This window comes from Rhizobium mayense (assembly GCF_030272705.1).
Taxonomy (GTDB): Bacteria; Pseudomonadota; Alphaproteobacteria; order Rhizobiales; family Rhizobiaceae; genus Rhizobium; species Rhizobium mayense.
On sequence record NZ_JARFYM010000011.1, the window covers coordinates 1 to 56,731 of the forward strand.

The window sequence follows — 56,731 nt, forward strand, 5'->3', positions numbered from 1 at the left end:
ATATAATGATATTATTGATATTTTTTATATATTAGGCGCACGCTATGTTCTGAATATCCTAGAATACGTCGCTAATACCAAAAATGTTTCTTGTATTATTTTGAATTTGCATCAATAAACTGATTCGCACATGACGTTGGGGGACGTGATGGGTAAACTGCTTGGATCGGCTGTTATAGCCGAGATGAGGGGCTAATGGGGTTCGATCTTCATGCGCTCGACAGTGTAACGGATGGATTCTTTGGCGCAGCGCTGGATCCAACGCTGTGGCCTGTCGTACTGGAGAAGGTCGCGGTGGCAACTGGATCCTACGGCGCCAACATCGTCCCGATCGAGGGTCGATTGCTTAACACCTTCATCGTCACGGAAAGTCTTGTTCCAGCGATGGAGGATTATTTCGCGGGCGAATGGTACCGGCAGGATTTCCGCAGGCAGCACATTCCGATGTTGCGGCAAGCGGGAGTTATGCTCGAGCAGGATTTTGCTGGCGAAGACGAGTTCAAGACACTCGATTTCTATCGCTCGCAGGAGCGTTTTGGCCTGCGTTGGTCGGCAGTAGTCGGTTTTTCGTCCGGCGACGATCTCCTGGGCTTTGCCCTGCAGCGGCGGATCGACGACGGTCCCTACAGCCGGGACGAGGCAAGAAGTTTGCATCGCATACGTCAGAAACTTATGATCACGGCCAGAATTATGCGCGACATATCCGCAAGTGAAGTGAAGGGCATGGCGACCGCCTTCGAATTGGCGAATGTCGCCTGCGTGTTTTTCGATCGGATGGGCCTTGTAACCACCGTCAACGAGAAGATGCGCAGGCTGCTTGGTCCGGATCTGCAAATCACCCAGGGGCGGATGTGCCCGATCCGCAAGGAGGACGCGAGCGCCTTCGATCGGCGGCTTAAGGCCGTACTCGGAGACGGCAACCTGCTGACCTCAGCGGAGCCGGAAATCCTGTTGCTGAGCCGCAAAGGCCGGCGGCCGTTGATTGTGCGCATGCAGCGCCTCGATGGCGATATGCAGGATGTTTTCTGCCACTCCTGTGCCTTTGCCACCGTTGAAGATCCGGAGGAGAAGGTTCGCCAGCGGCCGGCGACGCTGACCAAGCTTTTCGGATTGACCCGCGCCGAGGCCGAGATCGCCCTGATGCTTGCCCAGGGCATGACCCTGCATGACATCGCCACCCAGCGCACGGTCAGCTACCAGACGGCCCGTGCCCATTTGAAATCGATCTACCGCAAGACCGACACGAACCGGCAGCCGGAGCTCTCCCTGCTGTTGGCGGGGATCAGGATGGGGTGAGGAGCGGTCTGCATAGCTGACAAAACGGCCCAGTGGGGCGTTTCGAGCGACGAACGCCCTGAGCCTTAGCGAAAGGCCTGGCGCTTGGTGCCTCCGATGAACTGCTGCCGAGGTGCATTGCGACTTCTCGTGATCTGCTTTCTGCATCATTTGCCGGAGCGGTGCGGTCGTGTCGCTGCAATCGCTTGACGGGAGTAAGGAGCAAGCGCAGCATTCTTCCATGATCGTGTGAATGCGAGATCATGGAGAAGGGATCATGTCCATCGAAGAAAAGGTAGCAAGCCATTATACACGTGGTTCCCTGGAGTCGACGATCCTGGGCGGTCTTGCGGCCAGCGGCAAGGATATCGATCATCTCAGCATCGACGACCTTGCCGGTGTCGATGAATTTCATCTCGGACGGCGCGAGGCGACGGTGGAATTCGCCAAAGATCTCGATCTGCTCGATGGCATGCGGCTCATCGACATCGGATCGGGGATTGGCGGCTCGGCGCGCTATATCGGTAGCGAGTATGGCTGTATCGTCACGGGTGTCGATCTGACGGATGAATTCGTCAATGTCGCCAATGCCCTGACCGCGCGGTGCGGCATGTCCATGCAAGTGTCGTTCCAGCAGGCAAGTGCGCTGGCGCTGCCTTTTGCCGATGAAAGTTTCGACCGCGCGACGCTGATCCATGTCGGCATGAACATCGAAGACAAGGCGGCGCTTTTTGCCGAGGTGCGGCGGGTGCTGAAGCGTGGCGGTAGGTTCGGCCTTTACGAGATCATGCAGGTTCGCGACGGCGCGCTGCCCTATCCGATGCTCTGGGCGATGACGCCGGAAACGAGCTTCGTGGGAAGTCCCACGACTTATCGCCAACTGCTGAAAGATGCCGGCTTCACCGTGGAGTTCGAACAGGACCGCAGCGCATTGGCGATCCGGCTGGCGCAGGAAATGCGAGCGAGCGCGGAAAGCGGCGGGCAGGCGCTCAGCCTTGGCGCGCTGATGGGGCCGAGCGCGGCGGAGCGGATGGGTAATGTCAGCGCCTCGGTCGGAGGCGGGCTGATTGCTCCGATCGAAATGGTCGCCAAGGCCAATTGAAAAAAGCCAAGCTTGCAACGCCTGGATTGACAGGGGTGATGTCCTGTCTGTATGGAGAACCCATCGGCAATGGATTCTGCCGGGTCATGGTGGCCGAACCGCTACTCTGAATTTCCAGAGATGCTAATGACTCCTACTCGATACGCCCACGGGGCGAAGGAGTAGGATCGTGTCCATAATTCTGCTGTTACCCTTTTTTTGTCCAATAATCACTATCCCCGACAGGCCAGCCGCCGGTCTTGCGGGAGGGACGAAGTAATGTCCGCATCCGCATTTTTTCATCATCGTTTTCAGCAACTGCGCAGCATATTGAAATGGATCATCCTGGTGGTGCCGATGGCGGCCGTGGTCGGCTCGCTCTCCGCCCTGTTTCTCTGGAGCCTCGACCGGGTGACGGTGGCGAGGTTCGATTATCCCTGGCTAATCTTTGCGATGCCGGTCGCGGGCTTTCTGATGGTCCTAGCCTACCAGCATTTCGGCCGGGGGGCGGAGGGTGGCAATAATCTGATCGTCGATCAGATCCACGAGCCCGGCGGCGGTATCCCGCTGCGCATGGCGCCGTTCATCCTCGTCTCGACGGTCTTGACGCATCTGGTCGGCGGCTCGGCGGGGCGCGAGGGAACAGCGGTACAGCTCGGGGGCAGCATCGCGAGCGCCTTCGCCAAGCTTTTCCGGCTCAACCACGCAGAGGTTCGTATCCTGCTGATGGCCGGTATCGCCGCCGGTTTCGGTGCGGTGTTTGGCACGCCGATCGCCGGTGCTGTGTTTGCGCTCGAGGTTCTGACCATCGGGCGCATGCAATACGAGGCTCTGATCCCTTCTCTTGCGGCGGCGATTGCGGCCGACTGGGCCTGCCATGCCTGGGGTATCGAGCACATTCAGTACCGTATCGCCTATCTCGCCGGCACGTCGGCAAGCACGTTCCATCTCGATGCGTTGCTGCTTGCGAAGGTCGGCGTCGCCGGCGTGGCTTTCGGGCTGATGGCGCGCTGCTTCAGCGAAATCTCTCACATGATGACGGCAGCCTTCAAAAGGATTTGTGCCTATGCGCCGCTACGGCCGGTCATCGCCAGCGCAGTGCTCATCGCCTTGGTCTATGCGCTTGGCACGCGCGAATATCTTGGCCTGGGTGTCTGGTCGCCCAATCCCGGCGATGCGACGATTCCAGGTTTCTTCGACCCGGCACGCATCGACTATTGGAGCTGGTTCTGGAAGGCGGTCTTTACGATCGTGACACTCAGTTCCGGCTTCAAGGGAGGCGAAGTGACGCCGCTGTTTTTCATCGGCGCCGCACTCGGCAACGCCATTGCGGCCGTCCTTGGTGCGCCGATCGATCTCTTCGCAGCGCTTGGCTTTGTCGCAGTCTTTGCAGGAGCGACCAACACGCCGCTTGCCTGCGTGATCATGGGTGTGGAGATCTTCGGAGCGACTCATACGGTCTATCTCGCCGTGGCCTGCTTCCTTGCCTACATCTGCAGCGGCCATACCAGCATCTATCTGTCGCAGCGTATCGGTATCGTGAAGAGCGCTGCCGCCAGTCACATTCCCTCTGGTATCCCCCTTCGCCATGTTCGGGATCTCAACGCCAAGGCGTTAGGCGACAAGATCGGCATTGTTCGACAGGCGCCGCCGCAGTCCAGACGGAAAGGTCCGAAGCCATGATCCGTTACAACAATGGCGGCAAGTTGCAGCATGAAGCATTGGAATATGGTCGGCCGCGAGAGTGCGGCCGAAGATGTTCAAGAAGCAGATATCGTTGTCTAAGTTTATTCGGGGAGTTCCATGAATTATCTCATCGTCTTCCTTGGCGCCGGATTGGGCGGCGCCTTTCGTCTCGGCGTCAACCAGGCCGCCTCCCGCCTGCTGGGCCTCGCATTTCCCTTTGGGACACTCGCCGTCAATACCATCGGCTCGTTGATCATGGGCCTGTTGACCGAATATTTCGTTTTCCGCAGCGGCCTGTCGCATGAGCTGCGGCTCTTTCTGACGACCGGAATCCTCGGCGGCTTTACGACATTCTCGACCTTTTCGCTGGATGCCGTTGCGCTTTGGGAGCGTGGCCAATGGGCGACGTCCCTGACTTACGTCGCCTTGTCCCTGATCTTGTCGTTGGCGGCGCTCATCGCAGGGCTCACGATTATCCGGTTGCTCGCACAAGGCCAGACTGCTTAAATCCCTTCGCCGGGTAATTATTGTCTTGATACAGACTGGCTAGCGAAAATGTGAAGCGGCCTGCGGCAAAAAGCGTCTTTGCCGGCCGCATTTTTGCCAGTTCTGCGGCAGAGAACTCAGGAATTCGCTGAGATTTCAATGCACAACAAACCACCGCTCTCGCGAACGGTTTCTCTTGCGAAATTCGACTAACGTACTCATATAATCGCCTATTATGATTATTGCATAACAGAGGAGTCAGGCCCGATCAGCGATAGGCAAGGCAAATAGTGAAATTGCCAAACCCGTGCCTTCCCAAGATTTCCAAGCAGATTCCTCTGAGATTTCCTCCCCCAGATAGCACCTACAGACAGAAATGACGGAGAGCACTTTGAGCGCACCAGCTCCCACAACCACCGAGCCGCGTGCTCCAGAACAAACCTTCGGTACAGCCGGCATCGCGCCGATGGATCGTCCGAGCGCCATGACGCGCTTTTTCATGGGCATCGTCTCGTGGGCCGAAAGCCTCAATCTGAAATACGCCAAGCTCGGCAATCCGCCGGTCTATGACAATGCGACCTTCCCCTGGGCCGCCGAGATCGAGAAGGACTATCCCGCGATCCGCGCCGAGCTGGAAAAGGTGCTGCTGCGCCAGAGCGAACTGCCGACCTTCCAGGACATCTCCACCGATGTGAAAACCATTTCGACAGACACGCGTTGGAAGACCTTCTTCCTTCTCGGTTTTGGCGTAAAGTCGGAGCAGAACATCAAGGCGTGCCCGAACACCTGGGCGGCCGTGCAGAAAATTCCGGGCCTGACGACGGCGATGTTCTCGATTTTCGAACCGGGCAAGCATCTCCCCGCCCATCGCGGCCCCTATAACGGTGTGCTGCGCCTGCACCTCGGCCTCATCGTGCCGGAGCCGAACGAGAAGCTCGCCATTCGCGTCGACAAACAGGTCTGCCATTGGCAGGAAGGCAAGGCGCTGATTTTCGACGACGCCTATGAGCACGAAGCCTGGAACCATTCCGACAAGACCCGCGTCGTGCTCTTCGTCGATTTCGTCAAGCCGCTGAAGTTCCCGGCCCGAATCGTCAACTGGGCTCTCATGAACCTGGCGATCTTCACGCCCTTCATCAAGGAAGGCCTCGACAATCACAAGGAATGGGAAAAGAAGTTCTACGCCGAAGCCGAAGCGCTGAGAAACCGCCCGAAGGCATAAGCGCATCGACTGGTGAACTTAACGAAAACCCCGGAATCCTCTCAGGATTCCGGGGTTTTGTTTTTTTGGTCGGTCTGAAGCCGTTACAGCTATTTTATCGTGCGCACGATGGCCGCGCCTGACGTCATGCCGCCACCAAAAGCGACGAGGCCGAGGTTGAGCGGCTCGGAGCGTTCATTGGCGACATGCATCATAGCGAGCGGAATGCTCGACGAGCTAGTGTTGCCATAGGTTTCGATGACGCTGAGCGCCGGGCGGCCGCTGCGCTTGGCGATGGTGTCGATGATGCGTTGATTGGCTTGATGCGGCACCAGAAGGTCGAGATTGGCGAGCTCGAGTCCGGCATCGACGCAAGCGTCCTCGATCGAGCGTGACATGGAATGCACGGCTTCGGTGAAGACGGAGCGGCCGTTCATCGAAATGACGCCTTCATCCGGCAGCGGCACGTAGAGGAGGTCACCCGGCTCGGGACGGCCGCTGATGATCGGGCGGCTCGCCGCAAACAGCGGATTGCGCGCCATGTCGCGGCTGGTCACCAGACAAGCCGTGGCGGCATCGCCGAACAGGATGGCCGTGGAGAAATCGTTCATGTCGAGCAGCGGCGAGAGCACTTCCGAGGTGACGATCAACACCTTGGCGTCGTTCTGCTGGGCGATGAAATCATAGGCCTGCTGCAGGGCATAGAGATAGCCCGAGCAGGCGGCTCCCATGTCATAGGCGGCAAGCGACGGCCGCACGCCGTCTTCAGCGACGGCAACCGCAACACGGCTTGCGAGCGATGGCGTGGCGATATCGGGCGTGCCGGTGGCGGCTATGACGAGGTCCATATCGTGGATCGTCATATTGGTCTGGCGCAGGAGATCGCGGACGGCCTTGGTCGCGAGGCTCAACGTGCCTTCGTCGGGGCCGACCCAGTAGCGGCTCTTGATGCCGGTCAGGGCAAAGATTTCCTCGGCGCGCCGGTTGGGCCAATTGTGGATGATGTCTTCATTGCTGACACGGCGGGCACCGGTTGCAAAACCCATGCCGCTAACGGCAATTTCGGAGAAGTTGCCGGAATGACGGCGCAGCGCGGGGATCGAATGCGACTTCAGCCGGCGCAGTACAAATTTATTGTGGGTCTCCGAGGCAAGCGCGAAGTTGCGTTCGCTCAAGTCGCGGTTGGCGTCGACGGTCAGAAGCGCGCTGTCGGTGGCGATCTGATCGCCGATCTTGGCGAAGACCTCCTGCACCACGCCGCCGATATTGGCGCAGATTTCGACCGAAGCCTTGGTCGCCTCGACAACGGCGACGAGCTGGCCGACCTCGATCGTGTCGCCCGGCTTGACCAGAACATCGGTCACCAGCACGCTTTCATCCGCAGGGCCGGAGCCGATAGCCTTGATTGCCGCGGTTGGGCCGGTCTTGTCCTCTTCATGCCAGGTGACCTCGCATTCGAGAACCTCGGCCATCAGATCGACGAGCTTGCTGTAGGACGGCAGCGTTTCCAACTGGTTGCGGAAATTGAACGGCACATGCGCATCCGAGCGGGCAAGCCGGCGGACGACCACGGGTACGTCGGTCTTCTCGGTGACAGTCGCGACGATTTCGGCGCCCATGCCGACCGTGCGATTGTCTTCGTGCACCACGATCAGGCGCTTGGTGCGCTTGGCGCTCGCGAGCACTTCTTTCTCGTCCCAAGGCGAGATCGAGCGCAGGTCGATGACCTCCACGGAAAATCCCTGGGCCTCGAAGGCGCTCGCCGCCTTGGCGCAGAGCGAAACCGTGTTGCCGTAGGTGACCAGCGTCAGGTCACGGCCGCGCGCGACATAGCGCGAAAGGCCCGGGCGGACGAAATGGCTGTCGAGATCGGTGGATGTGCGGCCGTCGGAATTGTTGAGGACGGCCTTGGGGTAAAGGAAGACGGTCGGACGTCGTGATTCGAATGCGGCGTTGAGCAGGCCGGCGGCATCGCCGGCGGTGGAAGGCATGACGACGTCGATACCGGGCGTATGCGCCAGCATGCTCTCGAAACTTTGCGCGTGGAACGGCCCGAGGCCCGGCTTATAGCCGCCGCAGCTCACCATGAGGATAACGGGTGATTCCCAGGCCCCTTGGGTGCGCCAGAACATGCTGCCCATTTCCGAGACGATCTGGTTATAGGCGAGCGGCAGGAAATCGGCGAACTGCAGGAAGGCGACCGGGCGTTGACCGGCAAGCGCGCGGCCGACGGCGGTTCCGACGATGGTCGATTCGCTGAGGGGCGCGTTACGCACACGCTCGGGGTATTTCGTGCTGAGGCCGCGGGTGACACCGAAGACATCGCCCTTGGGGTCTTCGATATCCTGACCGAAAAGGACCACATCAGGATTGTCGGCAAGCTGCTTGTCGAGCACGCCGTTCAACGCCTCGCGCATGGTCAGCGTCGCCGCAGTCTTGCCGCCGCGATATTCGGTCGCGTCGTCGAAAGAGGCTGGATAAGGCGCCTTCGCTTCGGGCTCGACGTGCGGCGCATCTTCCTTGCGGGCAAGGGCTGCTTGTGCCTGCACCTCGGCGGTCAGATCCTTTTCGATCTGTTCCAGCGCGGCGGCGTCGACACCTGCCTTGTGCAGGGCGGCGCGCAGATTGGTAAGAGGATCGTGGACGGAGCCGGCCTCGATCTCCTCCTGGGTGCGATAGGTCTTCTGATCGTCGGCATTGGTATGGTCGGACAGGCGCTCGATATTGAGAACCACGAGGCTCGGCGTGCGGTTGTTGCGGCTGTGGCGGACCGCTTTGCGGAAAGCTTCACGCGACGCCTGCAGATCGTCGCCATCGGCGCGGATGATGTCGAGGCCATAGAAAGAAGAAGCGGGTCCCGTCGGCAGATCGAAGAAGGTCTGTTTGGTGGTCCGCGTCGAGATGGAGAAACTATTGTCTTCGACGATGAAGACAACGGGATATTGGCTACGCACGGCCTCGGCCACGGCTTCGACGAATTCGCCCTGCTGCGTGGTGCCGTCACCGACGCAACAAATGGCGATCGGCAGGCCCGGCTTGTGTTTCAGTGCCGCGCCAACGCCGACGGAATGCAATGCGTTGTTGCCGACGGGGCCGACGATGGAGGTGATGTTGAGAGCGCGGGAGCAAAGGTGCGCGCTCATCTGTCGGCCGGCGGAATGGGAATTACTGGTGGCGAGAAGGCTGGAGAAAAACTCACGAATGGGCATGCCACGCGCCAGCATCAGGGCTTTGTCGCGATAATGCAGATGCAACCAATCGTCATCATGGAGGAATTCGTTCAGCAGCGCAGTCGACTCATGTCCCGCGCCGGAAACGTGAAAATGTGCTATGCCTTGCTTGATGAATTCTCGTTCAAGCCGATCTATTTCACGCGATGTGAAAAATATTCTATGGAGTTGCTTGAGGTATTCTGTGGTAAATCTCCCTTCCATTTCAATGATTTTCCTAATCTTTCATTGTCATTAATTCGCGTGGGATAGGTAACCCCGTGGGATGCCTTTTTCAATACACGTTAAATGACAATATCTTCTCGATTTGAAATAGGTTTCCGAGCACTGGTTGCATGCGGGAATTTGGCGGCGCCGGTTTCAACACAAAAAATCTCTGTGGCTTCGATCATAAATGTGAATGGAGGGAAGAGGCTAGACCTTTTTCGTCGCCGCATGAATCTCTGCGACATATCCTTGCATCATCGTGCCCCCGCCGGCGTTGGCATAGGAGCCGGTGATCGCCGCGGCACCACTCGCCGTTGCGTCGATGCCAAGCGAGGAATGCCGTTCATGATCGTCCGTCAGCTCGTTTGCCGATCGGCTCGTTGGCTTGTTCGCGAAGAGAAGCCGCTCTCGCAGCCTGTTCTTCCTTGGCCAGCAGCTCCTTTGGCTTTTTCCCGATGATCTGCTTACGTCCCTTGGTAGAGAAGGGTTGTAGGAGCTGAGCGAGGAAGCCCTTGGCGACTTTGCCGCTGATGCCGATGTCGGTGGAGGAGGGGCGGGGCGGATTGTAATAGGTGCCAAGGATCTGATCCCAGATCACGAGGTTTTCGCCGTAATTGGTGTTGCCCTCGGCAAGCAGCTTCGAGTGATGCCAGCGATGCAGGCGCGGCGTGGACAGGAACCAGTCGAGCGGACCGGTGCGTACATCGATGTTGCAATGGGTGAGGAGACCGATGAAGGCTGTCACGGCGCCGATCCACAAGAAGACCGGCAGCGGCGCGCCCAAGAGATAGAGCGGGATCTGGCCGAGCGCGATCTTGAACAGCGAATCGATGATGTGGAAACGCCCGGTGTTAACGACCCACAAGCGTTCGACGCTGTGATGCAAGGCATGGAAACGCCAAAGCGACAGGTATTCGTGCGCGAGGCGATGGGCGACATAGAGGCCGAATTCGGCGATGACCAGTCCAAGCACGACCTGTAGAGCCAACGGCCACTGTTGCGGCCAGATATGCGCCTGATGGCTCAGGAAGGGCTGCGCTACGGTTGCCACCGCCATCGGAAATGACGTGCCGATGGCCGCCGCGATCTGCACGCCCCCTTTGCTCAAAAGCGTGTGGGCGACATCGCTGAACGTCTCGCCGTCGCGTTCCAGCCAGGTCTCCTCATAGGGCATCAGCCGCTCGAAGAGCGCAATCGTCGCCACGATCGAGAGATAGACGACATTGAACCAAAGGAGCGGCATTTGCGACTGAAACGCAAAATAGGCGCCCGTCAGCCCGGTGCAAAAGACGACTGGCCACAATAAGGATGAAACAGCAGCGTAGAGACGCGAACTGTTTTGAAATGTCATGCCATTGTCCTCGAATTCTCGTCAATCGGGTGGGGTGGCGCGCAATATGCGGGATATGTACCGCGATGATTGTGGACGAGGAAGCAAAATCTTCCGGTCATCGATTCTAGTCTGGTAAATTGGCGCCTCAGATCGTTGGAGGCCGAGCCATGCGTATAGAAGAAGCGAACCTCAAACATCGGGACGCGTGGTTGCGTCTGCGTGCTGAACTCTGGCCGGATAGCTCGATCGAAAATCATCGTACCGAGATCGCTGAGCTTCTCTCGAAAGAAGGCGCCATTGCATACCTTGCCTGTGAGCAGGCTGATGTCGTGGGGTTTGCGGAGGCGACAGTTCGGTACGACTATGTGAACGGCTGCGAGACGTCTCCTGTGCTTTTCCTGGAGGGCATCTATGTGCGGCCGGAGAACAGGCGGCAGGGCGTCGCGCGATCGCTCTGTGACGCGGTTGCGGCCTGGGGACGGGCTGCCGGATGCCATGAATTTGGCTCGGATGCGCTGCTCGACAACATAGTAAGCCACGCATTCCACGACGCGTTGGGTTTCGAGGAAACCGAACGCGTCGTGTATTTTCGAAAGCCGCTCTAGGATCGGAAACCTATGCCGAAAGGCCAAGGTCTCATTCAAACGTCAGCTTGGTCTTCTGCTGCCCAGCCTCGTCGAAATTCTCAGGCGACAGCCATCTCTCGTAGCCGGCCTTCAGTCGCGGCCAGTCGGCGTCGATAATTGCGAACCAGGCGGTGTCGCGGTTCTTGCCCTTGGCGACCATGTGCTGCCGGAAGATGCCTTCGAAGGTGAAGCCGAAACGCGTGGCGGCGCGCTTCGACGGCTCGTTGAGATTGTGGCATTTCCACTCGAAGCGGCGGTAGCCAAGTGTGTCGAAGACATAGGTGGCGAAGAGATAGAGCGTTTCGGTGGTGACGCGGCTGCGGGCGATGGCAGGGCCCCAGAGAATGCTGCCGATCTCGATGACGCCATGCACGGGATCGATGCGCATCAGCGCCTGGCGGCCTTCGGCCTTGCCGGTCCGTTTGTCGATCGCGGCGAAGAACAGGGGATCAGTGCTGGCGGCGGCCTTTTCAAGCCAGGGCGTGAAGGCGGCGAGATTGGCCGGCGCATCCTCGAACAGATAGCGGAATCGATCATCGGCACCCGGCGCTTGCGCCGAGGCATAGAGATCAGCGCCATGGAGTGCCGCGTCCAGCGGCTCCAGCCGGACATAGAGGCCTTCCAGGGTGATCCGTTCCGGGCGCGGCACGCCATTCCAATTCGTGAGGTCCATATCAAAGTCCTTTGGTATCAAATGCGAGGGCAATCTATCGAATCCGGCCCGATTGTATCAGTGCCGCGAGCGGTTCGGGTAGTTCTATCCCGTTGGGCAGTCCAGGCGCGGCCTCCGCCGGAGCCAAGTGGCTGCGCACCGGCAGGACGCCTGCCCAGACGGGAAAATCCGCCTCGCCGGTATCACCTGGCGGACCGTTGCGGACCTTGGCTGTCGCCTCTTCGATTTCCATCCGCAACACTGACGTCGCTTTCACCTCCTGGCCCGTCATCGGCCGCAGGCTATCCCAGCGGCCTGGAAACAGGTTTTCAACGAAGCGGCGCAGTGCCCCGGCCTTTTCCTCCGCATCCTCCAGCAGGCGGGCCGTTCCGAAAACCATGGCGGAACGATAGTTGACCGAATGGTTGAAGGCGGAGCGGGCGAGCACATAGCCGTCCAGGATGCTGCAGGTGAGGCAGACGGGCATATCCTCTGCCGAACGCAGAAAGCGGCTTGCGGCGGAACCGTGCCAATAGACGTGGTCGCCTTTGCGCCAGTGCAGCGTCGGCGTCACATAGGGTGCGCCATTGAGGACATAGCCGACGTGACACAAAGGCGTGGCGTCCAAAACCGCATAGACATCGGCACGGCCATGGCTGCCGCGATCATGTTCGCGCCGCACGCGCGAGCGCTCGGTGGTCGGATAGTCGTCGCTTTGTGGCGGGTAAAGATCGGCCATGGTTCCCTCATCGGTATTCTTTTATCCTTGCCGCCAAAGAGGTAGGTTATAAATAGCCAGTTTTCCTATTTTTAGCAGACCAGTTGAGGGCGTATCATGGATTCTGTTGCACAATGGCCGGACCTCGATCGGACCGTGGGCGACCTGGAGGGCCAAGTGTATCGCGTGATGCGCGATCGCATTCTCCAGGGGCAGATGCCGCCGGGTCAGCGGCTGCCGTCGACACGCGGGCTGGCGGTCTCGCTCGGAGTCGCGCGCTCCACCGTTGTCAACGCCTATGAGCGGCTGAAGGCCGAGGGCTATCTGCAATCGACGACAGGTGCTGCGACCCGTGTCGCCGCTTTCACCACGCCGCCGTTACAGGGACAAGCCGCGCCGACGACACTCAGCCCGACGCCAGCGATCGAGGCGGGCACGGGCGGCCTTTTTGAGCCCGGAGTTCCGGATGTAGCAGCTTTTCCACATGCCGCCTGGGCGCGCTGTCTTGGGGCTCGCGGCCGTTCGCTGCGGGTGCACGACCTCGGCTATGGTGCGCACAGCGGCATTCGCGAGTTGCGCGAGGCAATCCTCGAGCATATCTCTGCCACGCGCGGTGTGATCGCCCGCCCCGAACAAGTCCTCATCGTTCCCTCCACAGGAGCCGCCATTGATCTTTTGGCGGGCGTCCTGCTTCGGCCGAACCGTCCAGATGGGACGGTTGCCTGGATGGAGGAGCCAGGCTATGGGACGGCGCAGGCGTTGCTGCGGATGGCGGGTGCGGATCTCGTGCCAGTGCCGTGCGACGAGGCGGGTATCAATGTAGCCAAGGTTACCGGTCCGCCGCCGCGGCTGATCTATGTCACGCCCTCGCACCAATATCCGACCGGCGTGACGATGAGCCTGCCGCGCCGCCTGGCCCTGCTCGAATTCGCCCATGCTAACGGTTCGGTGGTGTTGGAAGACGACTATGACAGCGAATTCCAGTACGCCTCGCGCCCCATCGCCGCGTTGCAAGGCATCGACAGAGGCGAGGTGGTCGCCTATCTCGGCACTTTCTCGAAAACGCTCGCGCCCGGCCTGCGCGTTGCTTACGCGGTGGTGCCATCCCGTCTCGTGTCCGAGACCGCGGCCGCGCAGCGGTTGAGGGGAGCCGTAGTGCCGATCCATATTCAGGCCGCCCTTGCCGATTTCATTCGCGAAGGCCGTTTTCGCGCGCATTTGAGACATATGAATTCGGTCTATGCTGCGCGGATGGCAGCCACCGTGTCCGCGTTACGCCGTCATTGCGGGGATCGGCTCGAGATCGGCGAGCGTACCGGAGGGCTGCAATTGGCTGCCTGGTTCCGCGACTCAGGCATCGATGACCGGGCCATTGCGCAAAAGATCAATGCCCAGGGCTTCGCGCTTCGCGCCATGTCAGCCTTGCATCTTGGACCGGCAAGGCCGGGGCTGTTGTTCGGAATCGCGCGGATGGCGCCCGAGGCTGCGGATGCGGCGGCCGCGAAAATTGCCAAGCTGATTCGGTTTCCAGGCGTCACCGCCTGACGAACAATCGTCGGTATTCTCGCGGCGTCATGCCTTTCAGGGTTTTGAACTGCCTGTTGAAATTGGCGATTGAATTATAGCCGACGGCCTCACTGATATGATGGACCGCTTGATTGGTGGAGGAGAGGCGAGCACAGGCGTCGCCGATACGCATGCGCATCAGGTAATCGGAAATGGCGGTGCCGGTGTGGCGGCGGAACATCCGATGTAGGCCGGAAACGCTGAGCGCGGCGATATCGGCCAGTTCGTCCAGGCTGATGGCGCGCGCATAATTGAGATGCATATGTGTCAGTACGCGGTCGATGCGGTCCCGGCTCTCCCTCACTTCCTGCGATTGGCCCGGCGCGCTCGCAAGCGGCGTTGCCTGCCTGTCACCGGCGATCCTGACCAGGATGCTCAACAGCGACAGCAGGCGTTCGACGGGCGGTTTTTCAAAGACTGCCTCGAACTCCTGCCGTACTGCAGCAGCGATCCCTTTCGAAAATTGCAGGCCGTTGTCGGCTCGCATCACCAGTGCTTCGATCGGCCGGAATTCGACGGCGCCGCCCGCTATCTGCAGCAGCCATTCGCGGTGGAACCAAAAGACAAGGGCGACATGCGGCTTATGCTCATCGATCTTTGCGCGTGAGGCCCATGTGTGCGGCAGGTTGGGGCCGACGAGCACGAGATCGCCGTCGCCATAGTCGGCGCTATGGTCACCGATGAAACGCTGCCCGATGGAGTTCAGCGTCAGTGTGAGTTCGAATTCGGGATGATGATGCCATTGGAAGGGGATGATATCGTCGAGCCGCCGGTTCAGCATGCTCCACGACGCTTCCGGCGACTGTGTTAATATTTCAAGATAGGGTCTCATCGGGCGTCTGTTTGATAGCGGAGGCTAGAATAGTATCAGAGTCGGCCAGAGCCGAGCAACACGAGTGACCGACATTCCATTATTGCTGGAGCATCGCCTGACGTGACAGGGATCAACGAACTGGGAGACGCATATGCAGCAAGGTTTGAAACGGGACGCTCATCCAACCGCTTCTTCCGCGACGACGCAGCTGAAAGACATAAAGAAGACGTTGCCACTGCGGGTTCTCTCGCAGCAAGACTGGCAGCATTGGATCACCAAAGGCTATGTGATCGTACGGCAGGCTGTCCCTCCCGCCAATGTTGAGCGGCTTGCGGAGGTGCTTTGGACCTTCGACGAGAAAGACCCGAACGACCCTTCGACCTGGTATGCGCCGCAACGCCGCGAGCACAAGATGAACGAGCTCAACAACACGGGCATGCTGGAGATCTATAACCATCAGTATCTTTGGGACAATCGCATGGAGCCGCGCATCTATGGCGCCTTCGTCGATATCTGGGACCGCGAAGACCTGTGGGTGACGATCGATCGCGCCAATCTCAATCCGCCGAAGAAGATCAAAGGCAATCCGAACGGCTTCATTCACTGGGATGTTGACACATCCCTTCGTCCACTGCCGATAGGCGTTCAGGGCGTCTTGAGTCTGAAGAAGCAGGACGGTGATGTCGGCGGTTTTCAGTGCGTGCCGGCGTTGTTCGAGCAGTTTGAGGAATGGGTGAAGACGCAGCCCGCAGACCGGGATCCGATGCATCCCGACATGGCCGGCCTTTCGGTCGTCAACATCGATATGGAGCCCGGCGATCTGATGATCTTCAATTCACTTCTTGCCCATGGCGTCCTCCCGAATCACGCGGAAAATCGCGTCCGCATGGCGCAGTATATTTCGATGCATCCGGCCGAATTCGGCAATGTCGCCGAGCGTGAGGAACGCATCCGCCTGTGGCGCGAGCTCGATCATCCGAAGCGAGAAGCCTTTCCCGGCGATCCCCGCGACTGGGAAAAGCACAACGCGACGACGGCCGTCCTGACGCCGCTGGGCGAAAAGCTGCTGGGGCTGACTGCCTGGTAAAAGTGGTTGCGAAACTTTGATCGAGCGGCCTTGCTGCCGCTTGATCTCTATCCTTGAAGACGGATGCCTAGACGATCGGCTAAACCTGGTTCCAGCGGCGGACGACCGGTTCGGTCAGGTCGTGTTCATAGCCGAGAACGCTGATGCTGGTGGTGTCGAGCACGAAGTGTGCGCCGCCTTCCGGCGGCAGGCCGAGCCAGCGGGCGGAGAAGACTCTCAGGAAATGCGCGCTGGAGAAGATCAGAGCGTTGCCGTTCACGTTCCGAAGCTCGCCGATGATCCGGTCGGCTCTCGCGCCGACATCGGCGGCCGCCTCGCCATTGGGACATCCGTCGCGAAACAGTTGCCAGCCGGGGCGCTGAGCGAGAATTTCCTTGGTGGTGACGCCCTCGTAGGCGCCATAGTCCCACTCGGCCAGATCGTCCTTGATGACACGCGCATCGCCGAAGCCGGCAAGCGCGCTGGTGCTCTTGGCGCGCTGTGACGGGCTCGACCAGACGGCGGCGAAATCGATGGTGGGGAGGCGGCCGGCAACTTTGCGGGCGGCTTCTTCACCGGCTGATGTCAGGGGGATGTCGGTTCGACCGGTATGCCTGCCGGACAGGCTCCATTCCGTCTGTCCATGCCGAACCAGGTAGATTTCCGGATACGAACTGCTCATTTGAACGCCTCTCAATCGCGCTGAAACTCCCGGTGTTTCTTCGCATCTGCGAGACGGTCTGTCGAGGGACGATCTGCGGCCTATCGATACCCGGTCGCGTCCGCCGGCTTGCCGGCATCCTCAATTTCGGGAACGTAACGCCATGCATCCGGGCGGGAACCGTCAAGGTCCGTGAAGCCATAGACCTGCGCAAGGCCGCCGCTGGACAGCGATTGGCCGTTCCAGCGGTCGCGATCCGGGTCGGCAGCAAGCGCTGCGACGGCACGACCGACGAAGCGCGGGGTTTCCGAGATGATGAAATGCGGAACCTTGGCGGTGGCATCGCGCCAATTGTCCTCGCTGACGCCATAGCCTTCCAACATCATTTCCGACCGCAGCCAGCCTGGCGTCAGCGAAACGGAAGTTGCGCCATAGGGCGCGAGATCCTTGGAATGCGCCCACGCCATGCGCGTCGCAGCCACTTTGACGAGATCATAGAAGGGCGAAAGCCGGTAATGGTCCGCATTGTATTCGGCGGTGCCGTCGGTCACTTCGACCAATAGACCACCGGCGCGCTCGATCAGAAGCGGCAGGGCGAAATGCGCGGTGATCAGATGCGTGTCGATGCCGAGCCGCAGCATGCGCAGGCCGTTATCCAGATTGTGCTCCCACACCGATTTGTTCCATTCGAACAGCCTTTCGCCGCCCCAGATATCATTGACGAGCATATCGAGCCGTCCCTGTTCGGCGCGAATGCGCTCGACCAGTTGCCGCACTTCGTCTGCAATGAGATGGTCGGCCTGCACCGCAATGCCATGCCCACCGGCTGCCGTTACCAATTCCGCTGTTTCCTCAATGGTTTCCGGGCGAGCGTAGTCGGATTGATGATTGCGTGTCGTACGCCCGGTGACATAGACGGTCGCGCCGGCAGCTCCCAGTTCAACGGCAATGCCCCGTCCGGCGCCGCGCGTAGCGCCCGCGACCAGGGCAATTTTTCCCTGAAGAGTCATTTGATCCTCCCGATATTCCCAATGCTTACGGGCTAGCGAAAAACCGGATATCTATTTATAACCGACTAATTGGTTATAAACAACAGAAGACGACAATGCCCAGACCCAAGACGCGGACGGATCAGGATGTACTGGAAATGGCGCTGAAGCTGATCCATCAGGCCGGGCCGGAAGCTCTGACCTTCGCAAGCCTTGCGGAAGCCTGTGGACTATCGACCGCTACGCTGGTGCAGCGCTTCAAAAGCAAGGCCGGGCTGAAACAATCCACGCTACTGCATGCCTGGAACCGATTGGACGAAAAGACGGCGACACTGGCGGCGACCGCACCGAAAACAGCCAAGGGTGCTGTGGAACTGCTGGTGGCGCTGTCGCATGATTATGGCGGCATCGAAGCCTATGCCGAGGGTCTGCTTGTCCTGCGCGAGGATCTTCGCGATCCCGTTCTCCGAGCACGCGGCGCCTCTTGGAAGGCTGCATTGTCACAGGCCCTGGATGCGTGCTTTTCCGATATTCCGCAGGCGCCGAAGGAGATTGGCCTGCTGATAGCGTCGCAATGGCAGGGCTCCCTTCTCTGGTGGAGCTTCAGTCCCGACGACGACGTGGAGCGCTATGTGGAAGCCCATCTCGAGCGCTTCATTGTCGCGATCCTTCCGTCGGCCGCTCAGGTTTGACAGAACTTATGTGATCTCGCTCCTTCGCGTGCAGTCCTTCGACAATTCTCAGGAAAGCAAGTTGACCGGGATCGGGTAGACCGATGCTCCTATCGCCGAACATGCGGGCGCGGCCGAGCTTGTTGGGTTTTTGGCGGTAGTCCTCGACGGTTTTGCCGGCCGCGGCAATCGCGGCGGCGATCATGTCGGAGGCGGGTGTTGCCTCGATCGCGTCTACGACGGCGTCCATGCTGTCGAGCACGGTCTTGTCGCCGAGCTGGCCCTTGCCGCGGCTGATCATGGCGTCGCGGGCGGCAGCGACCAGGGTCGGCAGTTCCTCCGGTGCGATCGCCGTTTTCCCCTTGCTGAGCTTGGCAGCGGCCATGAAGCCGGTGGCGAGCAGGGTGCCATAGGAAGAGGACGAGACGCGCTGGAAGGTTTTGGCGATTTCCAGCAGGGCCATGCCGATATCATCCGGCAGCGCTGCTTCGGAAGCCTCGGTAAAGCCTTTGGAAACGGTAATCCCGAGGTCGCCGTCGCCGAGTGCGCCATCAGCCGCGCAAAGCTCGTCCGATGCTTTCCGAGCATTCGCCGCAACGCGCTCCAGCGCGGCGGTAAGCATCTTGCTGTCGATCGACATGCGGTCCCTTTCATACGCGCCAGAAAGCGCATTCCGCAGGCGCTCTCAGCAGGCTTTCGAGTTCGGAATCCAACTTGATGATCGTGATGGTCGCTCCCGTCATCTCCATGGACGTGGCGTAGCGGCCGACGAGCGGCATGACGATCTCGACACCGAGTCCGTCGAGGCGCTTCTTGGCATAGCGGTAGAGGATATAGAGCTCTTCTGCCGGCGTTGCGCCGAGAGAATTGACAAGGATCGAAATGCGGTCGCCTTTTGCCAGCGCCCGATCGGCCAGCAGCCGGTCGAGCATTTCGGCGGCGATGGCGTCGGCAGGCTTGATCTCGGCCCGCCAGATGCCGGGCTCGCCATGGATGCCCATGCCCATTTCCATCTCATTATCACCGATCTCGAACGTGGGCTTGCCGGCCTGAGGGATGGTGCAGGGGGTGAGCGCCATGCCGATCGAGCGGCAGGCATCCGCTGCTTTCTGTGCCACGCGAGTCACGTCGTCGAGATCGGCGCCGGTTTCCGCATGCGCACCGGCAATCTTGAACGCATAGATCATGCCGGCCACGCCGCGGCGCTTGCCGGCCTCGTCCGGTCCGGCGGAGGCGACGTCATCGGCGAGCAATACGGTGGTGGTGCGAATATCATGTTCCATCTCCACTATTTCGCCGGCCATGTCGAAATTCATGACGTCACCGCCGTAGTTGCCGTAGAGCCTGAGCACACCCGCGCCACCGTCGGCGAGACGGATCGCCTCGGCCATCTGCTCGGCCGAAGGGCTGGCGAAGACGTTGCCGATGGCGCAGGCGTCGAGCAGGCCCTTGCCGACATAGCCGGTGAAGACGGGCAGATGGCCGGAACCGCCGCCGGTGACGATGCCGACCTTGCCGGTCCGCGCTCCGCTGGCCCTCGTGATCACCCGATGCGCCGGTTGCGCATAGAATTCGGGATGGGCCGCAACCATGCCTTCCAGCATCTCATCGACATAATTGTCGGGGGCGTTCAAAATCTTCTTCATGACGTCTGTCTCCGAAATGGATGGATGCGGCTCTCAAGCCTTGAGCGGAATTGGATTGGGCTTGGCGAAGTGACAGGCGGCCCATTGGGCGGGACGGACTTCGCGGAGCGGCGGCCGCTCTACGCTGCAAATGTCCTTGGCGAGCGGGCAGCGGGTACGGAAAGCGCAGCCTGAAGGCATGTTGGTCGGGCTCGGCACGTCGCCCTCAAGAATGATGCGGCGGCTTTTCAGATCCGGGTCGGGCTCTGGAGCGGCGGACAACAGTGCCTGCGTATAGGGATGCTGCGGCAGATCATAGACCAGTTTCTTGGAGCCGATCTCGACGATACGGCCGAGATACATCACCGCGACCCTGTCGGCGATATGGCGCACTACGGCAAGATCATGGGCGATGAACAGGAAGGAAAAGCCCTTCTGCTGCTGTAGGTCCTGCATCAGATTGATGATCTGCGCCTGCACGGAAACGTCGAGCGCGGAGACCGGTTCGTCAGCAACGATGAAATCGGGTTCAACCGAAATGGCGCGGGCGATGCCGATGCGTTGGCGCTGGCCGCCGGAAAACTGCCGGGGGTAGCGGTCCATGAAGGCCGGCGTCAGGCCGACCTGTGTCAGGAGATCCGCCACGCGGTCGCGCTTTTCCTTCGCTGAACGCGTGATACCGAACGCGTCCAGCGGCTCGGCGATGATCTGCGCGATCGAACGGCGGGGGCTCAGGGATCCATAGGGGTCCTGAAACACCATTTGCAGCTTGCGGCGCATATTGCGCATCTGTTCGCTGGAAAGTGCCGTGATGTCGGTGCCGTCATACCAGACCTTGCCGCCGCTCGGCTGGATCAGCCTGAGTAGCAACCGTCCGAGCGTTGATTTGCCGCAGCCCGATTCGCCGACCAGCGCGAGCGTCTCGCCGCGCTTGATGTCGAGATCGATGCTGTCGACGGCGCGGACTTCCTGTTTCGGCTTGCCGAACGGCAGGCCGCCGCTATCCGAGAAGGTTTTGCTGATGCCTTCGGCGCGCAGGATGCTGTTCATCGCACCACCTCCTTAGGTGATGTCGCCGACATTTCGCTTGATGTCACCCAACAGGCGGCACGGTGCGCAGCGCCGAAGGAAAACATCGGCGGCATTTCGGCGGCGCAGCGGTCGACCCGCAGCGTGCAGCGGGCATAGAAAGGACAGCCTTGCTTCACCGAGCCCGCCGCCGGAACCGAGCCCGGTATCTGGAACAGGCGCGTCTGGTCGCCGCCAAGGCGTGGAATCGATTTCAACAAGGCGCGGGTATAGGGATGAGCCGGCGCGCGGAAGACCGAGCGGACATCGGCATCCTCGACAACGCGGCCGGCATACATGACGATCACCCGGTCGCAGACATCGGCGATGACGCCGAGATCGTGGGAAATGAGGAGGACTGCCGTATTCAGCGTCTTCCTGATCTTGTGCATCAGTTCCAGCACCTGCGCCTGAATGGTGACGTCAAGTGCGGTCGTCGGTTCGTCGGCGATCAGGAGCTTCGGATTGCAGGCGACCGCCATGGCGATCATCACACGCTGACGCATGCCGCCGGAGAACTGGTGTGGATAGGCATCCAGCCTGCCTTCCGGATTGGGGATGCCGACAAGGCCGAGCAATTCGATGATGCGGGCGCGGCGTTGCTCGCGGGTGCCGGGAGCATGCAGCTTTATAGCCTCGCCGATCTGGTCGCCGATGGTCATAACCGGATTGAGCGAGCTCATCGGCTCCTGGAAGATCATAGCGATGTCACGACCGCGGATCTCGGGCATTTTGGAAAGCGGCAGGTCCAGCAGGTTGGTGCCGTCGAACGCAATGCGGCCTTCTGCGATTTTCAGCGGCGGCTCCGGGATAAGCCGCATGACCGCCAGAGACGTTATCGATTTGCCGGAGCCGGATTCGCCGACAATGCCGACCGCGCCGCCGGCTTCGATCTCGAAGCTGACGCCGTCGATGAGACGCACCCTGCCTGCTTTGCCGCTTACTTCCACCGCCAGATTGTCGACCTTGAGCAGTGGTTGTTTCATGGGGCGGTCTCCGGGTCCAGCACGTCACGCACGGCATCGCCGAGCAGATTGAAAGCCAGCACGACGCAGGTGATGGCGCAGCCGGCGCTGATGATCGGCCAGGATGAACCGAACATATTGTTGAGGCCGTCGCGGATAATGTTGCCCCAACTCGGATTCGGCGGCTGCGTGCCGATGCCGAGGAAGCTCAGCGCCGCTTCCAGACGGATGGCCGAAGCCACCCACAATGTCATCAACACGACGATCGGCGCGGCGATATTGGGGACGACATGGCGGACGATGATCACGGGCGTCCGTACACCCGCGGCAATCGCGGCTTCGACATAGGGCTCCTGCTTCACAGCAAGCGTCGAGGCGCGCGCGACGCGGGCAAAGCCCGGAATGAAGGCGACGGTGATGACGGCGACGATATTCCAGAAACCGCCGCCCAGAACGGCCGCGATGATGATCGCCAGCAGCAGTTCCGGAAAGGCAAGGAGAATATCGATCAGCCGCGATACCAGCCGGTCAAGCGTGCCGCCGAAGAAGCCTGCCGTCACGCCGAGCGTGGTGCCGAAGGCGGCGGCAAGGAGCGGCGAAACGAGGCCGAAGATCAGCGAGTTGCGTGAGCCATAGATCATGCGTGACAGCACGTCGCGGCCGAACTGATCGGTACCGAGCCAATGCTGGGCCGATGCGCCCTTGTTGATCGCCAGGAAGCTTTGCTGCAGGGGATCATAAGGGGCAATCAACGGCGCCAGGATGGCGACCGCCACGAAGATGATGATCAGCAGCAGCGCAAAGACGGTGGACACCCGACCGAAGATCAGATGCTGCAAGTGAGTGGTGAACGTGGGAGCGGGGGCGATCTCGGCGAGATCGCGATCGATGGTCAGCGTCATCTCACTTCACCCTAATTCTCGGATCGACCACGATGTAGAGCAGGTCCATCACCAGATTGACGAGAACGACGACCATGGCAAAGACGATGACGCCGCCCTGGATAACGGCATAGTCGCGCTCGGCGATAGCGTTGATCAGAAGCTTGCCGATGCCCGGCCGGTTGAAGACCATCTCGATCGCGACTGAGCCTGAAAGTGTCGTCAGCAGGCTGAGGCCCATGCCGGTTGTCAGCGGCAGCAGCGCGTTGCGCAGGCCGTGTCGATAGATGACACGGGTTTCGCCCGCACCCTTGGCGCGCGCGGTACGCACATAATTCTTACCGAGCACCTCGAGCAGCGAGGTGCGCGTCAACCGGCCGATAAACGCGGCCTTGACCAAAGCGAGCGTGAGAGCCGGCAGGAAGACGTGATAGAGGCTGTCCAGAAAGTTGCTGCCGCCGCCATTGATCGGAAACCAGCCGAGATTGAGGGCGAAGACGATCAGCAGCAACGCTCCGAGATAGAAGTCGGGGATGGCGTAGCCGATCAGGGAAAAGACGCGCATGCCGCTGTCCGGCGCGCCGTTGCGATGGGTCGCGGCAACGACGCCGAAGGGGATGCCGATGGCGGTGCCGATCAGCATGGCGACGGCGGTCAGCTCGATCGTATAGGGCAGGTTATAGGCAATCAGTCCCAACACGGACTGGTTGGTCATCATCGACTTGCCGAAATCGAGCGTGCAGGCGCCAAGGACGAAATGGATATACTGCAGCCAGAGCGGCGCATCGAGGCCCATCTTGGCGCGGAATTGGGCGAGTTGGTCGGCCGTTGCCATGTCGCCGAGCGCAGCAATTGCCGGATCGCCCGGCAGGATACGCATGGCGATGAATACCAGCGTCAGAACCAGCAGAACGGTCGGGATCGCGTCCAGCAACCGCAGCAATAAGTATCGGGCCATATATCCAACTCCTCCACCCTGTCGATAGGAAACGGCTCCCTCCGTCTCCATCGATGGTCTCAAAACGGCTCGTGCGTCCCGCCTTCAGGTGAAATCACCAGTAGGCAGAAAAGATGCTGTCGATTCAAACAGCTAGAGCGGGCCTTTGCGCGTTCGAATGAACGCATGGCGCTCCAGGCATCGGGGCAGTCACGAGTCACCCCGATGTTTCGAATAGGCTCCTAGATCTGCAATGCCGTGCAATAGGGTTCATTCGCGAGGTTGTCCTCCAGCCCCGGCGACAGCACGGCGCGGCCATCTCTCTTGGCGCTGATGAAATATTGCAGATGAAATTTGGAGTTCGTGTAGTCGCCTGGGACGACGGCTGCGTAACCCTGTCCATCGCGTGTCATCGTCATCGCCTTCCAGCGCTCCGCCTGATTGATATGACGATAGTGCAGCACCGGCGCCTCGTCCACCGCATCCGTCATGCGGACCGTGAATGAATTGCCAGGCTTGAAGGCCACCGGAGCTTCGATATTCAGAGCTTGCGTCAATACCGGCTTACGGCTGACCAGGGCATCGATTACTGCCTGTATCTCGGCCGTTGGCTGCACGGATTCCGTCTTGCCGCCGCCACGGAGCGATTCCAGATCGAGAATTTCCGCCTGGATTTCCGGCAGGCGAGCGTGCCAGGAACCACGCAGCCACGATTGCGGGCCATAGGTCAGATCGTCGTGATAGAGGTCACGCGAAACGTCAGCCGCCGTCTGCCAGGCCATGACCGAGCGGCGGGCATGGTCGATCACAGGCTCGATCAGTTTCGACACCTTGGTGGCGATGAACAGCTCTGCCCAGCAGGAGGCGCGGAATTTTTCGGCGAAGAAACGGGCAATCCCCCCGCAGATCTGAATATCGACGATCATCCGTTGCACGGCAGGCTTGCCGAAGCTCGCAGTCTTCTTGGCGTCGAGTACGGCCTGATCGCAACCATCGGCCATCTTTTCCAGCCAGTCGGCAACATCAAGCGGCGTATAGCGGTGCGACTCCCTGCCAGCGAGCAGCAGTTCGGCATATTCGCGCGGATTGGCGAAGAGGGAGGAGTCGAAGGTCGGAGCATTGCCGAAGCGCACTGGCCCTTCCATGTCGAAACCATAGGCGCGCTGTCCGGTCCCTTCGATCAGCGGCATGTTGGTATAGACTTCCGGCCAATAATGGTTGTTGGACGCGGAGGGGCCGTGCGTCAGGCTGACAAGCGGCAACACGCGGCTTGCCCAGGAGAGACCCTGTTCGCAGATTTCAGCCGCATCGCCGCATTCATGCTGGAGATAGCGCATCCAGCTTTCGCGCGGTGCCTCCGGATAATAGAGCAGGCGGCCCCAGACACGATATTGATAGTCGTATTTCTGCCAGTCGTAGCGGGTCGGCATGCCGTGCTTCTGGTAGTTGAAGCGGGTGCCTGGGATGCCGGTGCCCATGCGCCCCTTGAAGCTCTGTGGTTCGCACCATTCCACTCCGTCGGAGCCGGCAAACATCGAGCTGCGGCCGTAGCCAGCGGCAAAGGCCGGATCGCCCCAAAGCAATACGCGCTGCGTGCCGGCCCAGATGCGGTAGATGACCTTGTAGTCCTTGTCCTTGGTCAGGAGATCGCCGTAGCTATAGCGCAGGAATTTGCGCGAGCCTTCGCTCAGTTGCTCGCGCTCGCTGCGTGCCACCTCAGGCGGATATTCCTTGTTGCGGATGGCGGACTGGTGGTAGGGCGGGCCCATGTGCTCTGCGAGGTATTTCGGAGAAGCGGTGAAGGGCATGCCGGATCGGCGCGCGATCTCCAGCATCTCGTGATCTAGCCCCTTGCCGTGCATGTCGATCTCGACAGGCCGGCCGGCGGCGGCGACACCCGCGAAAGCCTCGCGCCAGAAACCGTAATCGCCCTCGGCAATGCCGCCTTCGACATGGACGCGGAAGGTCAGGCCGGTAATCTCGGGCACTTCCTTCAGGAGCAGCGTCAATGCATCTCGGCAATAAGGCGCGAGATTGTCGTTGGTGACGCCGCGGACGGTATAGTTGGCACGTGGCACGTCGTCGAAATCATAACGCTGCGTCCAGAGCGCGAGTTGGAATTCCAGCCCGCGTTTCGCCGCCTCACGGGCGACAAATTTCAGCATCTCCAGATTGGTGTCGCGCTCTTCCTCGGAAAGTTCGACGACATCAACCTTGTAGCCCGGAACCTGCAGCAGGAACGGGTAGGGGAAATAGAAATAGACGTCGGATATCCACGGGTTGTGGTAGGGATAGTTGTAGCCCATGCCGAGCGTCAGGGCGAAGCGGTTGAAGCGGTTCGAGGCAAGCATGGTCAGATAGTCGCGCCATTGCTGCTTGTCGTAGAACCAGACCTTGTCCTCTTCCTCGCTGCAGAACAGCCGCGCCATGCTGCGCACCCGCGCCGAGGGCCGCTCGACGAGCGGGAAGGTGCCGGCGAACAGATCTTCTCCGCCGGCATAGCGCACGCGGTCCGCCAGTTCCGTCAGAGCATAGACAAGGCCGCGCTCGTCCGATCCCCAGGCTAGGATCCGGTCCTCTTCGCGGTGGAGCGCGAAGGATTCCTCTTTCTCAGGACGAGGCGCGGAAATCTGTGGTGGGAAACTCTGGGCACCGCTCGCAATCTCGATATTGAACCCTGGCCCTGCGGTTTGCGCGATCGTTGTCTCGACATCGCGTTTGTCCAGCGCCCGCTTCAATTCCGCCGCCGCCCAGCGAACGGCGTCGGACCGGGATGCATCGTCACGGTCGGGCAGGACGATCGTGATGGTCGAAAAAATGCCCATATGAAGAATTCCTCGCGAAATAAGACTAAGCTCCGCAGCGCGGACAAGAGGCCTATGGTCCGGTCGTGTCGGGTCGCATAGGCGCGAAAACCCATTCGCTCGAAAGCGATGCTCCCGGGCGTCGTAACTTTTGGTCGCGACGGAGGACGGGTCAGCGCCCCCCGCCAGTTTGCCGTCAGGTAATCTTCGTCTTCGTCAGGCGCCAATGGGCGTAGCCTGACTTGAGTTCGTAGCCGAGATCGACATTCGGGGCGCGGACCAGCATGTAGCCGTTGTCGCAAATCGGCAGCAACGGCATGTCTTTCAGGAACTTGACCTCGATCTCGTGCACCAGATCGATGCGCTTGTTGATGTCGGGCTCGTCCTGCGCCTTCGCCAGCATATCGTCGATCCCCGGGATGACGACGCCATAGTGGCTGAAATTCGGGCCGCCGGAGCCGTCCGCCTTGACCTCGGCGTCCTTGCTCAACTGCTCGATGATGGCGAGCGTCGGCACCGGCGGATAGGCGGCGGAACGCTGGTAGAGCGTGTTGGTGTCCTTGCCCTGATCGGCATGGAACGCAGTATGGTCCTTGATATTGAGCTGCATCTCGATGCCGCCGACGCGCAGCTGCTGCTGGATGATCAGCATGATCGACTGATAATCCTCGCGCTGCGAGGTATCGGCCTTGAAGGTGAAGCCTTTCGGCAGGCCGGCATCGGCAAGCAGCTTCTTCGCCTTGTCGGGGCTGTAGTCGTAACGCACTTCGGCCGGGATGGTGTCGGCGGCAAAGCCGCCGAGATAGGACGGCGGGTTGATGCCGTAGGTCCGCAATCCGACGGGGGCGAGCGCTGCCGCGATCTCGTCGCGATTGATCAGATAGGCCATGGCCTGGCGAACGCGTGGATCGTCGAAGGGTTTTACCTTCAGGTTGAAGGAGACCGTAAAGATGCTGCCCGGCGAGGCGACGTCATAATGATATCCAGCGCCGCGCTGCTGGATGGATGCCACCCAGCCGGGCGCGCGCACGCCTTCGATCATGTGAACGTCACCGGAAAACAGCGCCAGCGTGCGCGCCGTGGTGTCGGCGATATAAAGGATATGCATGTCCTTCGTGAGCGGTGCCGGACCAAAATAGTCCGGATTGGCCGTCAGCTTCACGCCCTGCGAAGGGTCGCTTTCGACGCTCACCAACTGGTACGGACCGGTGCCGACCGGGTCCTTCTCGAAATTCTTGCCCTTTTCCGTCACCGCCTTGCGCGGCACGATGCTGGACGAGAAATGACCGAGAGGACCAACGAGGAACAGCGGATCGGGCTGGCTGAGCGTGAAGGTGACCTGATAGGGGCCATCTGCTTTTACATCGGCGATATTGTTGAAGAGAACATGGTTGGCGGCGAGCTGCTTGGGATCGCGCAGACGTTCGAACGTGAAGAGCACGTCGTCCGAGGTCATCTCGCCATAGCCCTTGTGCCACTTGACGCCCTGTCGCAGCTTGAACGTCCAGGTCTTGGCATCCGGCGACATGGTCCAGCTCTCGGCGAGATTTGGCTGAACCTCATCCATGCTGTTGGGGAAATGACCTAGAGGCACGTCTATGAGCTGGTCGAAAATGTGGATGATCGCCCATTCGTCGGCGCCCTGAATTGAAAAGGCCGGGTCGATGGTGCGCAGCCCGCGGGCGGCAAAGGCCAATCTGAGTTCCGTGCTATTCTGTGCTGCTGCCGGCATTGAGAAATTGGCAGCCAGACCGGCACCGGCGATAACGGCGGCGGAACGGCCCATAAAGGTACGTCTTGTCAATGTCACGCTCGAATCCTCCTATATCGAGGCGTCGCATCTCTTCCCCACAAATTTTATTGATTTTTTATTAGTTTAGGCGAGTTGACGAGCAACGCCCAAGTACGGTAGCGCTACCAAATGGGGTCGTCAAGCGCATTTCGAATGCCTGTGGCGAATTTCATAAACCGGCTTTGAACACGGGCCGGCGTGTCTTACGATCAGCTATCGAGCGGGTACCAGGGGACCTGCAGCATGCATTCGGGGGAATGAATTTGAGAAGTCGCCGGACCGACGGTCGTCCTACAATCGCCGACGTGGCACGCCGCGCCGGGGTCGGGGCCATTACCGTTTCACGGGCACTGCGCGATCCCACTCAGGTCTCGGAGGCCCTGAGGCGGATGATCGACGACGCCGTTCGCGAACTGAACTACGTTCCAAATTTGAATGCCCGCGCTCTGGCTTCGATCCGCACCGATGTCGTCGGCGTCCTTGTTCCCTCGTTGACCCAGAATATCTTCTCCGATGTTCTGAGAGGGGTTTATGACGGCGTCGACGGCACCAATCTTCAGATACAAGTGGGCAACACCCATTACAATGAGGATGAGGAGGAGCGCCTTATCGGGCAGATGCTGCGGCAGAAGCCGGCCGGCTTGATCATCTCCGGCACTGATCAGAACGCCGGATCGCGCACCATGCTGGAGAAGGCCGGATGCCCCGTTATCCAGATCATGGATCTGACGGACGATCCGATCGACACGGTAATTGGTTTTTCCCACTACGAGGCTGGTCGGGCGATTGGGCGCCATCTCATCGAGGCCGGCTATCGCCATATCGGCTTCCTGAGCGGCTGGATGAACAGCCGTTCCCTCGGGCGTCTCGCCGGACTGACGGACACGCTGAAGGAAGCCGGCATGTACAATCCGAAGCTGATCACACCGATTATTACAGGCCAGCCGGTGCACGAACACAAAGACGAGAAGAAAATGAGCTTCGCCACCCCGCTCGGCGCCCGCAAGCTGTTGAGTGGCCTTCTGGAAGCAGATCCGCGTATGGATGCCGTCTTCTGCAACAATGACAGCATGGCGCTCGGTGTCTTGTTCGAATGCATGCAGCGTGGCATTCGTGTGCCCGAGGACTTCGGCATTGCCGGCTTCAACGACTTCGACATCATGGAAGCGGCGCATCCGTCGCTGAGCAGCGTGCGCAGCCCGCGCTGGGAATCCGGCCACGAGGCCGTGTTGGCCTTGCGCCGCCGGTTGGAGGGCGATGAGGACGGCCCGAAGATCGTCGATCTCGGTTTCCAGGTCATGAAGCGCGGCAGCACCGACCGCCATGGAGGTCTCGCCCGAAATCCCGTCAGGGGAACGTGGTGATATCGGGTTTTCCGTCTAATTTTTCCGGTATTCGGTAGCAAATGCCACTACCAGTCTGGCGCAATCTCCACCAGCGGTTGCTCGGGATTTGCGGCTAAGGCGTCCAGTAACTCCAATTCACTGCCCGTCACCGCGCGTTTGGGCTGAGGCGCGTCACGCCAGCGGTCCCAACTCGAGGTCTCGCGCCCGCTCAGCACATAATGGTCGCGCAGCACGTTGATTTTCACGAACCACAGACCAGTAACGTTGCCATGGCCGAAGGAAGTTGGGTCTGCTCTCGCTCGCCGGCATTCCAGCCATGCCTCCCCCGCCGACATAAAGGACTGGCGTGGAACGTTGGCCGGATCGAACGAGATTTGGCTCCTCTGCCGCAGCATCTGATCGATTTGGGGATCGCACAGGCACCATTCTCCAGCGCTAGAGTCCCAGTATTCGCATACCCAGTGATCTTCCCAGGCATTGGAGAAATAAGCTGCAAAACCACAGCGCATACGGGCGGGAACACCTTTGCAGCGCAGAAAGGAGCAGAGCATCATAGCGTAGTCGCGGCAGGTTCCTACAGAGCGCTTATCGGCCGACCGCTGGATGCTGAGAGGCCGTGGATCCCGACTTAAGACGTCGTTCAATCGCTCCGCGATCGGCAGAGTCGTTCGCGCCGTCGAATTGAGCTTCGTCTCGTCAAGGCCGTACTCCCTTACCCAATCAGAATGAATCAAGACGCCTTGAATGATTTGGATTAGAGCGCCAACTTCGCTCGGTAGCGCAGCGATTGCATTGGCATGACGACCTGGATCGGTCATAGCGCTATGCGGAATCCAGCGATCGATGCCTTCCATGTGTCTCTCCATCGCACTGATTGGAGGACATACTGCGTCGATTTTTGCGTCATCAGCAAGGTCGCTAGCGGCTCGAGCCGGCACCTCGCTCAAATCTCTTTGATAATCTCCTCATCCGGTCCAACCAAACTCGACCTTCACCCTGAAAGTCGCAAATTGTCGCATGACATTCGTGAGGCGCTATGACCGCTTGAGTCCGACACCGGGCACTGGTGGCACTTGCTACACAAGACCGGATTTTTTCGCTGAGATGGCCTCCCAAAGTCTCTGGTCCTGCCTCCGCGAATGAAAATATTGCCGTTGACGATCAGATACGGTAGCGCTACCATCGCCACATGACGACTTGGTTGATGACCGCATTCGCGTGGTCCGAAAGGCTGAGACGAATGTCAGGCCAAGCCGTCATTCGGGAGGATATTTCAATCGATGGGGATGTTGCAGGCGCTCGGCCATCTTAGGACGAGCGTAAGCCTGTGATCGTGCCCGGATGCATTCGGTCGAAAAGGGAGTGGTAGCATTCATGGAGGAGAAGGATCTTCACGGTCGCGTTCAATCCGTCGAGCGAGCTATGATGTTGCTGGAAGTCCTGGGAGAGGACGACGAAGGCAACCGGCTGACCGATCTCGTCAGCCGCACCGGCCTTGCGCCATCGACGGTGCACCGTATTTTGACGACTCTCGAGCAGCGCCAGTTCATCCAGTTCAACCCGACGGACCGGCTCTGGCATATCGGCCGCCAGACCTTTGCCATCGGTTCGGCTTTCGCCCGCCAGCGCAGCTTCGTGGCGCCGGCCTTGCCGTTTCTGCGCCGCCTGCGCGACCAGACGCATGAGACGGCCAATCTCGGCGTTGTCGAGGATGGCGAAGTGGTGTTGATCAACCAGGTCGAAAGCCGCGAAATCGCTCGTGCCATCAACCGCATCGGCGGTCGCGTGCCGATGCCGGCTTCGGGCATGGGCAAGGCTATTCTTGCGTCCTATTCACACGACGACGTCACGGCTGTCCTCTCGCGCTCGGGCCTGCGCCGCTTCACCGCGAACACGCTGATACGCCGTCCCGCGCTGGAGTCCCAGCTCGAAACCATTCGCGAAAACGGCTACGCCATCGACGACGAAGAGTTCGTCACCGGGCTGCGTTGCGTCGCAGCGGCCGTCTACAATTACCAGGGCGAAAGTGTTTGCGCGATTTCCGTGTCGGGGCTGCCGTCACGCATTCCGATGGAGCGTGTTCCGGCACTCGGGCGGCTGGTGGCCGAAACGGCGCAGGAACTGACGATGGCGTTGGGTGGGGCCATGCCAGGGTAGGGCGTGCGTCGATAACCCCTCTCCCCGCCAGGGGAGAGGGGCGCTTCTCCCACCAGGGAGAATGAAAATTCTTTTCCAATCAATAATTTACCGATCGTCAGGCACCACCCGTCGTCGTTGCCGCGCATGCGTGCCGGGGGTCTCTCCCCATTGCGGGGAGAGAGGACTGATTCTGTGATTATCGACCCCAATCGACCACGACGACTTCATGATCGAGTACGTCGCCGACCTCGATGACGAGTTCGTTGCCTTCGGACTTCGCCGCCACGTTTCGTCCGTTCACCCGCAAGGATACGTCAGCGGAATTGCCGGCGCCGGGTTCCTTTCGCAACCGGACGGTGACCGGGCCGATGGGCAACAGTTCGTTTTGCCGGCCAGGCACGCGCGAGGTCAGGATGCGGTTGTTGAGATGGATGATCTGCCGGCTATCCTGGCGGTACAGCGTTGCCGTGACGAAGCCATGCGTTCCTTCGAGGCTAAGAAGGGAGCGGTCGCCGAGCATCCAGCGGGCGGCATTGGCGATCAATTTGGCATGTTCGAACTGTTCGTCGCGCGCATAGCAGCGGTCGAGGTCAGCGACGAACCAGACGAATTTGCCGCCGTTGGCCGTCTCGCGCACGGTGATGGCCGGCACGTCCGAATAAGGCTGGCGCATCCAGGATGTCTCCGGCGGATAGATCGGGAAATCCGGGATGAAGGTCGCCAGCACTTTCACGTCGTCGTCGACGCCGACAACAGGCAGATAGCCGCCGAAGGGCAGGGTGTCGGTTCCGTCCAGCCCGTCAAGCACAGGGTGGCGGCTGCCATCGGCGGCCGGTGCGGTCTTGTCCTTCGGCCCGTGCACCTTGGCACGAAGTTCCGGGGAAAGACGCAGGTAGGTGTGGCGTAAGCTGGTCTCGATATCAGGATTGGCCGCCTCTTGAGCGCCACGGCTGCCACCTTTGGCATGGACGCCGAAGAGTTTCGCCAGGGCAAAATCGGCGCGCTTGTCGCCATATTCGCCGTAGAGGCTGGTGTCCGATGAGGCAATAACCGACCCGCCTTGAGCGGCGAAGGCTTCGACGGCGGCGACCTGAGTGTCCGACATTGCCGCGAGGTTCGGCAGGATCAGGACGCTGAAGCGACCAGCCGCCTTGCCAATGTCGTCGGCATGGACCGGCAAATAGGTGATGCCCGCCCTGTCCAACGCCCGTGTTGTGCCGCGATAGGGATTCATCGTGCGATCGTTGGCCTGGTCCTGGCCGTGGAAATTGTGGTTGTCCTGCGACCAGACGACACCGACATCGGCCTGCGGTTTGCGGTTGACGAGGATGTCCTGATTGGCCTCATGCCAGGTGAAGATCGGTTCGGCGGTGTTGTATTGGCGTCGGTCCTCGTGAAGCGAGCCGATATGGTGCCACCACGGCTGGATGCCGCCGGCGAAACCGGAGGACGACCAGAGGCGCACTTCGGCCGGCGGCATGCTGGCGAGCCGGAAGGCGGGAGAGCCGAGTTGATATTGCGGCGTGCTTTCCGGAATGAGCTTGTCCCAGCCGCCGACTTCGTGCAGCCGCTTGCCGACTTCGGTATTGTCCTCGAAGCCGCCGATGGTGTTGCGGCGCTGGTGGTCGAGCATCACGATCGGGCTGCGAGAGAGGATCGAAGGCAGGTCGATGAAGCGGTTGTTGTTGTTCAAAACGTCGCCGCTGATCATGCCCATCCAGGCGCAATCCTTGCCGCCGGCCTTGGTGGTCACCTTGTTGTTGAACTCCCAAAGATCGGTGCGCCGCTTGAAGTTCCAGCGAATCCAGAGGCGATAGCTCTCGTCCGTCCAGTCATGGCGGCGCGGCAACTCGACGGTTGACCATTCCCGGAATTGCTTGGCGCAGTGCTGGCAATAGCAGATGTTCTTGCGCGGAATGCCCGCCCAACTGTTGTCGGCGAAGCCGTCGGGCTGGCTGCGGGCAATGATTTCCTCCATGATTTTTGGGAGGTACTCGCTGTAATAGGGCGAGTTGATGCAGGTGACGTATTTGTCGGCCTGGCGATAGGGTTTGCCGTCGATGTCGATGCAGATCCAGTCCGGATGGGCGCGGTAGAAGTCCTCGGCCACGCGGTTCGAATCCATGCGAGCGATGACTTTCAGCCCTTCCTGACGGGCCGCCTTGACGATCTCGCCATAGAGATCGCGTTCGCCGAGCGTTTCGGCACGGTGATGCAGCGGAAATTCTGAGGGGTAATAGGCGACGATGCCGCCTGCATTGATGATTACACCCTGGATGCGCGTCTTGCGCCAATGCTCCCGCCACCATTGCTCGTCATAGCGCGCCGGGTCGATTTCGACGAGATTCGTCTGGGCCCAGCGCAGTGTCGTCTTGTACCAGGGTTCCAATGCCATGGATATCGCTCACTCTTGTCTCGGTTGATCTGCGTCGCCAAACTAGGGGAAATCCGGAGCTAGTCGTCAGCCTTTACATGAGAATTCCACGATGCGGAAAAGCAACCGTAAACCATTCGATACCGGTCCGGGAATGTGATCAAAGAGTCCCATGCATTCAGCGCTGGGCGGCGGGAGGAGACGGCGCCTAGACCCTGAACGGCCCAGAGGAGGGGACCCGCTATCATGGCCAAGAACAAGACCGCAGACGATTTGGCGAGATTTGCAGAAAGCAGCGAACTCAGTCGACGCAGCCTGCTGATCGGCGCCGCGATGCTTGCCGGAAGCGGGCTGCTGCCCGAGATCGCCCGCGCCCAGGGAGCGGCCGAAATGCTGGTCGCCTGGTGGGGGTCTGATGACCGGCACCAGAAGACGTTAAAGTTGCTGAAGCTGTTCGAATCCAAGCATCCCGGTCTGAAAATGGATGCGCAATATGGCGGGCTCATCGGCTATCAGGATAAGATTTCCACGCAGTTTGCCGGCGGCAACGCTCCGGACATCATGCAGATTTCCGACAATCGCGAGGCGCTGATCGCGTCGGGCCGTTTGCTGCGATTGGACGACGACATAGCCAGCGGAAAGATTAATCTCGCCGACGCCAATAAGAGTGTTGTTGAAACCGTCAAGGTCGGCGGCAAGCTCTATAGCATCCCCTGGGGTCTGGCCTGCGGCTGCTTCTTCCTCGACACGAAAGCCTTTCAGGACGCCAATGTCGCCTTGCCCGGCCCGGACTGGACCTGGGATCAATATGCGGAGAAGGCCAAGGCGATCAACAAGGCGAGCGGCGGCAAGATCTACGGTTCCGCCGACATCTGGGCGCCAGCCGGAACACGCTCGCTCTACCCGTTCGAATTCTTCCTGCGCCAGCGCGGCAAGTCGACGTTCACCCCAGATGGCCAGCTCGGTTTCGAACAGGCTGAACTGGCGGAGTGGTTCACCTTCTGGGACGACCTGCGCAAAGCGGGCGGCGTGCCGCCTGCCGAAATCACAGCGGCCGAAGGCGGCTACGAGACATCGCCGATCATCACCGGCAAGGCGGCGATGTATCCTGTAAACAGCTCGATAGCATCATCGCTGCAGGCGCTGACCAAGAACAAGCTCGTTTGCGCCGTCGTCCCGAACGGCATCAACAGCAAGGCGCTCTCCGGCCCGACCTTCGGCGCGTTCATCAATGCCAGCATGCAGGTCTTCGTCAACGCGGCCTCGAAGCAGAAGGATCTGGCGGTCGACTTCCTGAATTTCATCACCAACGATCCCGATGCCGCAAAGATCCAGCTGATGGCACGCGGCGTGCCGTTATCGGCGAAGGTTGCTGCATCGATCCTGCCCGCCGTCTCGCCGATAGAGCAGAGCATGGCCGATGTGATCAAATATACCCAGGATCACTCTGCCGCCCCCGGCGTCACCTGGCCGACGACGGGAGGGCAGGTTCAGGACCTGATGCAGCGCTCCCATCAAGCGATTGCATTCGGCCAGAGCAATGTCGCCGACACCGCCACCAAGTTCTTCGATGAAGCCGGGATCATTTTGAACTGATGTCGTCCTCCCAACGTCAAACAGGTATGCAGGCGGCACGGCACAAAGGGCCGCCTGCAGCGCTGACCTCATCTCCTTCAAAGGATCGTCCGCGCCGGCGCCGAAAGCAGCTCGGTGACAATAGCTGGGGCTATCTCTTTCTCGCACCCTGGGTCATCGGCATGCTGCTGTTCCTGGCAGGCCCGACGCTGGTGTCGCTCTATCTTTCCTTCACCAACTTCAACCTGCTCAACCCGCCGAAATGGATCGGGATGATGAACTACGTCCGGCTGTTCACCATGGATAGCCGCTATCTGACATCGCTTCGAGTGACCTTCACCTATGTCGCCTTTGCCGTACCGTTGAACCTCGCCTTCGCGCTGGCGCTCGCCATGTTGCTGAACGCCAAGATCAAGGGCCTGGGACTCTATCGGGCGGTCTACTACGTGCCGTCGCTGCTGGGCGGCAGCGTGGCGATTGCCATTCTCTGGCGACAGGTTTTTGGTCCGAACGGCATTGTCGCCCAGATCCTTGCGGTTTTCGGCATCCAGGGTGCGAGCTGGGTGTCTTCGCCGAATTCGGCGCTATGGACCCTGATCATCCTGCATGTCTGGCAGTTCGGCTCGCCGATGATCATTTTTCTGGCGGGGCTGAAGCAGATTCCCAAGGAACTCTATGAGGCCGCGGTGGTCGATGGCGCCGGCCGCTGGCAGCAGTTCCGGATGATCACCGTGCCGATGCTGACGCCAGTGATCTTCTTCAATCTGATCCTGCAGATCATCAATTCGTTCCAGGCCTTCACGCCCGCCTTCATCGTCAGCGGCGGCACCGGCGGCCCGCTCGATTCGACGCTGTTCTACACGCTTTACCTCTACCTGCAGGGGTTCGGAAATTTCCGGATGGGCTATGCATCGGCCATGGGCTGGGTCCTGCTCATCATCATCGGCGCCTTCACCGCGCTGGCATTTCTCTCCAGCAAATACTGGGTTCACTACGAGGACGAGAGGTAGTCGCGATGGCAAGCCTTGCAGGCCCAATCAAGACGAGGCGCAGACGCAGGGACTGGCGATGGCTGCTGCACGTCGTGCTTATCGCCGGCGCCTTCCTGATGCTCTATCCGTTGCTGTGGATGATCGGCAGTTCCTTCAAGCCGGAAGGGGAGATCTTCTCCAATCTCAATCCGATTCCGACGAGTCTGGATTTCTCCAATTATATCAAGGGTTGGACGCTCGGCACCGGTACGTCGTTTTCGACTTTTTTCCTCAATTCCTTCATCGTCTGCCTGGGGGCGATCGTCGGCAATCTCCTCTCCTGCTCGCTTGCGGCCTACGCCTTCGCGCGCATCAATTTCCATTTCAAGGGCATTCTCTTTGCCCTGATGATCGGCACCCTGATGCTGCCGTTTCATGTCACGGTCGTGCCGCAATACATCATTTTCAATTCGCTCGGCTGGATCAACACCTTCCTGCCGCTGATCGTGCCGAAGTTCTTCGCGGTCGATGCCTTCTTCATCTTCCTGATGGTGCAATTCATCCGCGGCATACCGTTGGAACTCGAGCAGGCGGCAATGGTCGACGGCTGCAATCGTTTCCAGATCTTCGCGCTGATCATCCTGCCGCTGATGATGCCGGCGCTGGTGACGACCACGATCTTCACCTTCATCTGGACGTGGAACGACTTCTTCTCGCAGTTTCTCTATTTGAATGCCGAGAAGAACTACACGGTTTCGCTCGGTCTTCGGCAGTTCCTCGATTCATCGGGGCAATCCTCCTGGGGCTCGATGTTCGCCATGACGACTCTGTCTCTGGTGCCAGTTTTCCTCGTCTTCCTGCTTTTCCAGAAGCGCCTCGTTGAAGGCATCGCGACCACGGGTCTGAAAGGGTGAGGTGGTTTGCCATGGCAAGAGCAATGATGGAGCAAGGCAATGACTGAGCGTTTGGTGGCGATCCAGGTCGGGGCCGTGTCGTTCATGGACGAAGGCGTCGGTACGGTGCTGGATACCGTGCAGGAGCGGGCGGCTGTAAATACGCTGTTCCTTGCTACCCCGACCTGGGACCGTACGACCGGCGGCCGGGCGGAGCCTGGACGGCCGTTTCCCGACCATGGCGTTTGGGAATATGAATCCGACTGGCGTGGCGGCAACTATGCCAAGGTCCATCCAGAATATTACGCCAACACCATCCTGGGACCGGCGGGCCGGGCGCCCGAATATCCCGATTGGGACATGCTGGAGACCGTCATTCCCGAGGCGAAGCGGCGGGGGATGCGAAGCTTCGCCATGGTCGACGAAAGCAGCCATGCCCGGCATCTGCGCAGCTATCCGAATTTTCTCAAATGCCTCGAAGTCGATATCTGGAACAAGCCGGCTCGACGGCCCTGCTTCAACAATCCCGACTACCGCAACTGGCATCTCGGCATCATCGAGGACTACATCAAGAGCTATGAGCTCGACGGGATCATGTGGTCGTCGGAGCGCCCGAGCCCGCTCGATCGGTTGATCCAGGAGCCGACGCGGCAGGGCCTCGGCTTGGTTACCTGCTATTGCAGCCACTGCAAAGCGCTCGGCGACGAGCGGGGCATCAGCTGGCGGCGCGCGCAGGAAGGTTACCGCAAGCTTGTTCTCTGGAACGCCGATATCGCCCGCGGCGCCATTCCCTCGGACGGCGCTTTCGTCACCTTCTGGCGGCTGCTCTTGACCTATCCGGAGCTGCTTGCTTGGCAATCGCTCTGGGCTGACGGGCAGCACCAGATGTATCGCGATATCTTCGGCACCGTGCGCGCCTATCGGCCGGAGATGAAGGTCGGCTGGAACATGCCGCAGAACATTACCTTCAGCCCGTTCTATCGAGCCAGCCAGAATTATGCGGATCTCAGCCATATCGCCGATTTCCTGAAGATATCGACTTACGACAACGCCGCCGGCCCGCGGTTCCATACCTTCATTGCGGGTATCAGCCGCACGATCTTCGGTGATGCCGCTCCGGAGCAGGTCTACCCGTTGATGCTGAAGATGCTGGGCCTTGACGAGGCACCGTATCGGGACCTGCCGAAGACCGGCTTTTCCGCGGACTATGTGCGGCGCGAAACCAAGCGGGCGCTGGTCGGCGGCGAGGGGCGTTGCGTCATCTATGCCGGCATCGACGTCGATATTCCGGTCGGTCAGCCCGACGGTGCCGAGATTCCAGGGCCGGTGCTTGGCGATGCCGCCATGATCGACGCCGACGAGACGTTGGGACCCGATTTGACGCGGACGACGCCCGAGCGGGTCAAGGCGGCCGTACTTGCCGCTTTTGAGGGCGGTGCTGCAGGCGTCGTGCTCGGCCGAAAATATTCAGAGATGCGCCTCGACAATTTGACCGGCGTTCGCGCTGCGCTCGCCGAACTCGGCTGACGGCGCCTGGATTTCGAGGCGACAGCCTCGCAGATGACTTTGGAGAGATCGATGCAGAAAATAGCTCTTGGCAGAACGGGCTTGCAGGTATCGCGGATCGCCCTTGGCGGATATCCCTTCGGCGGGCTCAACCGCGCTAACAATTGGGACCCATGGTCGGAGGAGGGGCGGAAATCGGCGATGGCCACCGTTAATCGCGCCCTTGATCTCGGCATCAATTATATCGACACGGCTCCCGCCTATGGCGATGGCAACAGCGAGAGGCTGATCGGTGAAGTGATGAAGAACCGCCGCGACGAATGCGTGCTGGCCACCAAGGTTCGTTGGGATGGTATCGGCAAGGCGGATGTTATCGCCAGCGTCCGCGACAGCCTGAAGCGCCTGAACACTGACCATCTCGATATCGTGCAATTTCACGGCGGAATGTTCTCGGCGGAGGAGTACGAGCACATCATCAATGGCGGCCCGCTCGAGGGGCTGCTGGAATTGCAGCAGAAGGGCGAGATCGGCTTCATAGGGCTGACGGCGGAGGAGCCATGGACGGCGCGGCAATTCCTGAAGCACCGGGAATTCGATGTCTTCCAGCTGGCCTATAACTTCATCTACCAATCGGCGGCGCGGCATATTCTCAACGAGGCCAGGGCCGAGAATGTCGGCGTCGTCACCATGCGCACCATGACCTCCGGGATATTCCAGCGCGGCGCGCGTTACCTCGCGCCCGACTGGCAGAAGGCCAAGGATCTTTTCCGGGTCTGCCTCGAATTTGTCCTGTCGGACAGCCGCGTCCACTCTGCCATTGTCGGCATGCGCTGGCCGGAAGAGGTCGATCTCAATGTCAAACTGGTCAACGATTTCCATCCAGCTTTCGACTTTGCGCAACTGCCCCGCATGACCGTCGATGTCTATCGGGCGCAGGATGCGGAGTGACGGCGACATGGGACGGATAGCGAGCCAGCCATGAGCGACAATCGTTTGCTGATCGATGCTTACTCCCATGTCGGCATGCCGCGTTTCCAGAGCGCCGAAGATTATGAGGGCGTGATGGCACGGGCGGGGATCGGCCGCGCTGTGCTCTGTTCCTTCGACAGCAGCCCGGACCTGGCCGCCATTCACACGGCGATCGGCCGGTCGCCGGACAAGTTCCGTGGCCTCGGCGTGCCTCTCGGCAACGACCGGACGGAGATGGAAGCCGCCGTCCGCGCTCAGCTCGCGGCAGGCTTCAGCGGCCTTAGATTGACGGATGAGGATATGATCGAGCGGCCATGGCTGCTCGATATTCTCGCCGCCGAAGGACGGATCGCCATCGTCTGCGGGCGGCCATCCGCCGACCAATCCGCCCGGGCGCTGCTCGCCAATTTCGAACGCAATCCCGACGCGATCGTGATCGGAGGACATTTCGCCGGCGTCGACAATCCTCGGATTCTTGCTTATGGCCCGGCTGCGACGCTCTTTGCCCATCCCCGCTTTCATGTCGTCTTCTCCCGGCATGGGGGATTTCCCGCCGCTGCCGTTCTGAGCTGGGCGGAGGCCGTGGTCGCCCGGACCGGATGGAGCCGTATCCTCTGGGGTTCGGAAGCTCCCGTCATGTTCTGGCGGACGGAGACCATGCCGGAGGCGATCGACTGGGTGGAGCGGCTCTCGCCAACATCGGTGGAGCGCGCTGCTTTCCGCGGCGGCAATGCGGCGAGGCTCTATTTCAGCCAGCCATCCGCCATCGCGCCGCTTGTTTTGCCGTTCGATCCGCAGACGCGAGCACGGTCGTTCCCGGCGACGCTTTGGGCGAATGGTCTGCCGGTCAATCAGACCCTCGCGGGGCGGATGGTTCACGCTTGGCTGGCAGCCGGCGGGAAAGGAAACCTCGGCACCTTCGCGGAGAAGCTGCTCGACGATGTCTTGCCGCCGCTTCCGGCAAGCGACGGTAACTGACACAACGCTAGCCTGCGGATATTCCCCTGCGAATCAATGGTTTGCAGGGGAATATTTACGTCATCGTTTCACTGCGCGGCGAACGCTGTACACCAGAATTGCAAGGCAACCCAGTAGCAACAGCAAACCGCCGATGAGCGGCGGCAGTGCGAGAAGCTTGACCGCACCGGCGACGACGATCACCAGTATCAACGAGAAAGCCGCAAGACTGCCGTCGTCGACAAACATGCCGATGAGTTCGGATATGGCGATACGGATAACGTTCATTGGGCTGCCTTTGCTGTGGAATTGCCAACGGAGCCGCGCAGGCTGCGGATGATGGCGAAAGACACCAGGGAAACGATTGCGAAGATGGCGATAAGCGCAAGATCCGCGCCCGGCCAGTCTGCGCCGAGGCCTTCACCGGTCCAGAAGATGCCGAAACTGGTCAACATCAGGCCGACGACGAATTTCAGCGTATTTTCGGGCACGGTCGCGAGGGGGCGATGGACCAGTAGGCCGATCAGCATGACGAGGATGAAGGCGGCCAGGGCGCCGAGGCCGGCATAGAGCGTCAGGCCATGGGCGCCGCCGACGGCGATGACGATGAAGACCACCTCGACGCCCTCCAATAGCACCGCCTTGAAGGAGGCAAGGCCGGCGAGATAGTCGGCGCGCCGGTCCTCGGACTGTTGCCGAAGCGCCGCCGTCTCCTTGGAGAAGGCGGCTTCCTCGTCGTGCAGGGCTATGACGCCGAGCGAGCGCAGAATGGCTTTGCGCAGCCAGCGCATGCCGAAAAGGATCAGGAGAACGCCGACGACGAATTGCAGCACGGTGATCGGCACCAGCGCCAGCAGCGGTCCGAAGATCAGAACGAGGGCGGCAAGTACGGCGAGCGCCAGGGCGGCGCCCGTCAGCGCCGGACGCCAGCTTCGCGTGACCCCGACGGCGAGGACGATGGTGAAAGCTTCCACGACTTCGACGAAGGAGCCGAGGAAGGACGCCGTTATGGTGGAGATGATGGGTGTGAGACTGTTCATGCAATGAATCCCGAGTAGAGGATAGGTTTTTGATTTTGCATGATCTTATCCGAAAGCCGCTCATGCTTCTCGGATAAGATCATGCTCCAGAGTGCCGTACGTTCATTGAACACACAAAAATCACTCTAGCCTTTGGAATCTAGAGCATCTTTTCCGCTTTCAGTTGATTCCACCTGAAAGCGGGATGGTTTAGAGCGGGATGCCGAAAAGTGTGCGCGGTTTTCGGGCGACATCCCGCTCTAACTTTTTTGATTAGAGACGGATTCAGATTTCAGGTCGATTCGACCTGAAATCATCCGGCTCTAGGCGGCAAGTACCACGCAGCGTTCGGGCGGCAAGGAGAAGACCAGCGGCGTGCCGGTCGGCATGGCTTGCGGCCAGTCGAGCCGGATGCGATGCGGCCCGAGATCGATCATCAAGCGCCAGCAGCGCCCCTGGAAAGCGCTGGACTGGACAATACCTTGAAGCCGGTTGTAGGGATAGGCATCGGATGGCCGCGCATCTTCCGGCCGAACGACCAGGAGGGCGCTGCCGCTTTGGGCACCTGCCGTATGCAGTGCTTCGATCGGAGCATTCTCGATCTTGAAACGACCGTCGCGCGCCTCTCCCGGAACGATCGAGAAGCCGCCGATAAAGCTGGCAACGAAAGCGTCGGCGGGGGCCTCATAGATCGCCTGCGGCGTGTCGAACTGCGCGATGACGCCGGAGCGCATGACGGCGATGCGATCGGAGACGGCCATGGCCTCGGCCTGGTCGTGGGTGACATAGATCACCGTGGTGGCCTCGCGGCGCACCAGCTCCATCATCTCGACCCGCATGTCCTCGCGCAGCGCGGCATCGAGGTTGCTGAGCGGCTCGTCGAACAGCATCAGCGCCGGCCGGGCGGCAAGGCAACGGGCGATGGCCACGCGCTGCTGCTGGCCGCCGGACAGTTCCGCCGGATAGCGGTTGCGATAGGCAGCGAGGCGTGTGACCTCCAGGGCGTGATCCAGCCGCCCAGCGACTTCGGTTTCGGACAGGCGTTGTGATTGCAGCCCGAAGGACAGGTTCTGGGCTACGGTCATATGCGGCCAGAGCGCATAGTCCTGAAACACCATGCCGACACGGCGCTTTTCCGGCGGCACGACAGATTGCCGGCTCCAGACGACGGTATCGTCGAACTTGACGATGCCGCTGTCGGGATTGATCAGCCCGGCAATGATGCGCAGTAGCGTCGTTTTTCCCGATCCACTGGCGCCGAGCAACGATACGACTTCGCCGGCGGCGATTTTCAGATCGAGATTGTTGAGCACGGGACGATCGCCGAGTGATTTGCAGATACCAGTGCAGTCCAGCGACGCGGTCATTTTACATTGTCTCCTCTGGTAATGCTGCTGCGATTCGGCATGAAGCGCCGCACGAGCATCCACGCTATAGCTGCGCCGCCACCGGCAACCGTCATCGCCAACAAAGCTATGGCGCAGGCGAGGCCGTCTTGATCATGGCTGAACAGTCTCAGGATCAGAGTTGGGGCAGCCGGGCCGCTGAGCGGAATAAGCATCTGTGACATCGGCAGCTCGAAAACGGTGCGGATGAAAGTCAGGAGGAAGGCTGTCACAACGCTCAGGAAGACTAGCGGCAAGGTGATGGCAAGCAGTCGGCGTATTGCGCCGGCGCCTTGCAGCCGCGCTGCGTCTGTGAGGCTTGGTGCCAGCTGGCCGATGGCCGAAAGGATGACGACGAGACAATAGGGCAAGGCGGCTGCGACATAGCCGGTGACCAATAGCGAGCCGTCGCCATAATGCGGGAACGGCCAGTCGCGAAAACCGGGCAGGCGGTTCCAGACGAGAATATAGCCGAAGCCGAGCACGATGCCGGGAATGGCCACCGCGCCGAGCGATAGGCCGACGGCGATCGTGCGCATGAGCGAATTGGAGCGGTCGAGCCTAGCTGAAAGGAGCAGGGCGATGCCGCTGGCGATGATCGCCGTCAAGCCGGCGTAACCGAGGCTGCGCAGGAGACCCTGGTTTGCCGATGTGCCGAGGCTCAAGGCCGTCTGGACGTTGATCAGCGTGAAGTTGCTCCAGTCCAGGCCCTGGCCGAGGGTCTGGCTCAATGCCCGTATGGCGACCGCGATCAGTGGCAGGATCAGCGCAAGGAAGACGACGGCGAGCGCTGCGATGGTGGTGGGCCAGCGCCAGAGACCAAGCTCATACCGGTTAGCAGGCCGCGCTCTTCCGGAGATCAGACGGGGATCGGCCCGACGGCGAAGCATCCGGTCGGCCAGCACCACAAGCAGAACCAAAGCAAGCAGGATCAGCGCCTGGGCGCCTGCCGAAGCAAAGTCGACGGGATAATCGCTGGTCGCGGAATAGATGCCGTAGGTCAGCACGCCGAAGTTCGAGGTTCGGGCAATGGTTGAGGCAAGGCCGAAATCCGACAGCACCTCCGCAAAGGTGGCGATGATGCTGAGGGCGATGGCCGGCGCGAGCAGCGGGCCGTTGATCCGCAGCCAAATCCTCAATGGAGACGAGCCGTAGAGCCGCGCCGCATCCTCGAGCTCGCTGCCGAGCCCGGCAAGCGCGCTGGCGATGATGAAGCTTGCCAAGGGGAAAAGGCCGAGCGTGTGGACGAAGACCAGGCCTTCCAGCCCAAAGAAAGCCTCGCTCCACGCCTGGGGCAGAATGCCGAGCTGCGCCAGATAGCCGCCGGAGGACATCAACAGCACCCAGGCCAGCGCCTTGAGATAGGAGGGCGTCAGGAACACCAGCCAGGGCGCGACGGCAATGAAGCCGCGCAGGGGCACATTGCATCGCTGCACGAGGACCGCGAAGGCGCCGCCAAGGGCGGTAGTCGTCACGGCAACAGTTGCGGCCAGCTCCAATGAATTCAGGATCGACTGAAGAATGCGCGGCGAGGAGAAGGCATGCGCCAGCGGCTCCAGACTGAAAGCGGTGCTGCCGGCCTGAACGTCGAACAGCCGCGGCATTACGGCCTGGATCAACACAAGTGCCAGGGGTAACCCGATCAACAGGAAGAACACGGCATAAATGGCAAATGGCCCGCCGAAGCGGCCAAGGAGAGGCAGCAATCCATTCGGCGACAAGCGTCTACTGCTGGAGCCGCGGGCAAATGCCGCGGCTCCTTCATGATGCAGAACGGTCATCGTGAGCTCCGTTCGATCATGGGACGAAATGATCCTTATACCACTGCTTCCATTCGGTCTCATGCGCGGAAGCGACCTTGTCGTCGAGGTGTACGAAGGCGACTTCCGTCTGGCGGCCTGGCTTTGCCTTGACGCCTGCAATGATGGGCATGAAGAAGAAGTCGGTATCGTCGCCATCCTGCATGACGGCCTGGCCTTCAGCGCTCGTCACGAAATCGATGAACTTGCGGGCGGCATCCATATGCGTCGTCTTGGCGCTGATGCCGAGGCCCTGCGGCAAGGCAATCGAACCCTCAGCCGGGTAGACGGCGATCACCGGTTCGCCACTGGCGATCTTGGCGAAAATGGCACTGTCCTGGTTGATGCCGACAGAGGCATTGCCGGTCAGCACCGCGGTATTGACCTTGCCGCCGCTGGAAAGGCCCGAGAGCGACTTCGTGGTCAGCACCTTGCCGAGCAGATCCTTGCCGGCGTCGGTGCCGTTCGTCTGGAAGAATCCTGCGAGCCACTGGTAGGCCGGACCTGAGAGGTTCGGGTCCTTGGCGGCGACTTTGCCAGCAAATTGTGCGAGATCGGCCCAGGATTTCGGCGTCTTGTCGGCAGCCACTTTCTTGGTGTTCACTTCCAAGGCCGTCGTGCTCGCGCCCGTCGGCAGGAAGGCATGGTTTGCCGGGATCAGCGACTTGCCGAAATCGGTGAAGGCGGCCTTGTCATAGATATCGCCCGGGATCGGCTGCAGGACGTGATCCGCAGCCATGCGTTCCATCACGGCCGAGCCGTCCAGCCATACGATATCGAATTGCGGGTTGTTGCCTTCGGCGGCGATCTTGCCAAGCACTTCGCCGGTGCTGCCGGGCTCGACGACATCGACCTTGAGGCCGGTCTTGGCTTCGAATGCCTTGGCAACCTTGCCGCTGAAGTCGAGTGCGTCGTAAAGCACCAGGTCTGCGGAAAAGGCCGGGGCGGCCACTGACATAACCGCTACGCTCAGCGCAAGTCCAGCTATAGTCTTAGTAAGCATTTCTTTCTCCCACATCGGTTAGAGAGGATACAATTACTGCAATTCTATACTAGAATTCTTCTTTGAAATATTTATGTATGTGGATGATTTTCTTGTTATTTCTTTTTCTTTGTGCCGCGCTTTTTCCATGCCTTGTCGATAGACCCGCGCAGGACGCTGAGCTGGTCGAGGCTGTCGAACGCTGCTTCCTGGCAACGACCCGCCAGGCCGACAATCATGGCTTCGATCAGCACCATGGTGCCGCCATGCATCGCGAGATGATCGGCCTTGCCGCGTGGAATAGGGATGATTTCCGCCACCTTGTCGGCGACCAGCGGGCCGAGATTGTCGCTGATGAGGATCACCGGCACGTCATGCCGGGCGGCCTGGTCGAGCACGACCTCCACCTCGCGGTAAAGCGGCGCATAGGCCATCATCAGAACGGAATCGCCCTTGCCGAGCCAGAGAAGGCGGTCCGCCAAGCCAACGCCCGACGCAGAGAGCGCGCTGGTGGGCAGGCCGATGCGATTGAATTGCAGGCTGGCATAATCTGCCATTGCGCCGGATGGGCCGATGCCGAAGATGTGACGCTTCGTTGCACCTGCCAGAATGTCGATGGCGCGCTCAAAGCTTGCGGCAATCTCCGGACGCCGCAGGACGTCCAGCACGCTCTGGTGGATGCCGATGACGTGGTGGAGGGCGCCGGCCGCATCGCCGCCTGTTTCCGCGAGCGTTCTTTCCAGGCGATTGCCCGGCGACGACGTCCCGGTCAGTTCCGAGAGCATGGCCGCCCGAAGCGCCGACAGGCTTTCGAAGCCGAGCGTGCGTGCGGTGCGCACAACGGTCGCATCGCTGGCGCCGGCAAGCTGGGCGATCTGCGCGGCTGAACTCAGCAGCACCATCTGCTTCTGATCGACAAAGAAACGGGCTACGCGTTGTTCAGCAGGCGCAAGGTCCTCAAGCACGGCGAGAATCTGAGCGTCGAATGTCGCCTGCGGCTGAGTGCCCGTTGTCATGGTGGCTGCTGATCCGTCCGTAGTAAATGCTACCAATAGCGGTATAGGTAACGTTTGTTACATGCACATGACAGAGAGGAGACGGCGACGATATTGCTCGCCACAGAGGCGGCCTCGCCAAATCGAGAAAATTATCGGCAAACCTTGTTCACGTGCCGTTTAGCCGTTACCGTAATATTCCATCGAATATAACGATTGAGGGCCACATGTCGCTTTTGGCTGACTATAACCGCCACCGTCAGGCGCAGGGGCTTGGTCGAATTGCTGTCAACGAATTGACCCTGCCGTCAACGAAGGGTGGGCCGTCCTACGGTGATCCCAAGCGGGAGCAGCGCCGGAAGACGTGGGAGATTTCGCCGACTTTTCACTGCTCAATCATCGGCACGTGTCTGACGGCGGCCGAACTCCGGCAATTTCTGGTCAAATTGGGCGAGCCCGATGCCAGGACGGCAAGCGATCACGCATTGCATAGTCGCGGCGTACGGGCGGCGGGCGAGCGTGGCGTGGCCGGAAAGCTGCTCAACAAGGCGCTTGACCGCCGTCACGAGACCATGATCAAACGGTTTTCAAAACTTTCGACGGCTGACGAACTTCGCGCGCTCTGGAACGAATGCCTGGAGCAGGGCGAGATATCCGGCGCCTATTGGGCTGTAGTGAGCCATCCCGCCACTGATCGGCCCCTCACACAGGACGTGTTTGGCGAGGTGCATATGCTGTCGCATCTGGTCGGCAGTTCCAGCCGGCTGGATGTTGCTCGCCTGAGGGCGCTGCAAATCGAGGTCGATGAGAAGAAGGAAAAGATCGTCCGCCAGGAGGGGCGACTTCACGCGGCAGCGCGAGAGCAGGCGCGCTTGCAGCAGCGGATCGATGAACTGGAGGAAAGCCTGGTCCGGATACAGGCCGCAAGGCTTGCGGAGGGTGGCATCTGCGAGCACCGTCCCGAGCAGATCGCCGTTCTGCACCGGCTGGAGGCCGAGAGGGTGCGGGCGGACGTGCTTGCCGCTCGTCTCATTCAGGCTGAAGAGCGGGTGAAAGACCTGGAAAGGCGGACTGCAGCGCTCGCCGAGTGCAATACGGCCCTGCAGAGCGAGGCAGACAGTCTGGAGGTCGCTTTTGCAGCAAACGAGATCGGTGGGGCAAGCGATTATGCGCCGGAGGCGGCGGCCGCATCGCTCCTCTACGTCGGCGGCCGTCGCAATTTGTTCGAGCGGCTGCGGTTACTGGCGTCGAAACGTGGCATCGAACTCTTAATTCACGATGGTGGTATCGAGGACAATAACTCGCTTCTGCCCGGTCTGGTCGGCCAAGCCGTCGCCACGGTCTTTCCCGTCGATTGCATCAGCCATGCCGCCGCCGGCATGGTGAAGCGCCTGTGCCGGGAAAGAGGAAAACCGTTCGTACCGCTGCGGTCGGCGAGCCTTGCGAGCTTTATTGCAGCAATCGCGGCACCTGCTTTTTCCACCGACTCCTAGAGCGGCGCGGAAAGCCGATACGCCTTCACGTTTCAGTGCTTCACGCACCGATATGTAACAAAATCCGCGTCCGTGCCGTATTATCTGCGAGACAGGCGATCGTCCCCTTTATGGGAGGTTCCGAGTATGTTGAACAGACGACTATTCCTCGTTGCGGCTGGCCTTGGCGCGGTCGCGACCCGACTTGGTTTCGGAACAGGCCCCGCCGTTGCGGCTCAGAAATTTGCTGTCACCCATACCGACGAAGAATGGCGCAAGCTGTTGACGTCGGATCAGTATGACGTTCTTCGCGAGGAGGGGACGGAATATCCGTTTTCCAGCCCACTGCTGCACGAAGAGCGCAAGGGCAATTTCGCCTGTGCCGGCTGCCAGCAGGATGTCTTCTCCTCGAGCACGAAGTTCGACAGCGGCACCGGCTGGCCGAGCTTCTGGGCGCCAATCGCCGGCGCGGTCGCTACGACAGAGGACCATTCCTTCGGCATCATGCGCACGGCGGTCCATTGCAGCCGCTGCGGCTGCCATCTCGGCCATCTCTTTGCCGACGGGCCAAAGCCGACGGGCCTGCGCTATTGTATCAACGGCATCGCCATGACATTCCACCCGGTTTCGGCCTGAGCAGCCTTCGGCTAAAAGGGTTAGGTCTCAGGCGTTGCCGATCTCCGCCCGTACCGCGGGGATGACTTTCTGGCCGTAAAGTTCGATGCAGCGCATCAGCTTCCGGTGACTGAGCGTGCCGGCGCTGTATTTCAACTGGAAGCGGCTGACGCCGAGCGTCTTGATGACCGGCGCCAGCTTTGCCGCGACCGTTTCGGGCGAGCCGACATAAAGCGAGCCGTGTTCGATCTCGCTTTCGAACTCTTCGCGCGTCATCGCTGGCCAGCCGCGCTCGCGGCCGATGCGGTCACGCATTGCCTTGTAGCTCGGCCACAATTCGTCGCGGGCCTGATCGTCGGTGTCGGCAATATAGCCCGGCGAATGGATGCCGATCGGCTGAACAGTTCCGCCCAATTGCTCGAACGCCCTGTGATAGAGATCGATATAAGGCTGGAAGCGATAGGGGCTGCCCCCGATAATCGCCAGCATCAGCGGCAAGTTATATTGCGCGGCGCGGACGACCGAAGCCGGACTTCCGCCGACGCCGATCCATGTTTTCAGGTGGCCCTTTTCGATCGTCGGGAAGACTCGCTGATTGCTGAGCGGCGGGCGGATCGTTCCCTTCCATGTGACTGGTTCATTCGAAAGCAGGGCCGCGAAAAGGTCGAGCTTTTCCTCGAACAGCTTTTCATATTGGGAGAGCTCGAAACCGAACAGCGGGAAGGATTCGGTGAACGAACCGCGGCCGAGGATTACTTCGGCGCGCCCGCTCGACGCGGCGTCCAGGCTGGAAAAGCGCTGGAAGACCCGGATCGGATCATCGGAACTGAGAACGGTGACGGCCGACCCAAGATGGATGCGCGATGTACGGCCGGCAATCGCCGCCAGCACTGTCTCCGGAGAGGAGACGGCGAAGTCCTGGCGATGATGTTCGCCGATCCCGAAGAAATCGATCCCGAGCTGGTCCGCGAGCACGCCTTCTTCGATGACGTTGCGGATGACCTGTGCGTGGGATTCCGGTTTTCCGCTCTCGTCGTGGGTGACGTCGCCGAAAGTATCGAGCCCGAATTCGACAATATTTGCCGTCATGATTGTTTCCGTCGCTTATAGCAATTGTGTTTGGAAGGGATTTACCTGCGTTCCCCCGCAGGAACTACCCGCAAAGTTTCGGAGGATCCGTTCGAAGAATTCGATATGGCCGTGGTGGCAGTATAGACGGCGGCGTCTTGCCTATGAATTCGCCGGATACGTTGCGTTTGGCGAAGCCGCCGTCGATAGTGTGCGCGGTGTTCGATTGCTGTGCAACGAGGAGGAAGCGCATGCCGGAGCTGAAAAAAGTCAATCTCACAAAGGCCTTTGCGGGTCTCAGCGAGACCTGGAGCCCGCGGATCGGTGGCGATATTAACGACTTTCAGATCAAACTCGTCAAACTTGAAGGCGCATTTCATTGGCATCATCACGACGAGGAGGATGAGCTGTTCCTCGTTGTCAAAGGCACGCTTCGCATGAAGCTGCGCGAAGAGAACGGCGGCGATATCGTCCTCGGCCCCGGCGAATACATCATCGTGCGGCACGGCGTCGAACATTGTCCGACCGCGGAGCCGACATGCGAGGTCTTGCTATTTGAGAGGAATACGACGCTGAACACCGGCAATGTGGAGAACGAGCGCACCATACGTCAGCCGGCCCGGCTTTGAACGGTGCGCGGCGAATTGCGATCTCGGCTTAGGAAGATCGCAATTCGGATTTGAGACTGGCCGCCATCAATTCAACTGCGCCAGCTTATTTGGCGGGCGGCGGCAATCGGCAAACACATCCAGGCTGGGATCGTAGACCTTCGTCGCCACATCCATTAGGCCGAGGACGCTGTGGAAGATATTGTCGTGCGAATAGGTGCCGTCAGCGGCGCGTTTTGCAAGGCAGGTCATATCGTAACCGCTGGCCTTCGCCAGATCGTCGGCCAGCCAGACTAGGAACGGCACATGAGTCTGTTGCGAAGGGGCGATGATATAGGGCGTGCCGTGCAGGTAGATCCCGTTCTCGCCAAGCGACTCGCCGTGATCCGAGAAGTACATGACTGCGCCGGACAGCGAGCTTGAGCGCTGCTTCAATTTGTCGATCACCGTCGAAACGATATGGTCCGTGTAGAGGATGGTATTGTCGTAGGCGTTGGTGATCTCTTCCGGCGTGCAGCTGCCGAAATCATTGGCGCGGCAGTCGGGCGTGAAGCGGCGGAATTCGTCGGGATAGCGCTGATAGTAAGCCGGGCCGTGACTGCCGAGTTGATGCAGCACCAGGACGCTGTCGCCTTTGACGTTGTCCAGCCAGTTGTCGACCTTGTCCACCAGGATCGCATCCAGGCATTCGCCATCCTTGCAGAAGCGAGGATCGGCCGATGTCGGCAGGTAGGTGTAGGAAACGCGGTCGGTGACGTGATAGCTGCCAGTATCGTTGTCGAGCCAGGTCACGTCGACCTTGGCGTGGGTCAACACGTCCAGCAGGTTCTGTGTCTCAAGGCCCTTCAGATGGGTATATTGCGCCCGCGTATAAACGGAGAACAGGCAAGGAATCGAGGTTGCCGTCGCTGTTCCGCAACTGTTAGTGTTGGGGAAATAAACAACATTCTGTTTTGCCAACTCGGGATTGGTTATCTTGCCATAACCGCCGAGCGAAAAGTCCTGGGCACGAGCGGTTTCGCCGGCGACGATAATCGTCACGCGCGGCTTGCCGTTGTCGGCCGCGCCGACTCTGTGGGCATCCGTGCCGAGAGGCTGTGCGACGATGCTTGAATCCTTTCGTGAGTCGATGGCGTAACGGACGGCGCTGGTGATCGGCACAACCGGGTTCAGCGTATCCACCAGGTCGCGGTGCACGCGACCGATGCCGGCAAACGTCTTGTAGAAGCTGGTGCCCGCGACCACGAAGATGGCGACGCAAGAGAGGACAACAGCGGTATTATAGGCAAGCTTCTTGAGGATGGGGCGATGGACGATGCGCACCCAAGCAATCACCAGAGAGGGCAAAATACCCGTCAGCAGCACGTGCGTCGCAAAGCGCAGCGTGATCAGGTGGCCGGCCTCGGCGCCCGTCGATACTGCCGCATTGCGGATCATCTCCTTGTCGATGATGACCCCGAACTGATCGTTGAACCACGAAGACACCGACGCCACCAAGACGAAGAAGATCAGCGCCGGCTTCGTGACGTATTTGGCGGAGAAAAGCGTCAGGAGCGCCATGACCGCGACAGAGATACCGATGACGAAGGCGGCGAAGGCGGTCTGTTCCGCGATAAAATAGCCGTACGCCTTGGTCCAAAACGTCTGATTTGTCACAAGAAGTATATAAAGAGTGGTTATGAGGCAAAGAGTAACACTGCCGATTGCTGGCCGGACACCCTGTCGGCCAGGCTGAATACTATTTTCGTTCAAAGATTTTCTCCAAAGCGTTCCTGCAAGGCGGGTCGGAGAACCCGTAAACCGCAGCATGTGCTGGACGCGGCTTTAACTATTTGAGCGCGGGACCGTGCCCGCCGTTCCTGACATTTACCTGAATGGCGCTCCCTTTTGCACTGCTGTTTGGCGATTGTTTGGCAGCCAATTTCCGTTATCTGCGCTTTTCGTCGTGCAGCCACACGGATTTCAGGTCGCCGTCAGAAATCCCGCTCATACCTTCACTCACAAAATAAGGGAGGACTCGTGCGGGTTTTGCTGGTCGAAGACAATGCCACTATCGGCAACGCGGTGCAGGATCATTTGCTTGCCGAAGGCTGGGCGGTCGAGTGGTCGATGGACCTTCGGTCCGCAACGGCGGCGGTTGTCGCCGGAGCTTACAGCGTGGTTCTTCTGGATCTTCGCCTGCCGGATGGAAGTGGCATGGACCTGCTCAAACAAATGATGGCAAGGGGCGATTCTACGCCAGTCATCATCATGTCCGCCTATGATCAACTATCGGATCAAATGGCCGGGATGGACATCGGCGCGACCGATTATCTTATAAAGCCGTTCGGGCTTGGCGAACTCACGGCCCGTATCCGCAAGGCAATCACGTCTTCAAGCGCCGGAAAATCGAGGCAGCACCGGGCGAATCGTCTTCCTCAAACTGGTTGATCGACACAGCAGTAAGGCTGCTTTCAAGGGTGCTGCAGCGATCTGGAGTTGAAGACTTCGAAGACGGTCCATACGGCTGCAAAAATTACCAGTGACGAAAGCCAGCCCAGGACCGCATCGGACAGATAGTGGGCACCAGTCAAAACACGCATCGTCGGCATCATGATCGATACCACGGCCAGCGGCACTCCCAGAGGAAGACGCCAGCGCGGTGGCAGCAGCAGGATGAGACAGAGAAGCCATCCGGCCGAAGACGCTTCTCCGGAAATGAAGGAGCAATTCCTGAGGCATTTTCCCGCAAACGAGCCTGCTTGAGCAAAATCCAGCGCTCCGCCGAAAAGATTGGTATCGCGGGGGCGCGGTCGGCCGGAGTATTCCTTTAGCATCAGGTTGACGATGAGGCCGCAACCTATGGCCAGTGACAGCAGCGCCACGATGCACTGGTTGATTTTCGGCGTGCGCCAATGGGATCCGCCAAGTTTCCTCCAGGAGAGAAACGGGATCGCGAGCAGCACGATGATCGCAATATAGGGCAGGACGAGCGTGATGCTCCGCAGCAAAACGAAGAGTCGAACTTTGTCATAGGCAAACTTGCCGCAGACCTCGCCCGCCGTATCGGTCGAAGTGCAAGGCGCATCCGTAAAGACGCTGCGGGCGACGGTAAGATCGATCTGCGGAAACCTGTTGAAGAGGAGAAGCAGCACACACCAAAGTGCAAGGAGCACGACGAACGAGGCAAGCGGCTTGCCGAACGATGTCGCTCGTTTTGGGTAAGCAGCATAGTCGTCATACATCAGGAAACGCCGTCTTCCGTCATCGCATATAGGGATGTTAGGAGGGTCTATCGGCCACCCGTTGAAAGGCGCAGACGATCTCCGCTGCGCTCATTACGGGAGAAATCTGACAATAACCTGAAACATCAAGTGCTTAGAAAGACCGGTTTTTCCTCTCAACGGGCGGTGGAAAGGACCTCGGTTTCGTCGTTGGAAATTCCCAGCCTTGCTTCGATGACGGCTATCTTTTGAGGTGAATCCGCGCCGGTTTCCTCGATGTCTATAAAGAGTTGTTCGCATCCGCCGGGCGTGACGGTGACGAACATTTGACCGGTTTCGTCACTGATGTTGCACCAGCTATGGCGCACATGCGGCGGCAGGACGACGACCGTGCCGGGACCCGCGACGAACTCGTCGTCACCGCATTGGAACCGATAGGCGCCGCGGATAACGCGGAACGTCTCGATCTCGCGCGTATGGGTATGCGGTGCGGGACCCTGGCCCGGCGGGGTGAAGGTTTCCCACATGCCGAGCGCGCCGCTCGTTTCTGCTGCTGTTGCATGAATGACGGTACGGGCGCCGAACGGTGTGCGCGCGATCCGTTCACCGTCAGGTCGAGAGACAAGTGCTCTGCTGAATATCGTCATGTATTCCCCCAACTCTATAAAGGTGACAGGAAGATGCGATCAGACATTCTCGGATTGACGGGAAACTTAGCATAAGACACCTCAGGATTGAAGGACGAGCGACCTAAAATTCGAGGTCGAAATCGCCTGAATTCTTCGTCCGGTTGATGTCGTTGACAGCGGTCCTGAAGTTGGCGGTATCGCCGGCCTCGTGAGCGGCGGCAGCATTTCAATGCCAATGTTGCCTGTCTGCTGTCGCCAGCCGTCACTCGCCGGTCTTGAAATAAGCCTCGAGGCGATAGCCGTCGGGGTCGATGACAAAGGCCGCGTAGTAGAATTGGCTGTAGTCCGGCCGGATGCCCGGCTTGCCGTTGTCTTCGCCGCCATTGGCAAGCCCGGCGGCATAGAAGGCGTCGACCGCCGCCTGGCTCGGCGCGACGAAGCAGAAATGCAGCCCGGAGCCGCGATCGGCTGGAACGGGCCGCTCCACTTCCATGACCCAGAATTGCGCCCGTTCCGCACCGTAGCCGATCGTGCCGTCGAAATTCGACAGACGTTCATAGCCGAGCGGCGCTAGTGCCGCATCATAGAATTGACGGGCTCTTTCCAGGCTTTTGACACCAATCGAGATGTGATCGAACATAAAATGCAAGGCTCCATTTGTTTGCTTCCGCGGCGTCATGCCTGCCAAGGCTGAAGGTATGGTGCCCCTTCCAAATCCAATGGCTTCGGCGTTGGTTCCAACCATCTTTCAACGACCGTTCGAAGTCAATGAAGAGTGCCGGGGAAGAGTGCCTGGCGTCTCGATGGGATACAGTTCATGAGACCCTCGATCCGCGGCATTCGGCAGGTTGCCTGCATGCGTGCGGAATCGATAGGATGGGTGTCACGGCCAGCCACGCATTTTTTTCAAATCACCTGTCGATTTCCAAGGGATTGCTTCGTCGTCCTATTGAGCGAGACAATTCCGCGGCAATGGCGCCAGCGGCTCGCCTCGAAAGGAATAGTCAAATGCGTTTCATGTCCATCATCTCTTCCGCTCAGGTCGGCATGCCGACGCCGGAGCTCATGGAAGCCATTGGTAAACTCGCCGATCGCGAGATCAAGGCCGGCCGCATGATCGACACCGCCGGACTTATGCCGATCGAAACCGGAGTCCGCGTCAGCATCAAGGACAAAAAGATCGTCGTCGTCGATGGCCCGTTCGTCGAGGCCAAGGAAGTGGTCGGCGGCTATGCGATCTTCGAATTTCAGAACAAGGAGGAGGCGTTGGCGCTGACGATCGAATTCATGCAGCTCCACATAGACCACATGCCGGGCTGGGAAGGCACGTGCGAGGTTCGACCGTTCTTCGCGCCGGGTATGAACCCATGCCAAGCGCAGTCGGCCGCGGTCGCGGTCGCTATCGCTTGAAACGAACAATCGAAAGAGGGGATAGGCGGCCGTGACGGCCGCTGACGCCCATCGCACGATCCTGGCCGTCTGGCGGATCGAGCAGCCCAGGCTGATCACCAGCCTGGCAAGGATGCTGCGCGACGTGCCCTTGGCCGAAGACCTGACACAAGAGGCGCTACTGGCAGCTCTGGAGCGATGGCCCGAGACGGGCGTTCCGGAAAGGCCCGGGGCGTGGCTGATGGCGACCGCCAAACGGCGGGCGCTGGATCATCTGCGCCGCCGCCAGATGCTCGAGCGCAAGCATGAGCTGATCGCCCTGGAGATGGATGAGGAGCAGCAGGCCATGCCCGATCTAGACGCTGCCCTCGACGACGACATAGGCGACGAACTGCTCCGCCTCGTCTTCACCGCATGCCATCCGCTGCTATCTCGGGAGGCCCGCGTCGCGTTGGCGTTGCGGATGATTTGCGGCTTGACGACAGAAGAGATCGCGCGGGCAT

Annotated in this window: 51 protein-coding genes (1 of these 51 cut by a window edge); 23 read left to right on the top strand and 28 right to left on the bottom strand. The window is 60.1% G+C overall.

Annotated features, from left to right (window positions below):
* Positions 1 to 195 precede the first annotated feature (195 nt).
* The 5 genes from PY649_RS15615 to olsC all read left to right on the top strand — a co-directional run bounded on the left by PY649_RS15615 (position 196) and on the right by olsC (position 5,750).
* Positions 196 to 1,296 carry a helix-turn-helix transcriptional regulator gene (locus tag PY649_RS15615; RefSeq protein WP_285869443.1) on the top strand — a complete coding sequence of 367 codons (1,101 nt, stop codon included), beginning with the start codon at positions 196 to 198 and terminating at the stop codon, positions 1,294 to 1,296.
* 256 nt (positions 1,297 to 1,552) lie between these two features.
* A complete protein-coding gene (locus PY649_RS15620) occupies positions 1,553 to 2,377 on the top strand; it encodes a class I SAM-dependent methyltransferase (RefSeq protein ID WP_285869444.1) in 825 nt (274 codons plus the stop codon).
* Positions 2,378 to 2,635: 258 nt separating this feature from the next.
* Positions 2,636 to 4,039: a voltage-gated chloride channel family protein gene (locus tag PY649_RS15625; RefSeq protein WP_285869445.1), complete on the top strand. Its 1,404-nt coding sequence runs from the start codon at positions 2,636 to 2,638 to the stop codon at positions 4,037 to 4,039.
* A 120-nt stretch (positions 4,040 to 4,159) separates the two neighbouring features.
* Positions 4,160 to 4,549, top strand: coding sequence for a fluoride efflux transporter CrcB (crcB, locus tag PY649_RS15630; protein WP_285869446.1), 390 nt, complete (start codon positions 4,160 to 4,162; stop codon positions 4,547 to 4,549).
* A 355-nt stretch (positions 4,550 to 4,904) separates the two neighbouring features.
* Positions 4,905 to 5,750 carry an ornithine lipid ester-linked acyl 2-hydroxylase OlsC gene (gene olsC / locus PY649_RS15635; RefSeq protein WP_285869447.1) on the top strand — a complete coding sequence of 282 codons (846 nt, stop codon included), beginning with the start codon at positions 4,905 to 4,907 and terminating at the stop codon, positions 5,748 to 5,750.
* Positions 5,751 to 5,839: 89 nt separating this feature from the next.
* Here the strand turns inward: olsC and PY649_RS15640 are convergent, their stop codons facing one another.
* Both PY649_RS15640 and olsE read right to left on the bottom strand, forming a co-directional pair.
* A complete protein-coding gene (locus PY649_RS15640) occupies positions 5,840 to 9,163 on the bottom strand; it encodes a thiamine pyrophosphate-dependent enzyme (RefSeq protein WP_285869449.1) in 3,324 nt (1,107 codons plus the stop codon).
* A gap of 346 nt (positions 9,164 to 9,509) precedes the next feature.
* A complete protein-coding gene (olsE, locus tag PY649_RS15645) occupies positions 9,510 to 10,517 on the bottom strand; it encodes an ornithine lipid hydroxylase OlsE (protein WP_285869452.1) in 1,008 nt (335 codons plus the stop codon).
* Positions 10,518 to 10,666: 149 nt separating this feature from the next.
* Between olsE and aac(6') the strand changes: the two genes are divergently transcribed.
* On the top strand, positions 10,667 to 11,104 hold the full coding sequence (aac(6'), locus tag PY649_RS15650) for an aminoglycoside 6'-N-acetyltransferase (RefSeq protein WP_285869453.1): 438 nt from the start codon (positions 10,667 to 10,669) through the stop codon (positions 11,102 to 11,104).
* A gap of 31 nt (positions 11,105 to 11,135) precedes the next feature.
* Here aac(6') and PY649_RS15655 read toward each other — a convergent pair whose 3' ends face one another.
* Positions 11,136 to 11,798 carry a GNAT family N-acetyltransferase gene (locus PY649_RS15655; protein ID WP_285869454.1) on the bottom strand — a complete coding sequence of 221 codons (663 nt, stop codon included), beginning with the start codon at positions 11,796 to 11,798 and terminating at the stop codon, positions 11,136 to 11,138.
* Positions 11,799 to 11,832: 34 nt separating this feature from the next.
* The gene (locus PY649_RS15660) at positions 11,833 to 12,516 is read right to left on the bottom strand and encodes a pyridoxamine 5'-phosphate oxidase family protein (RefSeq protein ID WP_285869455.1); all 684 of its coding nucleotides are present in this window, start codon (positions 12,514 to 12,516) and stop codon (positions 11,833 to 11,835) included.
* A gap of 96 nt (positions 12,517 to 12,612) precedes the next feature.
* On the opposite strand from PY649_RS15660, the gene pdxR reads away from it, so the two are divergent.
* On the top strand, positions 12,613 to 14,040 hold the full coding sequence (pdxR, locus tag PY649_RS15665; protein ID WP_285869456.1) for a MocR-like pyridoxine biosynthesis transcription factor PdxR: 1,428 nt from the start codon (positions 12,613 to 12,615) through the stop codon (positions 14,038 to 14,040).
* On the opposite strand, the gene PY649_RS15670 is transcribed toward pdxR, so the two are convergent.
* Positions 14,030 to 14,893 carry a helix-turn-helix domain-containing protein gene (locus tag PY649_RS15670; RefSeq protein WP_285869457.1) on the bottom strand — a complete coding sequence of 288 codons (864 nt, stop codon included), beginning with the start codon at positions 14,891 to 14,893 and terminating at the stop codon, positions 14,030 to 14,032. The genes pdxR and PY649_RS15670 overlap by 11 nt on opposite strands.
* A 133-nt stretch (positions 14,894 to 15,026) precedes the next feature.
* Between PY649_RS15670 and PY649_RS15675 the strand changes: the two genes are divergently transcribed.
* Entirely contained in the window at positions 15,027 to 15,962 is a 936-nt protein-coding gene (locus PY649_RS15675) for a phytanoyl-CoA dioxygenase family protein (protein ID WP_285869458.1), read from the top strand.
* Positions 15,963 to 16,041: 79 nt separating this feature from the next.
* Here the strand turns inward: PY649_RS15675 and PY649_RS15680 are convergent, their stop codons facing one another.
* Positions 16,042 to 16,623: a histidine phosphatase family protein gene (locus PY649_RS15680; RefSeq protein ID WP_285869459.1), complete on the bottom strand. Its 582-nt coding sequence runs from the start codon at positions 16,621 to 16,623 to the stop codon at positions 16,042 to 16,044.
* 80 nt (positions 16,624 to 16,703) lie between these two features.
* Positions 16,704 to 17,612 (bottom strand): SDR family oxidoreductase, encoded by a 909-nt coding sequence (locus tag PY649_RS15685; protein ID WP_285869460.1) that lies wholly within the window; start codon positions 17,610 to 17,612, stop codon positions 16,704 to 16,706.
* A gap of 95 nt (positions 17,613 to 17,707) precedes the next feature.
* Here PY649_RS15685 and PY649_RS15690 point away from each other — a divergent pair, with 95 nt between their 5' ends.
* Positions 17,708 to 18,283, top strand: coding sequence for a TetR/AcrR family transcriptional regulator (locus PY649_RS15690; RefSeq protein ID WP_285869461.1), 576 nt, complete (start codon positions 17,708 to 17,710; stop codon positions 18,281 to 18,283).
* Here the strand turns inward: PY649_RS15690 and PY649_RS15695 are convergent.
* The 8 genes from PY649_RS15695 to PY649_RS15730 all read right to left on the bottom strand — a co-directional run bounded on the left by PY649_RS15695 (position 18,246) and on the right by PY649_RS15730 (position 28,352).
* A complete protein-coding gene (locus PY649_RS15695) occupies positions 18,246 to 18,902 on the bottom strand; it encodes a dihydroxyacetone kinase subunit L (RefSeq protein WP_285869462.1) in 657 nt (218 codons plus the stop codon). The genes PY649_RS15690 and PY649_RS15695 overlap by 38 nt on opposite strands.
* Positions 18,903 to 18,912: 10 nt before the next feature.
* Complete coding sequence (locus PY649_RS15700) at positions 18,913 to 19,908, bottom strand: dihydroxyacetone kinase subunit DhaK (RefSeq protein WP_285869463.1); 996 nt, start codon at positions 19,906 to 19,908, stop codon at positions 18,913 to 18,915.
* A 33-nt stretch (positions 19,909 to 19,941) separates the two neighbouring features.
* Positions 19,942 to 20,937 (bottom strand): ABC transporter ATP-binding protein, encoded by a 996-nt coding sequence (locus PY649_RS15705; protein WP_285869464.1) that lies wholly within the window; start codon positions 20,935 to 20,937, stop codon positions 19,942 to 19,944.
* Positions 20,934 to 21,941: an ABC transporter ATP-binding protein gene (locus tag PY649_RS15710; RefSeq protein ID WP_285869465.1), complete on the bottom strand. Its 1,008-nt coding sequence runs from the start codon at positions 21,939 to 21,941 to the stop codon at positions 20,934 to 20,936. The genes PY649_RS15705 and PY649_RS15710 overlap by 4 nt, the downstream gene beginning before the upstream one ends.
* Complete coding sequence (locus PY649_RS15715; RefSeq protein WP_285869466.1) at positions 21,938 to 22,822, bottom strand: ABC transporter permease; 885 nt, start codon at positions 22,820 to 22,822, stop codon at positions 21,938 to 21,940. Before PY649_RS15715 ends, PY649_RS15710 begins: the two co-directional genes overlap by 4 nt.
* A gap of 1 nt (position 22,823) precedes the next feature.
* Positions 22,824 to 23,759, bottom strand: a complete 936-nt coding sequence (locus tag PY649_RS15720; RefSeq protein WP_285869468.1) for an ABC transporter permease — start codon at positions 23,757 to 23,759, stop codon at positions 22,824 to 22,826.
* A gap of 221 nt (positions 23,760 to 23,980) precedes the next feature.
* Positions 23,981 to 26,563, bottom strand: coding sequence for a hypothetical protein (locus PY649_RS15725; RefSeq protein ID WP_285869469.1), 2,583 nt, complete (start codon positions 26,561 to 26,563; stop codon positions 23,981 to 23,983).
* 175 nt (positions 26,564 to 26,738) lie between these two features.
* Positions 26,739 to 28,352: an ABC transporter substrate-binding protein gene (locus PY649_RS15730; protein ID WP_285869470.1), complete on the bottom strand. Its 1,614-nt coding sequence runs from the start codon at positions 28,350 to 28,352 to the stop codon at positions 26,739 to 26,741.
* 239 nt (positions 28,353 to 28,591) lie between these two features.
* Here PY649_RS15730 and PY649_RS15735 point away from each other — a divergent pair, with 239 nt between their 5' ends.
* Positions 28,592 to 29,698, top strand: a complete 1,107-nt coding sequence (locus PY649_RS15735) for a LacI family DNA-binding transcriptional regulator (protein ID WP_285869471.1) — start codon at positions 28,592 to 28,594, stop codon at positions 29,696 to 29,698.
* Between the two features lie 47 nt (positions 29,699 to 29,745).
* Here the strand turns inward: PY649_RS15735 and PY649_RS15740 are convergent, their stop codons facing one another.
* On the bottom strand, positions 29,746 to 30,534 hold the full coding sequence (locus PY649_RS15740; protein ID WP_285869472.1) for a transglutaminase domain-containing protein: 789 nt from the start codon (positions 30,532 to 30,534) through the stop codon (positions 29,746 to 29,748).
* A gap of 520 nt (positions 30,535 to 31,054) precedes the next feature.
* Here PY649_RS15740 and PY649_RS15745 point away from each other — a divergent pair.
* Positions 31,055 to 31,837 carry an IclR family transcriptional regulator gene (locus tag PY649_RS15745; protein WP_285869473.1) on the top strand — a complete coding sequence of 261 codons (783 nt, stop codon included), beginning with the start codon at positions 31,055 to 31,057 and terminating at the stop codon, positions 31,835 to 31,837.
* 178 nt (positions 31,838 to 32,015) lie between these two features.
* On the opposite strand, the gene PY649_RS15750 is transcribed toward PY649_RS15745, so the two are convergent.
* Positions 32,016 to 34,214 carry an alpha-amylase family protein gene (locus PY649_RS15750; protein ID WP_285869474.1) on the bottom strand — a complete coding sequence of 733 codons (2,199 nt, stop codon included), beginning with the start codon at positions 34,212 to 34,214 and terminating at the stop codon, positions 32,016 to 32,018.
* A gap of 225 nt (positions 34,215 to 34,439) precedes the next feature.
* On the opposite strand from PY649_RS15750, the gene PY649_RS15755 reads away from it, so the two are divergent.
* The 6 genes from PY649_RS15755 to PY649_RS15780 all read left to right on the top strand — a co-directional run bounded on the left by PY649_RS15755 (position 34,440) and on the right by PY649_RS15780 (position 41,085).
* A complete protein-coding gene (locus tag PY649_RS15755; RefSeq protein ID WP_285869475.1) occupies positions 34,440 to 35,789 on the top strand; it encodes an ABC transporter substrate-binding protein in 1,350 nt (449 codons plus the stop codon).
* Positions 35,790 to 35,950: 161 nt separating this feature from the next.
* Complete coding sequence (locus tag PY649_RS15760) at positions 35,951 to 36,778, top strand: carbohydrate ABC transporter permease (protein ID WP_285869608.1); 828 nt, start codon at positions 35,951 to 35,953, stop codon at positions 36,776 to 36,778.
* A gap of 5 nt (positions 36,779 to 36,783) precedes the next feature.
* Complete coding sequence (locus tag PY649_RS15765) at positions 36,784 to 37,653, top strand: carbohydrate ABC transporter permease (protein WP_285869476.1); 870 nt, start codon at positions 36,784 to 36,786, stop codon at positions 37,651 to 37,653.
* A gap of 39 nt (positions 37,654 to 37,692) precedes the next feature.
* Positions 37,693 to 39,159, top strand: coding sequence for a hypothetical protein (locus PY649_RS15770; RefSeq protein WP_285869477.1), 1,467 nt, complete (start codon positions 37,693 to 37,695; stop codon positions 39,157 to 39,159).
* Between the two features lie 51 nt (positions 39,160 to 39,210).
* Positions 39,211 to 40,086, top strand: coding sequence for an aldo/keto reductase (locus PY649_RS15775; RefSeq protein WP_285869478.1), 876 nt, complete (start codon positions 39,211 to 39,213; stop codon positions 40,084 to 40,086).
* 30 nt (positions 40,087 to 40,116) lie between these two features.
* The gene (locus PY649_RS15780) at positions 40,117 to 41,085 is read left to right on the top strand and encodes an amidohydrolase family protein (protein WP_285869479.1); all 969 of its coding nucleotides are present in this window, start codon (positions 40,117 to 40,119) and stop codon (positions 41,083 to 41,085) included.
* 60 nt (positions 41,086 to 41,145) lie between these two features.
* Here PY649_RS15780 and PY649_RS15785 read toward each other — a convergent pair whose 3' ends face one another.
* The 6 genes from PY649_RS15785 to PY649_RS15810 all read right to left on the bottom strand — a co-directional run bounded on the left by PY649_RS15785 (position 41,146) and on the right by PY649_RS15810 (position 47,265).
* Positions 41,146 to 41,352: a hypothetical protein gene (locus PY649_RS15785; RefSeq protein WP_285869480.1), complete on the bottom strand. Its 207-nt coding sequence runs from the start codon at positions 41,350 to 41,352 to the stop codon at positions 41,146 to 41,148.
* On the bottom strand, positions 41,349 to 42,104 hold the full coding sequence (locus PY649_RS15790; protein WP_285869481.1) for a COG4280 domain-containing protein: 756 nt from the start codon (positions 42,102 to 42,104) through the stop codon (positions 41,349 to 41,351). Before PY649_RS15790 ends, PY649_RS15785 begins: the two co-directional genes overlap by 4 nt.
* 302 nt (positions 42,105 to 42,406) lie before the next feature.
* Positions 42,407 to 43,450, bottom strand: coding sequence for an ABC transporter ATP-binding protein (locus PY649_RS15795; protein ID WP_285869482.1), 1,044 nt, complete (start codon positions 43,448 to 43,450; stop codon positions 42,407 to 42,409).
* Positions 43,447 to 45,249 (bottom strand): ABC transporter permease, encoded by a 1,803-nt coding sequence (locus PY649_RS15800; protein WP_285869484.1) that lies wholly within the window; start codon positions 45,247 to 45,249, stop codon positions 43,447 to 43,449. Before PY649_RS15800 ends, PY649_RS15795 begins: the two co-directional genes overlap by 4 nt.
* Positions 45,250 to 45,265: 16 nt before the next feature.
* Positions 45,266 to 46,270, bottom strand: a complete 1,005-nt coding sequence (locus tag PY649_RS15805; RefSeq protein ID WP_285869486.1) for an ABC transporter substrate-binding protein — start codon at positions 46,268 to 46,270, stop codon at positions 45,266 to 45,268.
* Positions 46,271 to 46,365: 95 nt separating this feature from the next.
* Complete coding sequence (locus tag PY649_RS15810) at positions 46,366 to 47,265, bottom strand: MurR/RpiR family transcriptional regulator (RefSeq protein WP_285869487.1); 900 nt, start codon at positions 47,263 to 47,265, stop codon at positions 46,366 to 46,368.
* A gap of 206 nt (positions 47,266 to 47,471) precedes the next feature.
* Here PY649_RS15810 and PY649_RS15815 point away from each other — a divergent pair, with 206 nt between their 5' ends.
* The gene (locus tag PY649_RS15815) at positions 47,472 to 48,737 is read left to right on the top strand and encodes a DUF2325 domain-containing protein (RefSeq protein WP_285869488.1); all 1,266 of its coding nucleotides are present in this window, start codon (positions 47,472 to 47,474) and stop codon (positions 48,735 to 48,737) included.
* 126 nt (positions 48,738 to 48,863) lie between these two features.
* Positions 48,864 to 49,352: a peptide-methionine (R)-S-oxide reductase MsrB gene (msrB, locus tag PY649_RS15820; RefSeq protein WP_285869489.1), complete on the top strand. Its 489-nt coding sequence runs from the start codon at positions 48,864 to 48,866 to the stop codon at positions 49,350 to 49,352.
* A 27-nt stretch (positions 49,353 to 49,379) separates the two neighbouring features.
* On the opposite strand, the gene PY649_RS15825 is transcribed toward msrB, so the two are convergent.
* The gene (locus PY649_RS15825) at positions 49,380 to 50,420 is read right to left on the bottom strand and encodes an LLM class flavin-dependent oxidoreductase (RefSeq protein ID WP_285869490.1); all 1,041 of its coding nucleotides are present in this window, start codon (positions 50,418 to 50,420) and stop codon (positions 49,380 to 49,382) included.
* Between the two features lie 230 nt (positions 50,421 to 50,650).
* Here PY649_RS15825 and PY649_RS15830 point away from each other — a divergent pair, with 230 nt between their 5' ends.
* Positions 50,651 to 51,028 (top strand): cupin domain-containing protein, encoded by a 378-nt coding sequence (locus PY649_RS15830; RefSeq protein ID WP_285869491.1) that lies wholly within the window; start codon positions 50,651 to 50,653, stop codon positions 51,026 to 51,028.
* Between the two features lie 66 nt (positions 51,029 to 51,094).
* Here PY649_RS15830 and PY649_RS15835 read toward each other — a convergent pair whose 3' ends face one another.
* A complete protein-coding gene (locus PY649_RS15835; protein ID WP_285869492.1) occupies positions 51,095 to 52,816 on the bottom strand; it encodes a phosphoethanolamine transferase in 1,722 nt (573 codons plus the stop codon).
* A gap of 210 nt (positions 52,817 to 53,026) precedes the next feature.
* On the opposite strand from PY649_RS15835, the gene PY649_RS15840 reads away from it, so the two are divergent.
* Positions 53,027 to 53,437: a response regulator gene (locus PY649_RS15840; RefSeq protein WP_285869493.1), complete on the top strand. Its 411-nt coding sequence runs from the start codon at positions 53,027 to 53,029 to the stop codon at positions 53,435 to 53,437.
* A gap of 23 nt (positions 53,438 to 53,460) precedes the next feature.
* Here the strand turns inward: PY649_RS15840 and PY649_RS15845 are convergent, their stop codons facing one another.
* The 3 genes from PY649_RS15845 to PY649_RS15855 form a co-directional block, all read right to left on the bottom strand.
* A complete protein-coding gene (locus PY649_RS15845; RefSeq protein ID WP_285869494.1) occupies positions 53,461 to 54,231 on the bottom strand; it encodes a phosphatase PAP2 family protein in 771 nt (256 codons plus the stop codon).
* Positions 54,232 to 54,386: 155 nt separating this feature from the next.
* A complete protein-coding gene (locus PY649_RS15850) occupies positions 54,387 to 54,857 on the bottom strand; it encodes a cupin domain-containing protein (RefSeq protein ID WP_285869495.1) in 471 nt (156 codons plus the stop codon).
* 244 nt (positions 54,858 to 55,101) lie between these two features.
* Positions 55,102 to 55,479 (bottom strand): VOC family protein, encoded by a 378-nt coding sequence (locus PY649_RS15855; RefSeq protein ID WP_285869496.1) that lies wholly within the window; start codon positions 55,477 to 55,479, stop codon positions 55,102 to 55,104.
* Between the two features lie 368 nt (positions 55,480 to 55,847).
* On the opposite strand from PY649_RS15855, the gene PY649_RS15860 reads away from it, so the two are divergent.
* Together PY649_RS15860 and PY649_RS15865 are read left to right on the top strand one after the other, a co-directional pair.
* Entirely contained in the window at positions 55,848 to 56,249 is a 402-nt protein-coding gene (locus PY649_RS15860; protein ID WP_285869497.1) for a YciI family protein, read from the top strand.
* A gap of 31 nt (positions 56,250 to 56,280) precedes the next feature.
* Positions 56,281 to 56,731 carry the 5' end (the start) of an RNA polymerase sigma factor gene (locus PY649_RS15865; RefSeq protein WP_285869498.1) on the top strand. The gene runs 818 nt beyond the window's last position, so 451 of the gene's 1,269 nt are visible here — the first part of the coding sequence; the start codon lies at positions 56,281 to 56,283; the stop codon falls past the right edge of the window.

What these genes read in the sequence shown, in the direction of transcription:
- PY649_RS15615 (WP_285869443.1), top strand. Translation starts at nt 196, where the DNA reads ATGGGGTTCGATCTTCATGCGCTCGACAGTGTAACGGATGGATTCTTT.
- PY649_RS15620 (WP_285869444.1), top strand. Translation starts at nt 1,553, where the DNA reads ATGTCCATCGAAGAAAAGGTAGCAAGCCATTATACACGTGGTTCCCTG.
- PY649_RS15625 (WP_285869445.1), top strand. Translation starts at nt 2,636, where the DNA reads ATGTCCGCATCCGCATTTTTTCATCATCGTTTTCAGCAACTGCGCAGC.
- crcB (WP_285869446.1), top strand. Translation starts at nt 4,160, where the DNA reads ATGAATTATCTCATCGTCTTCCTTGGCGCCGGATTGGGCGGCGCCTTT.
- olsC (WP_285869447.1), top strand. Translation starts at nt 4,905, where the DNA reads ATGACGGAGAGCACTTTGAGCGCACCAGCTCCCACAACCACCGAGCCG.
- PY649_RS15640 (WP_285869449.1), bottom strand. Translation starts at nt 9,163, where the DNA reads ATGGAAGGGAGATTTACCACAGAATACCTCAAGCAACTCCATAGAATA.
- olsE (WP_285869452.1), bottom strand. Translation starts at nt 10,517, where the DNA reads ATGACATTTCAAAACAGTTCGCGTCTCTACGCTGCTGTTTCATCCTTA.
- PY649_RS15655 (WP_285869454.1), bottom strand. Translation starts at nt 11,798, where the DNA reads ATGGACCTCACGAATTGGAATGGCGTGCCGCGCCCGGAACGGATCACC.
- PY649_RS15660 (WP_285869455.1), bottom strand. Translation starts at nt 12,516, where the DNA reads ATGGCCGATCTTTACCCGCCACAAAGCGACGACTATCCGACCACCGAG.
- pdxR (WP_285869456.1), top strand. Translation starts at nt 12,613, where the DNA reads ATGGATTCTGTTGCACAATGGCCGGACCTCGATCGGACCGTGGGCGAC.
- PY649_RS15670 (WP_285869457.1), bottom strand. Translation starts at nt 14,893, where the DNA reads ATGAGACCCTATCTTGAAATATTAACACAGTCGCCGGAAGCGTCGTGG.
- PY649_RS15675 (WP_285869458.1), top strand. Translation starts at nt 15,027, where the DNA reads ATGCAGCAAGGTTTGAAACGGGACGCTCATCCAACCGCTTCTTCCGCG.
- PY649_RS15680 (WP_285869459.1), bottom strand. Translation starts at nt 16,623, where the DNA reads ATGAGCAGTTCGTATCCGGAAATCTACCTGGTTCGGCATGGACAGACG.
- PY649_RS15685 (WP_285869460.1), bottom strand. Translation starts at nt 17,612, where the DNA reads ATGACTCTTCAGGGAAAAATTGCCCTGGTCGCGGGCGCTACGCGCGGC.
- PY649_RS15690 (WP_285869461.1), top strand. Translation starts at nt 17,708, where the DNA reads ATGCCCAGACCCAAGACGCGGACGGATCAGGATGTACTGGAAATGGCG.
- PY649_RS15695 (WP_285869462.1), bottom strand. Translation starts at nt 18,902, where the DNA reads ATGTCGATCGACAGCAAGATGCTTACCGCCGCGCTGGAGCGCGTTGCG.
- PY649_RS15700 (WP_285869463.1), bottom strand. Translation starts at nt 19,908, where the DNA reads ATGAAGAAGATTTTGAACGCCCCCGACAATTATGTCGATGAGATGCTG.
- PY649_RS15705 (WP_285869464.1), bottom strand. Translation starts at nt 20,937, where the DNA reads ATGAACAGCATCCTGCGCGCCGAAGGCATCAGCAAAACCTTCTCGGAT.
- PY649_RS15710 (WP_285869465.1), bottom strand. Translation starts at nt 21,941, where the DNA reads ATGAAACAACCACTGCTCAAGGTCGACAATCTGGCGGTGGAAGTAAGC.
- PY649_RS15715 (WP_285869466.1), bottom strand. Translation starts at nt 22,822, where the DNA reads ATGACGCTGACCATCGATCGCGATCTCGCCGAGATCGCCCCCGCTCCC.
- PY649_RS15720 (WP_285869468.1), bottom strand. Translation starts at nt 23,759, where the DNA reads ATGGCCCGATACTTATTGCTGCGGTTGCTGGACGCGATCCCGACCGTT.
- PY649_RS15725 (WP_285869469.1), bottom strand. Translation starts at nt 26,563, where the DNA reads ATGGGCATTTTTTCGACCATCACGATCGTCCTGCCCGACCGTGACGAT.
- PY649_RS15735 (WP_285869471.1), top strand. Translation starts at nt 28,592, where the DNA reads ATGAATTTGAGAAGTCGCCGGACCGACGGTCGTCCTACAATCGCCGAC.
- PY649_RS15740 (WP_285869472.1), bottom strand. Translation starts at nt 30,534, where the DNA reads ATGGAAGGCATCGATCGCTGGATTCCGCATAGCGCTATGACCGATCCA.
- PY649_RS15745 (WP_285869473.1), top strand. Translation starts at nt 31,055, where the DNA reads ATGGAGGAGAAGGATCTTCACGGTCGCGTTCAATCCGTCGAGCGAGCT.
- PY649_RS15750 (WP_285869474.1), bottom strand. Translation starts at nt 34,214, where the DNA reads ATGGCATTGGAACCCTGGTACAAGACGACACTGCGCTGGGCCCAGACG.
- PY649_RS15755 (WP_285869475.1), top strand. Translation starts at nt 34,440, where the DNA reads ATGGCCAAGAACAAGACCGCAGACGATTTGGCGAGATTTGCAGAAAGC.
- PY649_RS15760 (WP_285869608.1), top strand. Translation starts at nt 35,951, where the DNA reads ATGCTGCTGTTCCTGGCAGGCCCGACGCTGGTGTCGCTCTATCTTTCC.
- PY649_RS15765 (WP_285869476.1), top strand. Translation starts at nt 36,784, where the DNA reads ATGGCAAGCCTTGCAGGCCCAATCAAGACGAGGCGCAGACGCAGGGAC.
- PY649_RS15770 (WP_285869477.1), top strand. Translation starts at nt 37,693, where the DNA reads ATGACTGAGCGTTTGGTGGCGATCCAGGTCGGGGCCGTGTCGTTCATG.
- PY649_RS15775 (WP_285869478.1), top strand. Translation starts at nt 39,211, where the DNA reads ATGCAGAAAATAGCTCTTGGCAGAACGGGCTTGCAGGTATCGCGGATC.
- PY649_RS15780 (WP_285869479.1), top strand. Translation starts at nt 40,117, where the DNA reads ATGAGCGACAATCGTTTGCTGATCGATGCTTACTCCCATGTCGGCATG.
- PY649_RS15785 (WP_285869480.1), bottom strand. Translation starts at nt 41,352, where the DNA reads ATGAACGTTATCCGTATCGCCATATCCGAACTCATCGGCATGTTTGTC.
- PY649_RS15790 (WP_285869481.1), bottom strand. Translation starts at nt 42,104, where the DNA reads ATGAACAGTCTCACACCCATCATCTCCACCATAACGGCGTCCTTCCTC.
- PY649_RS15795 (WP_285869482.1), bottom strand. Translation starts at nt 43,450, where the DNA reads ATGACCGCGTCGCTGGACTGCACTGGTATCTGCAAATCACTCGGCGAT.
- PY649_RS15800 (WP_285869484.1), bottom strand. Translation starts at nt 45,249, where the DNA reads ATGACCGTTCTGCATCATGAAGGAGCCGCGGCATTTGCCCGCGGCTCC.
- PY649_RS15805 (WP_285869486.1), bottom strand. Translation starts at nt 46,270, where the DNA reads ATGCTTACTAAGACTATAGCTGGACTTGCGCTGAGCGTAGCGGTTATG.
- PY649_RS15810 (WP_285869487.1), bottom strand. Translation starts at nt 47,265, where the DNA reads ATGACAACGGGCACTCAGCCGCAGGCGACATTCGACGCTCAGATTCTC.
- PY649_RS15815 (WP_285869488.1), top strand. Translation starts at nt 47,472, where the DNA reads ATGTCGCTTTTGGCTGACTATAACCGCCACCGTCAGGCGCAGGGGCTT.
- msrB (WP_285869489.1), top strand. Translation starts at nt 48,864, where the DNA reads ATGTTGAACAGACGACTATTCCTCGTTGCGGCTGGCCTTGGCGCGGTC.
- PY649_RS15825 (WP_285869490.1), bottom strand. Translation starts at nt 50,420, where the DNA reads ATGACGGCAAATATTGTCGAATTCGGGCTCGATACTTTCGGCGACGTC.
- PY649_RS15830 (WP_285869491.1), top strand. Translation starts at nt 50,651, where the DNA reads ATGCCGGAGCTGAAAAAAGTCAATCTCACAAAGGCCTTTGCGGGTCTC.
- PY649_RS15835 (WP_285869492.1), bottom strand. Translation starts at nt 52,816, where the DNA reads ATGCTGCGGTTTACGGGTTCTCCGACCCGCCTTGCAGGAACGCTTTGG.
- PY649_RS15845 (WP_285869494.1), bottom strand. Translation starts at nt 54,231, where the DNA reads ATGTATGACGACTATGCTGCTTACCCAAAACGAGCGACATCGTTCGGC.
- PY649_RS15850 (WP_285869495.1), bottom strand. Translation starts at nt 54,857, where the DNA reads ATGACGATATTCAGCAGAGCACTTGTCTCTCGACCTGACGGTGAACGG.
- PY649_RS15855 (WP_285869496.1), bottom strand. Translation starts at nt 55,479, where the DNA reads ATGTTCGATCACATCTCGATTGGTGTCAAAAGCCTGGAAAGAGCCCGT.
- PY649_RS15860 (WP_285869497.1), top strand. Translation starts at nt 55,848, where the DNA reads ATGCGTTTCATGTCCATCATCTCTTCCGCTCAGGTCGGCATGCCGACG.